The organism is Streptomyces sp. NPDC005070 (assembly GCF_053600395.1).
Map to the genome: position 1 here is coordinate 1 of NZ_JBSFZS010000070.1, position 43,729 is coordinate 43,729.

The 43,729-nt window shown below is 70.4% G+C and carries 33 protein-coding genes; 21 read left to right on the top strand and 12 right to left on the bottom strand.

Annotated features, from left to right (window positions below; translation table 11 throughout):
* The first annotated feature begins 489 nt into the window (after positions 1–489).
* From glnII to ACWEBX_RS23170, 5 genes are all read left to right on the top strand, one after another.
* On the top strand, positions 490–1,518 hold the full coding sequence (gene glnII / locus ACWEBX_RS23150) for a glutamine synthetase (protein ID WP_451886716.1): 1,029 nt from the start codon (positions 490–492) through the stop codon (positions 1,516–1,518).
* A gap of 172 nt (positions 1,519–1,690) precedes the next feature.
* Positions 1,691–1,813, top strand: coding sequence for a hypothetical protein (locus ACWEBX_RS23155; protein ID WP_351865087.1), 123 nt, complete (start codon positions 1,691–1,693; stop codon positions 1,811–1,813).
* Between the two features lie 118 nt (positions 1,814–1,931).
* A complete protein-coding gene (locus ACWEBX_RS23160) occupies positions 1,932–2,576 on the top strand; it encodes a winged helix-turn-helix domain-containing protein (protein WP_451886717.1) in 645 nt (214 codons plus the stop codon).
* A 130-nt stretch (positions 2,577–2,706) separates the two neighbouring features.
* Entirely contained in the window at positions 2,707–3,693 is a 987-nt protein-coding gene (locus ACWEBX_RS23165) for an NAD-dependent epimerase/dehydratase family protein (RefSeq protein WP_451886744.1), read from the top strand.
* Between the two features lie 422 nt (positions 3,694–4,115).
* Positions 4,116–5,684, top strand: coding sequence for a DUF1996 domain-containing protein (locus ACWEBX_RS23170; protein ID WP_451886718.1), 1,569 nt, complete (start codon positions 4,116–4,118; stop codon positions 5,682–5,684).
* Positions 5,685–5,796: 112 nt separating this feature from the next.
* Here ACWEBX_RS23170 and ACWEBX_RS23175 read toward each other — a convergent pair whose 3' ends face one another.
* Positions 5,797–6,264 (bottom strand): hypothetical protein, encoded by a 468-nt coding sequence (locus ACWEBX_RS23175; protein ID WP_451886719.1) that lies wholly within the window; start codon positions 6,262–6,264, stop codon positions 5,797–5,799.
* A gap of 155 nt (positions 6,265–6,419) precedes the next feature.
* Here ACWEBX_RS23175 and ACWEBX_RS23180 point away from each other — a divergent pair, with 155 nt between their 5' ends.
* The 5 genes from ACWEBX_RS23180 to ACWEBX_RS23200 all read left to right on the top strand — a co-directional run bounded on the left by ACWEBX_RS23180 (position 6,420) and on the right by ACWEBX_RS23200 (position 11,766).
* Positions 6,420–6,929 (top strand): tetratricopeptide repeat protein, encoded by a 510-nt coding sequence (locus tag ACWEBX_RS23180; protein WP_451886720.1) that lies wholly within the window; start codon positions 6,420–6,422, stop codon positions 6,927–6,929.
* Between the two features lie 77 nt (positions 6,930–7,006).
* Positions 7,007–8,935, top strand: a complete 1,929-nt coding sequence (locus tag ACWEBX_RS23185) for a hypothetical protein (protein WP_451886721.1) — start codon at positions 7,007–7,009, stop codon at positions 8,933–8,935.
* A gap of 111 nt (positions 8,936–9,046) precedes the next feature.
* Complete coding sequence (locus ACWEBX_RS23190) at positions 9,047–9,958, top strand: metal-dependent hydrolase (RefSeq protein ID WP_451886722.1); 912 nt, start codon at positions 9,047–9,049, stop codon at positions 9,956–9,958.
* A complete protein-coding gene (locus tag ACWEBX_RS23195) occupies positions 9,958–11,007 on the top strand; it encodes a PDR/VanB family oxidoreductase (RefSeq protein WP_451886723.1) in 1,050 nt (349 codons plus the stop codon). The genes ACWEBX_RS23190 and ACWEBX_RS23195 overlap by 1 nt, the downstream gene beginning before the upstream one ends.
* Positions 11,008–11,064: 57 nt before the next feature.
* A complete protein-coding gene (locus tag ACWEBX_RS23200; protein WP_451886724.1) occupies positions 11,065–11,766 on the top strand; it encodes a TetR/AcrR family transcriptional regulator in 702 nt (233 codons plus the stop codon).
* Positions 11,767–11,776: 10 nt separating this feature from the next.
* Here the strand turns inward: ACWEBX_RS23200 and ACWEBX_RS23205 are convergent, their stop codons facing one another.
* The 3 genes from ACWEBX_RS23205 to ACWEBX_RS23215 form a co-directional block, all read right to left on the bottom strand.
* Positions 11,777–12,145: a 5-carboxymethyl-2-hydroxymuconate Delta-isomerase gene (locus ACWEBX_RS23205; RefSeq protein WP_451886725.1), complete on the bottom strand. Its 369-nt coding sequence runs from the start codon at positions 12,143–12,145 to the stop codon at positions 11,777–11,779.
* A 141-nt stretch (positions 12,146–12,286) separates the two neighbouring features.
* On the bottom strand, positions 12,287–17,686 hold the full coding sequence (pulA, locus tag ACWEBX_RS23210; protein WP_451886745.1) for a pullulanase-type alpha-1,6-glucosidase: 5,400 nt from the start codon (positions 17,684–17,686) through the stop codon (positions 12,287–12,289).
* A 144-nt stretch (positions 17,687–17,830) separates the two neighbouring features.
* A complete protein-coding gene (locus tag ACWEBX_RS23215; RefSeq protein ID WP_451886726.1) occupies positions 17,831–19,213 on the bottom strand; it encodes an alpha-amylase in 1,383 nt (460 codons plus the stop codon).
* Between the two features lie 196 nt (positions 19,214–19,409).
* Between ACWEBX_RS23215 and ACWEBX_RS23220 the strand changes: the two genes are divergently transcribed.
* Positions 19,410–21,458 carry a carbohydrate-binding module family 20 domain-containing protein gene (locus tag ACWEBX_RS23220; protein ID WP_451886727.1) on the top strand — a complete coding sequence of 683 codons (2,049 nt, stop codon included), beginning with the start codon at positions 19,410–19,412 and terminating at the stop codon, positions 21,456–21,458.
* A gap of 105 nt (positions 21,459–21,563) precedes the next feature.
* Here the strand turns inward: ACWEBX_RS23220 and ACWEBX_RS23225 are convergent, their stop codons facing one another.
* The 4 genes from ACWEBX_RS23225 to ACWEBX_RS23240 form a co-directional block, all read right to left on the bottom strand.
* Positions 21,564–23,243, bottom strand: coding sequence for a glycoside hydrolase family 13 protein (locus ACWEBX_RS23225; RefSeq protein WP_451886728.1), 1,680 nt, complete (start codon positions 23,241–23,243; stop codon positions 21,564–21,566).
* Positions 23,244–23,476: 233 nt separating this feature from the next.
* Positions 23,477–24,385 (bottom strand): sugar ABC transporter permease, encoded by a 909-nt coding sequence (locus ACWEBX_RS23230; RefSeq protein ID WP_451886729.1) that lies wholly within the window; start codon positions 24,383–24,385, stop codon positions 23,477–23,479.
* A 13-nt stretch (positions 24,386–24,398) separates the two neighbouring features.
* Entirely contained in the window at positions 24,399–25,403 is a 1,005-nt protein-coding gene (locus ACWEBX_RS23235) for a carbohydrate ABC transporter permease (protein ID WP_355768852.1), read from the bottom strand.
* Positions 25,404–25,534: 131 nt separating this feature from the next.
* Entirely contained in the window at positions 25,535–26,809 is a 1,275-nt protein-coding gene (locus ACWEBX_RS23240) for an extracellular solute-binding protein (RefSeq protein ID WP_451886730.1), read from the bottom strand.
* A 469-nt stretch (positions 26,810–27,278) separates the two neighbouring features.
* Between ACWEBX_RS23240 and ACWEBX_RS23245 the strand changes: the two genes are divergently transcribed.
* Both ACWEBX_RS23245 and ACWEBX_RS23250 read left to right on the top strand, forming a co-directional pair.
* Positions 27,279–28,313, top strand: coding sequence for a LacI family DNA-binding transcriptional regulator (locus ACWEBX_RS23245; protein WP_451886731.1), 1,035 nt, complete (start codon positions 27,279–27,281; stop codon positions 28,311–28,313).
* A gap of 131 nt (positions 28,314–28,444) precedes the next feature.
* Positions 28,445–29,305, top strand: a complete 861-nt coding sequence (locus tag ACWEBX_RS23250) for a phosphatase PAP2 family protein (RefSeq protein WP_451886732.1) — start codon at positions 28,445–28,447, stop codon at positions 29,303–29,305.
* Between the two features lie 44 nt (positions 29,306–29,349).
* On the opposite strand, the gene ACWEBX_RS23255 is transcribed toward ACWEBX_RS23250, so the two are convergent.
* On the bottom strand, positions 29,350–32,361 hold the full coding sequence (locus tag ACWEBX_RS23255) for a bifunctional [glutamine synthetase] adenylyltransferase/[glutamine synthetase]-adenylyl-L-tyrosine phosphorylase (RefSeq protein WP_451886733.1): 3,012 nt from the start codon (positions 32,359–32,361) through the stop codon (positions 29,350–29,352).
* 146 nt (positions 32,362–32,507) lie between these two features.
* On the opposite strand from ACWEBX_RS23255, the gene ACWEBX_RS23260 reads away from it, so the two are divergent.
* The 4 genes from ACWEBX_RS23260 (at position 32,508) to ACWEBX_RS23275 (ending at position 36,486) form a co-directional block, all read left to right on the top strand.
* Positions 32,508–32,945: a VOC family protein gene (locus tag ACWEBX_RS23260; RefSeq protein ID WP_451886734.1), complete on the top strand. Its 438-nt coding sequence runs from the start codon at positions 32,508–32,510 to the stop codon at positions 32,943–32,945.
* Between the two features lie 121 nt (positions 32,946–33,066).
* Positions 33,067–33,954 (top strand): alkaline phosphatase family protein, encoded by an 888-nt coding sequence (locus tag ACWEBX_RS23265; protein ID WP_451886735.1) that lies wholly within the window; start codon positions 33,067–33,069, stop codon positions 33,952–33,954.
* A 1-nt stretch (position 33,955) separates the two neighbouring features.
* Positions 33,956–35,470: an MFS transporter gene (locus ACWEBX_RS23270; protein WP_451886736.1), complete on the top strand. Its 1,515-nt coding sequence runs from the start codon at positions 33,956–33,958 to the stop codon at positions 35,468–35,470.
* Positions 35,467–36,486: a TolB family protein gene (locus ACWEBX_RS23275; RefSeq protein WP_451886737.1), complete on the top strand. Its 1,020-nt coding sequence runs from the start codon at positions 35,467–35,469 to the stop codon at positions 36,484–36,486. The genes ACWEBX_RS23270 and ACWEBX_RS23275 overlap by 4 nt, the downstream gene beginning before the upstream one ends.
* Positions 36,487–36,514: 28 nt before the next feature.
* Here ACWEBX_RS23275 and ACWEBX_RS23280 read toward each other — a convergent pair whose 3' ends face one another.
* Positions 36,515–37,735 carry an LPXTG cell wall anchor domain-containing protein gene (locus tag ACWEBX_RS23280; RefSeq protein ID WP_451886738.1) on the bottom strand — a complete coding sequence of 407 codons (1,221 nt, stop codon included), beginning with the start codon at positions 37,733–37,735 and terminating at the stop codon, positions 36,515–36,517.
* 523 nt (positions 37,736–38,258) lie between these two features.
* On the opposite strand from ACWEBX_RS23280, the gene ACWEBX_RS23285 reads away from it, so the two are divergent.
* Positions 38,259–38,531, top strand: coding sequence for a hypothetical protein (locus ACWEBX_RS23285; RefSeq protein ID WP_451886739.1), 273 nt, complete (start codon positions 38,259–38,261; stop codon positions 38,529–38,531).
* 78 nt (positions 38,532–38,609) lie between these two features.
* On the opposite strand, the gene glnA is transcribed toward ACWEBX_RS23285, so the two are convergent.
* Complete coding sequence (gene glnA / locus ACWEBX_RS23290) at positions 38,610–39,971, bottom strand: type I glutamate--ammonia ligase (protein WP_385042113.1); 1,362 nt, start codon at positions 39,969–39,971, stop codon at positions 38,610–38,612.
* A gap of 325 nt (positions 39,972–40,296) precedes the next feature.
* On the opposite strand from glnA, the gene ACWEBX_RS23295 reads away from it, so the two are divergent.
* Positions 40,297–41,499, top strand: a complete 1,203-nt coding sequence (locus ACWEBX_RS23295; protein WP_451886740.1) for a globin domain-containing protein — start codon at positions 40,297–40,299, stop codon at positions 41,497–41,499.
* Between the two features lie 51 nt (positions 41,500–41,550).
* Here ACWEBX_RS23295 and ACWEBX_RS23300 read toward each other — a convergent pair whose 3' ends face one another.
* Positions 41,551–41,985: an RrF2 family transcriptional regulator gene (locus ACWEBX_RS23300; RefSeq protein WP_451886741.1), complete on the bottom strand. Its 435-nt coding sequence runs from the start codon at positions 41,983–41,985 to the stop codon at positions 41,551–41,553.
* A gap of 367 nt (positions 41,986–42,352) precedes the next feature.
* On the opposite strand from ACWEBX_RS23300, the gene ACWEBX_RS23305 reads away from it, so the two are divergent.
* Positions 42,353–43,024: a DUF3105 domain-containing protein gene (locus ACWEBX_RS23305; protein ID WP_451886742.1), complete on the top strand. Its 672-nt coding sequence runs from the start codon at positions 42,353–42,355 to the stop codon at positions 43,022–43,024.
* Positions 43,021–43,662, top strand: a complete 642-nt coding sequence (locus tag ACWEBX_RS23310; RefSeq protein WP_451886743.1) for a DUF305 domain-containing protein — start codon at positions 43,021–43,023, stop codon at positions 43,660–43,662. The genes ACWEBX_RS23305 and ACWEBX_RS23310 overlap by 4 nt, the downstream gene beginning before the upstream one ends.
* The last annotated feature ends 67 nt before the right edge of the window (positions 43,663–43,729 follow it).

Sequence of the window (43,729 nt, forward strand, 5' to 3'; positions counted from 1 at the left end):
GGAGCCGAGCCGGTGGACTGGCGCCTGCCGTGACCTTCGACGGAGGACACGGCCGACCGCACGACGGGCGGAGCCCCGCCGTGGTGCTTGTTCCGGGTCGGCGACGGCAGGGCTTTCGCACGCGCGGGCGGCCCTTCACGGAGACACGCGACACTCCCCTCGCACGGACAACTCGACCTGAAGCAGGGCACATCACCCCGAATCACTCTCACCCGGATCGCATACGAGCGGACCCCGGCCGGCCTCCGGGTCCACGGCGGGCGACCGGTCGGCCCGTCGCGGTCGCGAACGATCACACGCGGACGGCCACGGCGGAACGGGTGGTGTGAGACCGGGCACATACGCCCCAGGTAACACGGGGTTCACATTCGGGCAACGCTCGGGAAATCGCTGGTTGACAGGCTTCCGGACATCCCCGGCGGCGCCCCAGTGCCGCAGCGCCGCAGCACCCGCAAGTGCGATCAAGACCCACCCCGAAGGATGTGGCCCGTGAGCTTCAAGGCTGAGTACATCTGGATCGACGGCACCGAGCCGACGGCCAAGCTTCGTTCCAAGACGAAGATCCTGGCCGACGACGCCAAGGGTGCGGAGCTGCCGATCTGGGGCTTCGACGGCTCCTCGACGAACCAGGCCGAGGGTCACGCCTCGGACCGCGTACTCAAGCCCGTGGCCAGCTACCCGGACCCGATCCGCGGCGGCGACGACATCCTCGTCATGTGCGAGGTCCTCGACATCGACATGACGCCGCACGCGTCCAACACCCGTGCCGCGCTGGCCGAGGTCGCGGAGAAGTTCGCCGCGCAGGAGTCGATCTTCGGCATCGAGCAGGAGTACACCTTCTTCAAGGGCGCCCGTCCGCTCGGCTTCCCCGAGGGCGGCTTCCCGGCCGCGCAGGGCGGCTACTACTGCGGTGTCGGCGCGGACGAGATCTTCGGCCGTGACGTCGTCGAGGCGCACCTGGACAACTGCCTCAAGGCGGGCCTCGGCATCTCCGGCATCAACGCCGAGGTCATGCCCGGTCAGTGGGAGTTCCAGGTCGGCCCGCTGTCGCCGCTGGAGGTCTCGGACCAGCTCTGGATCGCGCGCTGGCTGCTCTACCGCACCGCCGAGGACTTCGGCGTCTCCGCGACGCTGGACCCGAAGCCGGTGAAGGGCGACTGGAACGGCGCGGGCGCGCACACCAACTTCTCCACCAAGGCGATGCGCGAGGGCTACGACGCGATCATCACCGCGTGCGAGTCGCTCGGCGAGGGCTCCAAGCCGATGGACCACGTCAAGAACTACGGCGCCGGCATCGACGACCGTCTGACGGGCCTGCACGAGACCGCCCCGTGGAACGAGTACAGCTACGGCGTCTCCGACCGCGGCGCCTCGGTCCGCATCCCGTGGCAGGTCGAGAAGGACGGCAAGGGCTACATCGAGGACCGCCGTCCGAACGCGAACGTCGACCCGTACGTCGTGACGCGTCTCATCGTCGACACGTGCTGCACCGCCCTGGAGAAGGCCGGCCAGGTCTGATCCCGCCCAGTTGTCCCGAAGGGGCGCCCACCGTCACGGTGGGCGCCCTTTCGCGTCGCCGTCGGGCCCCGCCCGACGGGCTGACCGGCGTGGTGTCCGGTTCGCGCCGGGAAGGCGTCCGAGCAGTGAGAGGAGGGTCCTGTTACGGGGCTGTGTCTGCTTCAATGGAGTCATGTCCATCTTCCAGAAGCGCATCGCGACGGGTCGCCATGACCTCGAGCCCTTCTGGCCCTCCCGTCAGCACCACGACTTCGACCGGGTGTGTTGTCGCGCGACGAACGCGCCGGCCCTCTAAAGCCGTACACCCCGGCCTTCGGCCAGCGCGCACGACGTACGTCCTCGACGGCTCCGACCACGAACTCGCGGTCGTCGAACCTCCCGACGAACTTCTCGCGCGAAAGAGCTGACCTCTCATGGCGACCACTCGTACCCTCTCCTCCGTCGCAACCCCTCCCGCCCCTTCCACCGCCCCGGCACGGCACCGACTGCGCGCCGTCGACCGGGACGAGGACTGGGGCGCCCCCGGCTCGAACGAAGTCGCGGGCCCGGGGAACGACGGGGCCACCTTCCTCCCGCCGGGCGCCACCTGGCTGCCCGCTCCGCAGAACGCGCTGCCGGTCCTGCCGGGGCAGCCGCCGATGATCGGCTACCTGGTCCTCGTACCGGCGGACCAGCAGCGCCTGCTGCCGGTCGCCGTGACAGGCCCGGCCGAGCCCCCGGCGGCCCCCGGCGCCGTGACCGACACCGCCGGCGACGGCGCCGCCGACCCGCTGGTGCGCGTCGACACGGTGCAGCGCACCGCCGAGGTCGACGGACACGTACTGGACCTGACCTACCTGGAGTTCGAGCTGCTCGCGCATCTCGTCCGCCATCCGCACCGGGTCCACACCCGCGACCAGTTGGTCTCCACGGTGTGGGGCTACGGACATGTCGGCGACGGACGGACCGTCGACGTCCATGTCGCCCGGCTGCGCCGCAAGCTCGGCACCCAGCACCGGCTGGCGATCCAGACGGTGCGCCGGGTGGGGTACAAGTACACCCCGCCGACCGGCCGTTGACCCACAGGCCCGGAGAACCGCCCGGCCACGGCCGGGCACCGGCCGGCCCCGCGCATCTTCTGTCAGCAGATTCGCGTGCCGCGGGGCGGGCCGTGCGGGCAGAGTCGTCCGCATGACACGGAGACTTCTGATGCTGGGCGGTACGGAGTTCGTGGGGCGCGCGGTCGTGGAGGCCGCGGTCGCGCGCGGGTGGGACGTCACCGTCTTCCACCGCGGACGGCACGAACCCCCGTCCGGGGCGCGGTCGCTGCTGGGCGACCGCACCTCGCCGGACGGGCTCGCGGCACTCGCCGGGACCACGGACACGTGGGACGCCGTCGTCGACACCTGGTCGGCGGCGCCGCGGCACGTACGGGACGCGGCCCGTCTGCTGGCCGGGCGGGCGTCCCGGTACGTGTACGTGTCGAGCTGCTCGGTGTACGCGTGGCCCCGCGCCGCCGGGTACGCCGAGGACGCGCCGCTCGTGGAGGGCGCCTCGGCCGACGCGGAGGCGACCGACTACGCCCGGGACAAGCGGGGCGGGGAACTCGCGGCTGTCGAGGCCTTCGGCGGCGGTCGTTCGCTGCTCGTGCGCTGCGGGCTGATCCTCGGGCCCTACGAGAACATCGGGCGGCTGCCCTGGTGGCTGAACCGGATCTCGGCGGGGGGTCCGGTGCTCGCCCCCGGGCCGCGCGAGCTGCCGCTCCAGTACATCGACGTCCGGGATCTGGCCGAGTGGACGCTCGGCGCCGTGGAGGCGGAACTCGACGGACCGTACAACCTGGTGAGCGCCCCGGGGCACAGCACGATGGGGGCGCTGCTCGACGCGTGCGTCCGCGCCACCGGGGCGCGGGCCGAGCTCCGCTGGACGGACCCCGAGGCCGTGCTGAGCGCCGGGATCGAGCCGTGGACGCAGCTTCCGGTGTGGGTGCCGCCGAGGAGCGAGCTGCACACCTCGGTGTACTCCGGCGATGTCTCGCGGGCCCTGCGGACGGGCCTGCGGTGCCGGCCCGTCGAGGAGACCGTCGAGGACACCTGGAGCTGGCTCCGGTCACTCGGCGGTACCGCGCCCCAGCGCGCCGACCGGCCGGCGGTGGGACTGGATCCCGCGGTGGAGGCGAAGGTTCTCGGAATCTGAGGGACCCCGGCAATTCCCCGCGCCGGACCTTCCGGCGGTTCCGCGGCCCGGTCGCCGTGCCCTTCGGGGATGCGGCGCGGCGACCGGCATCACCGCGGCCGCGACGACCGAGGCCAGACCCGAACTGGGCCACCTGGCACGGCAGTTGAAGCAACCCTCAGACACCGCTCGACGGCCGGGGTGGCTCCCCTCGGACCGGAAGGCACTGAATATGAGTCAAAAATGCGCTCTCAAACCTGAATTCCGAGATCAACTCCCGGGAATTCGCGGGCTTCTGAGACCATTGTGACCGAATTGGTCTCACGACTTTCCAAGATTCTTTCGAGACCCCTGAACACCTCGCGTACCTCCCGCGTATGGAATGGAGCCGCTTCACTCCTGTCGGGCGCCTCACTGCCCCGCAAGGAAGTCAGAGGAGTTCCATGGGACGCAACATTCGAAAACGACGTTCGCCGCTGGCCGTTCGCGCCGTTGCCGCGTCGGCAGCGCTCGCGATCGGCGGGGGTGGGCTGGTCTGGGCGAATTTCTACGCCTCGGCACACGAGAGCAACTCGGGCCGGAACACGACCAAGGCCGCGCCCGCTCAGGTGGCCACCATTCAGTGTCCGGACGTCGGTCAGAAGCTGTCCAACGTTCCGAACCAGGCGCGGGGCCAGGTCGACGGGGAGCTGGCGACGCTCGACCAGCAGATCACGGCCGCCTACCAGCGGCTCGCGACCACCCGTGACGCGCAGGCGAGGGACGCGAGCTTCGTCCAGAACTCCATCCTCACGCCGCTGAAGCAGAACCGGTCGGTGATCATCGACCGGATCAAGCTGGAGATCAACCGCGTCGGCGGCAAGGCTCCGGGCTGGCTCGACGGTCTCTCCAACTGCACGGGTCAGCCTGCCGCCGGACAGACCAACGCCGGACAGAACAACGGCGGGCAGAACAACGGCGGCGCCACGGCCGCTCCGTCCGCGAGCGCGAGTGCCGGTGCGGGCACCGGCGCGAACGCGGGCGCGGGTGCCGGTGCCTCCGCGAGCGCGAGCGCCCCGGCAGGCGGCGCGCAGGCGGGCAACGGCGGACAGGCCGGCAACGGTCCGGTCGCGGCCGACTTCGTCGACATCACGAAGGTCCAGCCGAACGTCGCCGGCAAGGCCCGGATCGGGGGCGCCGGTTCGGCCGGAACGTTCTCGTCGGCCTGCGGTGTCAACGCGAACAAGAAGTTCAACACGGACAACGTGATCGTGGCGCCCGGTGTCACCAACGGCGCGCACCACCTGCACGACTACGTCGGCAACCAGTCGAACGACGCCTTCGCCAACAACGACACCTTCGCGGCGGCCCAGACGTCCTGCGCCAACCAGGGCGACAAGTCGTCGTACTACTGGCCGGTCGTGCGTATCCAGAACGGTACGCAGGACTTCGACCAGAACAACGACGGCGGCGGCAAGGAACTCAACGTCGGCCAGATCCAGCAGGTGAGGCAGGCGCAGATCAAGTTCGTCGGCAACGCGAAGAGCAAGGTCGTCGCGATGCCGAAGTTCCTGCGCATCATCACCGGTGACGCGAAGACCACGACCAACGGTCTCGCGAACGCCAACGCCCACTGGAGCTGCACCGGCTTCGAGAACAAGGTGCAGCTCACGCAGCAGTACCCGATCTGCCCGCGCGGCAGCACCGTGGTCCGCACCTTCGCCTTCCAGAGCTGCTGGGACGGCGTGAACGCGGACAGCGCGAACCACCGTACGCACGTGGCCTTCGCCGACGCCCAGGGCAACTGCGCCAACGGCTTCAAGGCGATCCCGCAGCTCACGATGCGCCTGGTCTACGGCTTCCGGGCCCCGACCCTCACCAACGGGCAGATCAAGAACGCCTACGCGGTGGACGGTTTCCCGGAGCAGCTCCACAAGGCCGCCACCGACCACGACGACTTCATCAACGTCTTCGACGAGAACCTGATGAACAAGATGGTCACCTGCATCAACAACGGTCAGCGTTGCAAGTAACACCCTGAGACGAAGGCCGGTGACGGGATCTCCCGTCACCGGCCTTCTGTCGTGTCTGCCCGGATCCTGCCCGGTCAGCCGCTGTGGCGACCGGGCCGGGACCCCGCTCCGGTCAGCCGCTGTGGTGACCGGCGTGCCCGGTCTCCGTCGCCGCGCCACCGCCGCCTCCCGCGTGGTGCGAGGCCCCCTGCTCCAGGTTCCCGCCGAGCCGGCCGCGCAGCGTCGTGACCATCTTCTGGTCCCCGACGGCGACCCACTTGGCGCCCACGAGGTACGAACCGCCGTAGTCCTTGGCCCCGTCGAGCCACTCGCGCTGGCCGCGGTCGGTGGCGAAGGTCGCCAGGATGAACTTGCCGGTGCTGATCTTGCAGACACCCTGGCGGATCTCGTCCGCGTCGGTCTGGATGCTCGGCTTGCACTTCACCTCGGCGGCCAGTTCCTCCAGACTGCCGGTCGCCGTGGCCGGGACGGTCTCCTTCGCCGCACCGTCCTTGGCGTCCGATCCGCCGCCGCAGCCGGTCAGGGCCAGCAGAGCGGCCACGGCCGCCCCGGCCAGAAGCTTCCCGCGTGTCAACCTCATACGTTCCTCCGGTACCTGTCGGCGTTCACGCCGAGAAGAGCCCCGGCGAGGGCTCTGCCTTCGATACGGCTGCGGGCACGCCCCTGCTCAATCGTGCCCCGCTGCGGACGGGAACCCGGTACCGCCCGGGACACGGCTGTGCGAGGGTGGCACCCGTGAACGAAGACTGGGAAGAGCGTACGGCGGCGGCCTGGGCCCGCTTCGACGACTACGAGGAAGAGCGGGCGGCGGACTTCCGGGCGGTGATCGACGCGCTGGTCGCCGAACTGCCCGTGGACAGCCCCCTCGGCCCTTTCGAGCAGGCCTGCGCCTGGGACTCGACGGGCCACTCCGACAAGGCCGTCCCTCTGTACCGGAAGGCACTCGCCCGCGGCCTGAGCGGGTACAAGGGCCGCCGGGCGAAGATCCAGCTCTCCAGCTCGCTGCGGAACCTCGGACAGGCGGACGAGGGCGTCAAGCTCCTCACTCCCGAACTGGTGGCCCCGTCGGACGAGTTGGACGACGCGGTACGGGCCACGCTGGCACTCTGCCTCGCCGACCTCGGCCGCGAACGCGAGGGCCTGGCCCTGGTGATCGGCGCGCTGGCCCCCCATCTGCCCCGCTACCAGCGGTCGATGGCGAACTATGCCCGCCTTCTCGTGGAACCCGGGGAATCCGCGGACTGAGTCCCCGGACGCGTCCGCGAGACCCCGCCCGGCGGCGGGGCCGGTGACCATCCGCCGATTCGCTCGTTCTGCTGAACGTGCAGTCACAGGATGTAGCCCCGCGCCCCGCACCCTCCTCCGGAGCTGTCGTCGACGTCGAGCAGGCCGAGGCCGCGCTCGTCGAGCACTACCCGCGGCTGGTCCGGCTCGCCTATCTGACGCTTCCGCCGAGCCTCGGCCGCAACCGGCGCGTGCTGACGGCGCACGCCGTCACCCAGCGCGCGCTGCCCCGGGGCCGGGCGGCGGGCGACACCTCGGTGATCCCCGCCCAGCAGGGCGGCGGGGGCCGTGACGGCGACCCGGGCTATGCCTTCGTACGCCTCCAGGTGGTGCGGATGGCGCTGGAGGCCGGGCTGCCGCTGAAGCGGTGGGCGTGGCCCAAGCGGTCCCAGCTTCCGCCGTTCCTCCCCCAGGTGTGGGGCCTGCGGCTCTTCCCGCGCTCGGGCGGGGCCGACGAACTGGCCCTGGACCAGCGGCTGTCCGCGCTCTCGGGGCCGGCCCGCGCCGCGTACGTGCTGCGCGCTCTGGAGAAGCTGACCGACCCACGGCTGCGCCAGGTGCTGTCGGCCGCGGGGGTCGAGGAGCCGGCCGCGGCGCTGAACGAGGCCTCGGCCGTCGAGGTGCCGGACGCGCTGCTCGACTCCCCCGAGTTCGACCCCTGCTCGCTGCAGGCCCGGCCCACCGATCTGATGCGGCGCCGACAGCACCTGAAGGCCGCGCTCGTCGCCACCGCCGCCGTGGCCGTGTGCGGGGCGCTGCTCGCGCTGCCCGGCGACGGCTGGGGCCCGGACGGCGCCGCGGCCCCCTCCTACGCGCAGAACCCGGCCGCCGAGGCCGCGCTCGACCCGGCCAGGGTGCAGCGGGTGGCGCCCGCGGCCTGGGAGTCCTCCGCGCGCACCGACTTCTCCGTCTGGCCCGCGCGCGGCGGTCTCGTCGACGACTCCGCGCTGCTGCGGCGCGCGCTCGCCGTCTGGGCCAGGCCCGGCGGGTCCGTCCACGTCGCGGGGACGCCGGGCACACCCTCCGGCGCCCCGCCCGGACCGCCCCAACTGCTGTACGCGGGCGATGTCGACCAGGCCCGCGTGGTGATCCTCTACGACGGTCTGCGCGTCGTGCGCTACGCCGAGCCGAAGGACGGCACGGGCGGCGCGGCCCTCGACTTCGCGCGGGTCGACGGGGCGAAGGGGGCGGAGGCGAGCGCGGTGGTACTGGGCCGGACCGACGGCAACGTCCGCTATCTGACGGCCCCCTGGGTGACCGGGGCCGCCGAGCGTGACCTGCTGAAGCCCTCCGCCGGGGCGATGGACCTCACGCTGTCCGCGGACGGCTCCACGTCCCCGATGGCCGGACCTCCGACGAGCGGCACCTGCACGTCGTGGAACGTGCTCCAGGTCGAGGACGCCTCGGGCACCCGGCTGCTGACCGACCTCGGCGAGCTGATCCCGGCCCACCTCACCGCGGGCCGGCCGACCGCGCCCGGGGAGGCGGCGGGAGCGGAGAACCTGCGGGAGTGGGCGCCCTTCGCGTGCTCGCTGGCCTCGGCGCGCTCGCAGGGCGTGCGGACCGTGAACGCCTGGGGGTACGCACGCCAGCCGCTGCCCGACGGGAGCGGATCGGCCGCCTGGGTGTGTACGCGCGCCGACACCTGGCGGGGCGGCGGCACCCGGGTGATGGCCCAGTTCCGTACCCCGGGCGGAACGTACGGGGCGGTCGTCGCGCAGGCCGAGAACTCCCCCGCGTGCGGCTCCCGCGACCCGCAGGTGCTCGCCGGTGTGCTGTGGAAGTCGGGCGCGGGGGCGTGGTATCTCCTCGCGGCCGGCGGCAAGGGCACGGCCTCGGTCGAGGCGACGGGCGGGGTGCGCGGCTCCGCGGCGGGGCCCCTGCTCACCGTACGGACGACGCAGGGAAAGCGGGCCGAGCTGAAGGGAACCCTGACGGACGGCCGGGACATCACCGGGCTGCGCTGAACGCCCGTCCATCACCATGGACCGGACACCCGGCGCGGATTGCTGACACGGACGTAAACAAGTGGGCGCACAGGGCTTCTCCGAGCGCCTACCCGTCAGTACATTGACGCCATGTCTAACACGCAGGCCCGGCAGCCCCGGCCGGTCGAGTCCGAGCGGACGGCTCTCAAGGCACGGAAGGTGTCGTTCTCGTGGGAGGACACACCGCTGCACTGGGTGCCCGACGAGCCGTTCGCCACGCACACCATGAACGTGCTGCATCTGCTGCTGCCGGCCGGCGAGCGGTGGTTCGTGCATGTGTACCGGCAGGTCCTGCCCCTCATCCGGGACGAGCGGCTGCGCGAGGACGTCATCGGGTTCATCGGGCAGGAGGCCACGCACTCGCAGGCGCACGACGAGGTGCTGCCCCACCTGGCGGAGCTGGGGCTCGACCCGACGCCGTACACCGCGCAGGTCGACTGGCTCTTCGAGAAGCTGCTGGGCGACCGGACGCTGCCCCCCGGCAGAGCGCGCCGCTGGTGGCTGCTGGAGCGCGTCGCCCTGATCGCCGCGATCGAGCACTACACCGCCTTCCTCGGCGACTGGATCCTGAACGCCGGGGAACTGGACCGGCGCGGGGCCGATCCGGTCATGCTGGACCTGATGCGCTGGCACGGCGCGGAGGAGGTCGAGCACCGCTCGGTGGCGTTCGACCTGTTCCAGCACGTCGACGGCAGCTACCGCCGGCGTGCGCGGACCTGGGCGACCGCCTTCACCGCGCTCGTCTTCCTGTGGCAGCGCGGCGCCCGGTTCTTCATGGAGAACGATCCGACGCTCGTGAACGGCAAGGCGAGCTTCAAGGACTTCTACGTCAGCGGGAAGCGGGGCGTGCTGCCGCCGACCGGGGACCTGCTGAGGTCCGTCCCCCGCTACCTCAGCCGCACCTACCACCCCTCGCAGGAGGCCTCCACCGAGCAGGCGATCGCCTATCTCGCCTCCTCCCCCGCCGCAACGGCCGCCGAGAAGAACACGGGTGCCGCGTGATGCCCAGGCTGCGGACCGTCGTCGCCGTGGCCGGTGCGGCCGTGCTCGTACGGCGGGCGATGCGCCGCCGGATCGAGGCGTCACCGCTGTGGCCGCTGCCCGCCCTGGAGGACCCCCACTCCGGCCGGCCCCGCACCCGGGCCCTGCGACTGCGGGTCGCCCGGCACGAGCGTGTCGCCGACGGTGTCGTCCTGACGCGCCTGGAGGGAGCCGGCCTGCCGCGCTGGGAGCCGGGAGCCCACCTCGACCTGGTGCTGCCCTCGGGGCTCGTCCGGCAGTACTCCCTGTGCGGGGACCCCGAGGACCGCTCCGCGTACACCGTCGCGACCCGGCTCGTCGAGGACGGGCGGGGCGGCTCGCGCGAGGTGCACGAGCACCTCGGGCAGGGCATGCGGGTCGAGGTGCGCGGACCGCGCAACCGCTTCCCGCTCGTGGCGGCACCGGCGTACGTCTTCGTCGTGGGCGGCATCGGGATCACCCCGGTGCTGCCGATGCTGCGGGCCCTCCCGGAGGGCACCGACTGGCGGTTGCTGTACGGCGGCCGGACCCGTGCCTCGATGCCGTTCCTGGAGGAGATCGAGAAGCTGGACCGCTCGAAGGTCACCGTCGTCGCCGAGGACGAGGACGGACTGCCGGACCTGGACGCGCTGTTCGCGGATCCCGTCCCGGGCACGGCGGTCTACTGCTGCGGACCCGACGGGCTCATGGCGGCGGTCGCGGCGCGGGTCCCGGACGGGGCGGCACTGCACCTGGAGCGGTTCACCGCCCGCGCGCCCGACGGGGGCGACACCGCCTTCGAGGTCGAACTGCGGCGCAGCGGACGCACGGTGACCGTGCACGCCGGCACGACGGTCCTCGCCGCGGTCCGCGCGGAGCTGCCCGGCACGCTCTACTCCTGTGAACAGGGATTCTGCGGAACCTGCCGGCAGCGCGTCCTGGAAGGGGAGATCGAGCACCGGGACGAACTGCTGACGGACGCGGAGCGTGACGACTCGATGCTCATCTGCGTCTCGCGGACACGAGGTGGGCGAATCGTGCTGGACATGTGAACATCCGCCGTCCGGACCGGCCCGATCAGGGCCGGATGCGATCGGTAAAGTGTCCGCATGACAACCGGGGTACGCCGCAGGATGGGTGTCGAGGAGCGACGGCAGCAGTTGATCGGCGTCGCCCTCGAACTGTTCAGCCGACGCTCGCCCGACGAGGTCTCCATCGACGAGATAGCCTCGGCCGCGGGCATCTCGCGGCCGCTGGTGTACCACTACTTCCCGGGCAAACTCAGCCTGTACGAAGCGGCGTTGCAGCGCGCCGCAGACGATCTCGCGGGCCGGTTCGTGGAGTCCCGCGAGGGTCCGCTGGGAACGCGGCTGCTGCGGGTGATGCGCCGCTTCTTCGACTTCGTGGACGACCACGGGCCCGGCTTCGCCGCGTTGATGCGGGGCGGCCCGGCCGTCGGCTCGTCGACCACCAACGCGCTCATCGACGCCGTACGACAGGCGGCCTACCTCCAGATCCTGTCGCATCTGGACGTCGAGGAACCGCCCGCCCGGCTGGAGCTGGTGATCCGGTCCTGGATCTCGCTCGTCGAGTCGACCGCGCTGATCTGGCTGGACGGACGGCGGATTCCGCGCGGCGAGCTGGAGGTGCAGCTCGTGCACGACTTCGCGGCCCTGGCGGCGGTCAGCGCCGCCTACGACCCGGAGGTCGCCGCGCTGCTGCGCACGGGGCTCAAGGACGAACCGGGCGACGGGCCGTTCACCGACCTCGTCGTCCGGCTGCTCGCGCTCGCCTCGCCGCCCGAGGCGTGACCCCCCGCTCCTACGCCTCGAACTTCCGGTACGACGGGTCGAGATCGCGCACCTCGACGGACACGTGCAACGACGTGACGCCGTCCGTGGGCTCGATGTGCCCCCGCAACAGCTCCAGCGTGGCCTCGGTCAGCCTCGCCTTGGTCTCGTCGCTGCGGCCGGCCAGCAGCGCGATGCCCACGTGGACGATGGCGGGACCCCCCGTGCCCGTGGCCGCCACGTCCCCCACGATCTCGTACTCGGTCCGCAGGGTGCGCAGCTTGCACGCCTCCAGCCGCGCGGCCGCGATCTCGACGATCACGGGGTGCAGCGCGAGCGCGAACGCGCTCCAGTCGACGTGGTCGAGGGCCGGGGAGGTCTCGACGGTGATCTGCGGCATGGGCGCTCCTGTTCCGTGGAAAGTCCCGGTCACCCTAGCCGCAGCACCGGCACGACGACGGGGGCGGCCCCGGACACCCGTCGTGCTCAGGGTGTCCGGGGCCGCCCCCCACCGGGTCAGGCCGGTGTCAGGGGGTCGCTGTCACGGAGTCCGGGTGAACACCGCCACCGTGCGGGCCGGGACGGTGAAGGAGCCCGTGTCCTTCGCGTAGGACGAGGACTTGACGACCGAGTCCGCGCCCTTCGCCTGCACCGGGTGCAGCGCGTACGCCGCACCGGCCAGCGAGCCGACGGTCTGCTTCTGCTTCTCCGGGGTCGCGTTGAAGACGATCACGAGGTCGCCGAGGCGCGCGGTGATCACTCCGGGGGTCTCGTCCTTGCCCGACAGCGGGAAGGAGAGCTGCGACTGCACCGCGGCGGCCGTGGAGAGCGAGAAGACCTTCTCGCCCGTACGGATCCGCTGCAGGTCCTGGAAGGCGGCCGAGGTGCCGTCGATCTGCTCGCAGCCCACCTTGACGGAGGTCAGCAGCGGCTTGGCGAACGGCCACTTCGAGGTGTTGTCCGCGGCCATCGGCAGCCCGCGCCCGAATCCGTTGCCGTCCTGGCAGTTCCAGTGGATGGCGTTGAACCAGTCGCCGCTGTCGAAGGAGTTGCGGTCCAGCGACTTGGAGCGCAGCAGGTCGGAGCCGGCCTGGGAGAGGGACGGACCCTGCGAGAGGGTGGCCGTCGCCATCGCCAGGACCTGCATCCGGGCCCGGTCGGCGGCGCTCGTCGACGCGGGGAGCTTGTACGTCAGCGCGTCGTACAGCGACTCGTTGTCGTGCGCGTCGGCGTAGGCGAGCGCGTCACCGGGCGCGGCGGCGTAGCCCGCGGGCTGGCCGTTGTAGTCGATCTCGGAGCCCTTGACCTCCTTGCCGTCGGTGTCGGTGAAGCGGTACGCCGCCAGGTTGCCGGTCAGGCCGACCTTGATGAGGTCCTGGTAGTGCAGCAGGCGGGCCTTCTGCTCGGCCTGGGTGCCGTTGGCGGTGGAGGAGTTGGGGTCGGTGTACAGGCCCGAGCCGAAGCCCTGGACCCCGGGGTCGGAGTCGAAGGGGCTGCCGCCGCGGACGGCGTCACGGGCCCGGTCGGAGAAGGTCGCGATGCCCGTCCCCGCCATGTTCTTCTGGGTGGCCTGGACGAAGCGGGCGTCGTCGGCGACCTCGCCGAAGTTCCATCCCTCGCCGTACAGGATGATCTTCTTGCCGTCGACGCCGTCCTTCGCGAGGGTCAGCCCGTCGAGGGCCTTCCTGACCGCGAGGATGTTGGCCTTGGGCTGGTGGCCCATGAGGTCGAAGCGGAAGCCGTCGACCTTGTACTCCTTGGCCCAGGTGACGATCGAGTCGACGACCAGCTTGCCCATCATGGCGTTCTCGGTCGCCGTGTTGGAGCAGCAGGTGGAGTTGGCGACGCTGCCGTCGGCGAGGAGCCGCTGGTAGTAGCCGGGGACGACCTTGTCGAGGACGCTGGTGTCGGCCTGGCCGCTCGCGGCGGTGTGGTTGTAGACCACGTCCATGACGACCCTGAGGCCGTCCTCGTTGAGCGACTTGACCATCTTGCGGAACTCGACCGTGCGGCCGGTGCCGTCGGGGTCGGTGGCGTAGGAGCCCTCGGGGACCGTGTAGTGGTACGGGTCGTAGCCCCAGTTGTAGGCGTCCTTGGCGGCGGTCTTCGCCACGCACTCCTGCTGCTTCTCGGAGTCGGCGGCGTAGGAAGCGAGATCGCAGTCGGTGCTCTGCCGGTCCGCCTTCTTCTCGGGGATGGTGGCGATGTCGAACGCGGGCAGCAGGTGCACGTACGAGGTGCCGGACCTGGCCAGCGCCTTCAGGTGCTTGGAGCCGTCGCTGTTCTTGTCGGTGAAGGCGAGGTAGGTGCCCTGGTCCTTCGCGGGGACGGTCTTGTCCGCCACCGAGAAGTCCCGGACGTGCAGTTCCTGGATCTGCGCGTCCTTCAGCGGTACGGCCTTGGGCTTCTTGAGCGAGGACCAGCCGGACGGGGCGAGGGACCTGGCGTCCAGGTCGACGACCAGGCTGCGCTCCGAGTCTGCGGTCAGGGCCACCGAGTACGGGTCGGTCACCTTGTTGGTGACGATCTTCCGGACGGTCGGCGCCCACACCTTCACGACGTAGCGGTAGGGCTTGCCCGTCCAGGACTTCTTCCCGGTGACGGACCAGACGCCGGTGGCGCCGTCGCGCTTCATGGCGACGGTGGAGCCGCCGAGGTCGAGGCTCACCGACTGGGCGGTCGGGGCCCACACCGAGAGGGTGGGGACACCCTTGTGGAAGACCGGCCCGAGGTGCGCCCTCGTCGCGGGGTACAGGTCGTCGAGGGCACCGGCGATCTGCACGCCGGTGGCCGCGAGCACGGCGCCGTTCGCGGCCCGCTGCGAGGCGACGAGCTGGCCGCCGAGCGCGGAGCGCACCCGGTCGCGGTCGCGCGGGTCGACGGACCAGGCGGTGTACGCCTTCAGGTGCGGGTACTTGGCCTTCTGGGCGTCGGTGAGAGCGGTCTTCCGTAGCCGCAGCCAGCGTTCGTCGTCGCTGGTCAGCCCGCCGTCCTTGACGGCGATCGAGCCGTCGCGGGAGGAGAGGAGCTGGGTGGACACGGCGGCGTCGGAGCCGTTCCAGGCGACCGTGTAGCGGTCGATCCAGATCGCCTTGGACGTGGTCAGGTCGAGTGCGGCCGCGCTGCCCTTGGGCTGCGGCAGCAGGTACTTCTCCTGGCCGCCGAGCAGCCACACCTCGTGGCCGTTCGCCGTCAGGTCCAGCGACTGGTCGGTGGGCAGGTCCTTGTCGTCGCCCTTGTGCAGGATGTAGCTGAGGCTGCCGGCGCCCTCGGCGAGCGGCACCTCGAAGACGGCTCCGTAGGCGTCGGTCCGCACCGGCTCCAGGGGCTTCGTCCAGTCCGTGGGCGTCGCGGCCCCGGTCCAGGTGTGCAGGCCCCAGCCGGTGTAGTCGCCGTCGGCGCGGTGGTAGTGGAGGACCGCCTTGGTCTTGTCCTGGGCGGGCAGGTCGGGCTGCTCGGTGAGGACGGTGTCCTTGCCCTGCTCGACCCAGACCTCTCCGGTCTTGGTGACGTCGATGGTGCGGTCGCTCGCGACGTCCTTGTTGCCGTCCTTGTCGATGACCAGGAAGCCCACACTGGAGGCTCCGGGCTTCAGCTTCACGTAGGCGAAGGCGCCGTAGGCGTCGCGGCCGACGAAGTCGTGTCCGGCGGGCCAGGTCGTACCCTCGCCGTCGGCGATGTCGCCCCAGGCGTACAGGCGCCAGTCGGTGTAGTCGCCGTCGGTGCGCTTGTAGTGGACGACCGCGTAGTCGCGCGAGGAGGCCGCCGGGACCTCCGCGGCGGGCACGGTGCCGGTGGTGGACTCGGCCGCCGCGCTCGCGGTGTGTCCGGCCGTGTCGACGACGACGGCCTTGTACCGCAGGGCGGTTCCGGCCGGTACGTCCTTGCCGATGGCCTGGGTGACCTTGTACGGGGCGTGGTCGGCGGAGCCGAGGGTCCGCCACGTGCCGTTGCCCACCTGGGCAGCGAAGACGACCCGGTCGAGCTGTCCGCCGGTGACGTCCGCCGACAGTTCGACGGTGCCGGTGGCGCCCGCGGCGGGGGCCTTCAGCGTCAGCGTGGGCTTGGACGCGGGGGCGGCGAGCCGGCCAGCGGCCTTGAGGACGATCGCCGAGCCGGCCGGGACGGTGACGGTGACCTTCTTGTCCCCGTCGCTCTTCGCCGAGGCCGAGGTTCCGTACACGGCGCGGAAGTCCATGTTCGCCGAGCCGGTCGCGAAGGTGGCCGACTTCGCCTCGTCCGCGTTGTTCACGGCGACCACGTACTCGGTGCCGGTCTTCGCGTCCGTGCGGGAGAAGGCGTAGACGCCGGCGCCGTCCGCGGCGTACCGCTCCGTCTGGACGCCGTCGGTGAGGGCCGGGTTGTCCTTGCGCAGCTTGGAGAGGGCGCTGATCGTCCTGTAGAGCGGCGCCTTGGTGTCGTACGCGTCGCTCGCGTGCGTGCGGCTCGTGCCGATCTCGTCGTCGTCGAGGTAGTCCGCGACCTTGGAGGCGAACATCGTCTGCCGGGCGTCCTTGTCACCGCCGGAGCCGGTGAAGCCCTGCTCGTCGCCGTAGTAGACGACCGGGTTGCCGCGGCTGAGGAACATCAGCTCGTTGGCGAGCTTGTCCTTCTTCAGCAGTTCGGCGTCGGTCGCCTTCGGGTTGTCCTGGTCCAGGAAGTACCCGATGCGGCCCATGTCGTGGTTGCCGAGGAAGGTGACCTGCTCGTACGCGTTGGCCTTGTCGGTCGTGTACTTGTAGTCGTCCGCGAACAGGGACGAGAGCTTCTGCGCGCTGCCGCCCTGCGAGGCGTAGGAGCGGGCCGCGTCCTGGAACGGGAAGTCGAGGGTGGCGTCGAGACGGCCCTGGGTCACGTACGGCGAGGTGATCGACGTGTCGGCGGAGTAGACCTCGCCGAACATGAAGAAGTTCTTGCGCCCGTGCTTGGCCGCGTACGCGTCGAGGGCGGTCGCCCACTGCGTCCAGAACTCCATGTTCACGTGCTTGACGGTGTCGATCCGGAAGCCGTCGATGCCGAAGTCCCGGACCCAGCGCTCATAGATCTTCTCCATGCCGCTGACGACCTCGGGACGCTCGGTCCACAGGTCGTCGAGGCCGGAGAAGTCGCCGTAGGTGGTGGACTCGCCGGCGTAGGTGGAGTCACCGCGGTTGGTGTACATGGTCGTGTCGTTGAGCCACGACGGGACCTTGGCGTTCTTCTTCGCGGCGGGGACCGTCGGCGTGCGGGGGAAGGAGTCGGCGTCCACCGACGGGAACCCCTTGGTGCCGTCCGCGTAGTCCGCGTCGTCGAAGGGCTTCCCGTCCTTGGTCAGGTACGGGAAGGCGCCCTTGGAGAGGTAGGTGTAGGACTGTTCCTTGTAGTCGACGACGTCGGCCGTGTGGTTGGTGATGACGTCGAAGAAGACCTTCATGCCCTTGGCGTGGGCCTTGGAGATCAGTGTCTCCAGGTCCTTGTTGGTGCCGAAGTGCGGGTCGACCTTGGTGAAGTCGGTGATCCAGTAACCGTGGTAGCCGGCCGAGGCGTCCTTGCCGGTGCCCTGGACGGGCTGGTTCTTGAAGATCGGCGCCATCCAGATGGCGGTGGTGCCGAGGTCCTTGATGTAGTCGAGCCGCTTGGTCAGACCCTTGAGGTCGCCGCCCTGGTAGAAGCCCTTGTCGGCGGGGTCGTACCCGGTCGAGAGCCTCGAACCGGTCAGTCCGCCCTTGTCGTTGGACGTGTCGCCGTTGGCGAAGCGGTCCGGCATCACGAAGTAGAACTGGTCACGGGTGGAGTCGTGCCGTGTCGGCTCGGCGGCGAGCTTCGCGTCCGACGGCGGTGCGGGCGGGGTCTGGGCCCGCGCCACAAGGGGTTGCGCAAGCGATACGGCCAGTGCGGCTGCGAGGACGGCTGCACGCAGCCTGGGGCGGCTGGTGCGGCTCGCCGGCCCTCTCGGTATCAGGTCCACAGTCGTGAACTCCTAGCGATTACGGCGTACTCGGGTCCGACCCCGCGCAGCGTTTCGGCCACGATGCCGAACGCCCGCGTGACCGTATCGCTCACGCAAGGTTTACAGCAAGAGTCTTGCAACATGCGGAAAGGCTTTTCAGCAGCTCGACTTGCCCGCATAGATCGCGAGTGCCGTGTTGGCACCCAGCGTCGCCGTGAACTGGCCCGAACTGTTCACGGTGATGCTCGTGTTGTTCTGGACGTTGCAGTACGTTCCCGCGGCCAGGGAGGTGCTGTACGTCCGGCTCAGCGAGGAGGTCTCGTGGTTGATGGCCACGAAGCCCTTGCCGCCCCGGCCGAAAGCGATCGCGTCGTTGCCGTTGTCCCACCAGTTGGAAAGCGCTTGCCCCCGGGTGGCGTTGCGGAAGGCGACCATCGACTTGATCTCCGGCCAGGCGTGCTGACACTTCCAGCCGTCCTGCCAGCAGGCGTTGACCGTGCCGCCGTTGGGCGGCCCGGCGTCCGCGTTCGACCACTCGTAGCCGGAGTTGATGTCGGGGGCGCCGTAGGGGTAGGCGAGCATGAAGACGTTGGCGAGGGTGTAGTTCGCCCCGTCCTTGTAGTTGAGCGTGGAGCCGTTGCGCTCGGTGTCGTGGTTGTCGACGAAGACGGCCGCGACCGAGCTGCTCATGTACCCCCAGCCCTCGCCGTAGTTCTTCAGGTAGGCGAGGTTCTCGTTGTTGAAGACCCGCTTGAGGTCGTAGGCGTAGCGGAACTCCTGGACGTCGCCGTTGCCGGTGTACTCGGTGGGCTGCACGGCCTCGCCTGCGCCGTAGATGGCCTCCTGCTTCCAGTAGACGGACGGGTTGCTCAGCCGGGACTTGATGTTGGCGAGGTCGGCGGCCGGCATGTGCTTGGCCGCGTCGATGCGGAAGCCGTCCACGCCGTAGCCGAGCAGGGTGTTCATGTAGCCGGCGATGGCCGACCGGACGTAGGACTCGCCGGTGTCCAGGTCGGCGAGGCCGACGAGTTCGCAGTTCTGGACGTTGGCGCGGTTGGTGTAGTCGCTGATGGTGGAGGTGCAGTCGTCCATGTCGGCGGACGAGTAGAGGCCCGGGTAGTTGTACTTCGTGTACGAAGAGCCTCCCGTGCCGGTGCCGGAACCGGCCGCCATGTGGTTGATCACCGTGTCCGCCACGACCTTCACACCGGCCGCGTGGCAGGTGGTGACCATGTTCTTGAAGGCGGTGGCGTCGCCGAGCCGGCCGGCGATCTTGTAGCTGACGGGCTGGTACGAGGTCCACCACTGCGAGCCCTGTATGTGCTCGGCGGGCGGGGACACCTGGACGTAGCCGTATCCGGCGGGGCCCAGCGTGTTGGTGCATTCCTTGGCGACCGAGTCGAACTTCCACTCGAACATGACGGCGGTGACGTCCTTGGTGCCGGGCGGCGAGGCCGCCGCCGTACCGGGGGGAACGGCCACTGTGACCGCCAGGCCCGCCACGAGGGCGAACGAGGCCGCGAGCTTCTTCCGTGCCATGTGTGTGTACTCCTGCACTACGTCGTGCGGGTGGGGGGATCGGAACGTACCGCTTGCAATCATGTTTCAGCAAGATGTCGAAAGAACTTTCAACTTCCTTATTGACGCGCTCCCTTGGGCGGTCCCACGCTCCACACGGGTCAGCTTCCGCGCCCCGCGGCCGTGCTGACCGATCCGGAGAGGAGCCGCACCCCCGATGGTTTTACGGCGAAGAAGGGTTTCCCGGCTGCTGGCGACCGTCGCGCTGGCACTCGGCGGGCTGGCCGCACTGCCCGCCCAGCGGGCAGCGGCGGCGGACACGGGTGTCCCCAACGGCGACGTGATCGCCAACCTGTGGGAGTGGAACTGGAAGTCGGTCGCGTCCGAGTGTACGAACGTGCTCGACCCGGCCGGCTACGGGGCGGTCCAAGTGGCGCCGCCCGCCGAGTCGTTGAAGCAGACCAACTACTACTGGTGGGACGTCTACCAGCCGTACTCCTACAACCTGAACAGCCGTTTCGGCACTGCGGCCGCCTTCAAGGCCATGGTCGACACGTGTCACGCGGCCGGCATCAAGGTCTACACCGACGCGGTGATCAACCACACCGCCGCCCAGACCGGCACCGGCTACAACGGCACGGTCGTCACCAACAAGTACGACACCCCGGACTACGACCCGGCCGACAGCGACGACTGCACCACCACGATCACCGACTGGACCAACCGCTACCAGGTGCAGCACTGCGAACTGCTCGGCCTGCCCGACCTGGACACCGCCGAGAGCAACGTCCGCGCGAAGATCACCGGTTTCCTCAACACGCAGATCGACCTGGGCGTCGACGGCTTCCGGGTCGACGCGGCCAAGCACATCGAGGCCGCCGACATGAACGCCATCGTCGGCGGACTGCACACCACGACCTCGGGCTCGGCGCCGTACATCACCCAGGAGGTCTATCCCGGCACCCCGCCCTCCATCGACGAGTACTACGGCAGCGGTGACGTCCTCGACTTCGCCTTCGCCTCCCAGATCAAGGCGCAGTTCCAGGGCAACATCGCCAACCTGTCCAGCTTCGGCAGCAGTTGGGGACTGGTCGCGGAGTCGAACTCCACCACCATGGTCACCAACCACGACACCGAGCGCAACGGCTACTCGCTGAGCTACAAGGACGGCGCGACCGCCGTGCTCGCCAACGTCTACCAGCTCGCCCGCGGATACGGCAGGCCCTCGGTGTACGCGGGCTGGACGTTCAGCCAGAGCGACCAGGCCCCGCCGAACTCGGGCGGCGGTTTCGTCACCGACACGGACTGCGCCTCCGGCTGGTACTGCCTCGACCGCGACACCGCGGTCTCCGGCATGATCGGCTGGCACAACGCGGCGGCCGGATACTCCGTCGCCAACTGGCAGTCCCCCGCGTCCAACGTGATCGGCTTCGGCCGGGGCGGCGCCGGTTTCGTCGCCGTCAACAACAGCTCGGGCGCCAACACCCACATCTACACGACCGGTCTCGCGGACGGCACCTACCCGAACGTCATCGACGGCGGCGCCACCTCGGTCACGGTCACCGGCGGCACGGCCTCCCTGACCGTTCCCGCCAAGGGCGCCGTCGCCTTCTACGACCCGGACTACGTCTGCACCGTGAACTGCGGGGGCGGCGGCACCGATCCGGGCAGCGGGACGGTCACGGCGACCTTCGACGAGTACGCGTCGACCACCTCCGGCACGGACGTGTACGTGGTCGGTTCGGCCGCCGCGCTCGGCGGCTGGAACACGGCAAGCGCGGTGAAGCTGTCCTCGTCCGGCTACCCGGTCTGGAAGACGGACGTCGCGGTACCGGCGAACAGCACGATCGCGTACAAGTACATCAAGAAGGAGGCCTCGGGGAACGTCACCTGGGAGTCCAACGCCAACCGGACCCTGACCTCCGGCACAGCAGCCGTGACGGCTCAGAACTCCTGGAACGTGGCCGACGCCGACGCGACGGACCTGACCTTCGGCGTGACCGCGACCACCGTCTACGGCACCAGCGTGTACGTCGTCGGCTCGGTCCCCGCGCTCGGCTCCTGGAACACGGCCGACGCGATCCCGCTGTCCTCCGCGTCGTACCCCTCCTGGGGCCGGCTCGCGATCGTGCCCAGGTCGACCTCGTTCACGTACAAGTACATCAAGAAGGACGCGTCGGGCTCGGTGACCTGGGAGTCCGGGAGCAATCGTGCCTACACCACGGGCTCGGGTGCCGGGTACTCCGTGAGTGACACCTGGAAATAGGGCCTCGGAAAAGAAAGACCCGCGCGGAAGCGGTGCCCCGGTGGTCAGGACCGGGGTACCGCTTCCGCGCGGGTCGGATCACGCGCGGGTCAGGTCACGCGTGGGTCAGACGGCCCACCAGACCGTGGTGTCGGCGGGCAGCTTCACCTGGCCGTCCTGCGACACGGTCACCTCGCCGCTGGCGACGAGCACCCGGCCGTACGCGGGGACGGTCACGGTCTTGGACCCGGTGTTCGCGGTGCACACGAAGTCACCGCGCCGGAAGGCGAGTACGCCCTCCGGGGCGGTCAGCCACGTGACGGTGTCGCCCGCGCCGAGGTCGGCGCGCTCCCGCCGCACGGCCAGCGCGTCGCGGTACAGCTCCAGGGTGGAGCCCGCGACACCGCTCTGCGCCTCGACGCTCAGCTCGGCCCACTCGGCCGGCTGCGGCAGCCAGCTTCCGCCGTCACCGAAGCCGTACGACGGGCCGGTGCGGGTCCACGGGATCGGCACCCGGCAGCCGTCGCGGAAGCCGTCCTGTCCGGCGCCCCGGAAGAAGGCCGGGTCCTGGCGCGCCTCGTCCGGCAGGTCGACGACGTCGGGCAGGCCGAGCTCCTCGCCCTGGTACACGTAGGCGGAGCCGGGCAGCGCCAGCATCAGCAGGCTCGCCGCGCGGGCCCGGCGCAGGCCGAGCTCCCGGTCGCCCGCGGTGCGGATCTGGGTGCCGAGGCCGGCCTCGTTGGCGAAGCGGGTGGCGTGCCGGGTCACGTCGTGGTTGGACAGCACCCAGGTGGAGGGCGCGCCCACCGGACGCATCGCGTCGAGCGTGCGGTCGATCACCGCGCGCAGCTCCTCGGCTTCCCAGTGGGAGCCCAGGTACTGGAAGTTGAAGGCCTGGTGCAGCTCGTCGGGGCGCACGTAGTTCGCGGTGCGCTCGACGGTGGGCGTCCACGCCTCGGCGACGAAGATGCGCTCGCCCGAGTACTCGTCGAGGATCGTGCGCCACTGGCGGTAGATGTCGTGCACGCCGTCCTGGTCGAAGAACGGCATGACATCGTTGCCCAGCAGTTTCAGCTGGTCGTGGTCGCCGAGGTCCGGGAGGCCCTCCGCCTTGACCATGCCGTGCGCGACGTCGATACGGAAGCCGTCGACGCCCATGTCCAGCCAGAACCGCAGGATCGAGCGGAACTCGTCGCCCACGGCCGGGTGTTCCCAGTTGAAGTCGGGCTGCTCGGGCGCGAAGAGGTGCAGGTACCACTCGCCGGCGGTGCCGTCGGGCTCGGTGACCCGGGTCCAGGCCGGGCCGCCGAAGATGGACTCCCAGTCGTTGGGCGGCAGTTCGCCGTTCTCGCCCTTGCCGGGGCGGAAGTGGTAGCGGTCGCGCAGCGAGGAGCCGGGGCCCTCGCGCAGCGCGCGCTTGAACCACTCGTGCTGGTCGGAGGAGTGGTTGGGCACGAGGTCGACGATGATCCGCAGCCCGAGACCGTGGGCGTCGCGGATCAGGGCGTCGGCGTCCAGCAGGTTGCCGAACATGGGGTCGACGGCCCGGTAGTCCGCCACGTCGTAGCCGGCGTCGGCCTGCGGCGAGGCGTAGAACGGGCTGAGCCACACGGCGTCCACGCCGAGGTCGCGCAGGTACGGGAGTCGGGAACGTACGCCCTCCAGGTCGCCCATGCCGTCGCCGTTGCTGTCGGCGAAGCTGCGCGGATAGACCTGGTAGATCACCGCGTCGCGCCACCAGTCGCGATGCGCGGCGACGGTGGCGAGAACGGAGTTCGGGGCCTGGTCGGCGGAGTGCTGGCTCATGGCGTCCTTGATGCGATGAGGGTCCCCGCGTCCGGGCGCTGCCGGGCGATGGGGAGGAATTCGGCTGTGGGGGCAGACCCCTGCTCACGCGAGGCCGGGAGCACGGGGCAGAAGGCGTCGGGGCGGGGGGATGAGGCGGCCGCGGTACTGGCGGGGTCGGATGGGCACCGCGGCCGCCACCCGCGCGCGATGAGCGCGCGGGAGACTGGGGCGTTCGGGGGCGTCCTCGCGGATCAGCCCTTCGTGCCGCCCGCGGTGAGTCCGGTCACCAGGTTCTTCTGCACGAGGTAGAAGAAGGCGGAGACGGGTATCGCGACCAGCACGGCGGTGGCCGCCATCAGGTTGCGCTGCGCGTCGTGCTCGCTGACGAAGCTCTGGAGGCCGACGGCGAAGGTGTACTTCGAGTCGTCCAGCATGAACGTCGAGGCGAAGGCGACCTCACCGAACGCGGTGATGAAGTTGTAGAACGCGGCCACCGCGAGACCCGGCTTGGCGAGCGGCAGGATCAGCCGGAAGAAGGTGCCGAAGGGGCTCAGTCCGTCGACCCGGCCGGCCTCGTCGATCTCGAACGGGATGGTGTCGAAGTAGCCCTTGAGCAGCCAGGCGCTGTAGGGCACCGCCGTCGAGCAGTAGACGAGGATCAGGCCGAAGTAGTTGTCGATGAGCTGCAGGTCCGAGAGGATCTGGTACATCGGCACGATCAGTACGGCGATCGGGAACATCTGGGTGACCAGCAGGACCCACATGAACTTCTTGTAGCCGGGGAAGCGCATGCGCGAGACCGCGTAGCCCGTGGTGGCCGCGACCATCACGCCGATGACCGTGGTGCCGAGCGACACGATGAGCGAACTCTTCATCCACGCGAAGAAGTTCGTGTGCTGGAGCACGAAGGAGTAGTTGCCGAACGTCATCGTGTGCCAGATGCGTCCGGGGTGCAGGTAGTCGTCCTGGTCCGGACCGAGGGACAGGAAGACCAGCCAGGCGATCGGGAACAGCGCGACCAGGCTCGCGACGGTCAGGATGCCGTGGGAGACCAGCGAGCCGAGGAGGCCGCGCCGGCCGCGCCCGCGCGCCGGGCGGGGCGACTCGGCGGACCTGGTGGCCTGGTCGGCCGGAGGCGTCTGCAGTGTGGTGGTACTCATGGAGACTCCCGCCTCAGATCGCGAGCTGCTGGTCATTGCGGTTCAGCCAGCGGCGGTAGAAGGAGGTGAAGACGATCAGGATGGCCAGCAGCAGCATGCCGTAGGCCGCCGACTGGGCGAAGTCACGCGGCTGCTGTCCGAAGCCGAGGTAGTAGGCCCAGGTGACGAGGATCTGCGCGTCCGGCGCGGTGCTGCCGAAGAGCAGGAAGATCACGGCGAACTGGTTGAAGGTCCAGATGATGCCGAGGAGCACGACGGTGGAGCTGACCGACCTGAGGCCCGGCAGGGTCACGAAGCGGAACTGCTGCCACTTGTTGGCGCCGTCCATCTCCGCGGCCTCGTAGAGCGTCCCGTCGATGGACTGCAGTCCGCCGAGCAGCGAGACCATCATGAACGGCACGCCGCACCAGGTGTTGACCATGATCGCGGCGAAGCGCTGCCAGAAGGTGTCCTCCAGCCACGCGGGCGCCGGCAGGTGCACCGCGTCGAGCATGGAGTTGATGATGCCGCCGTCGGCGAGCATGAAGCGCCAGCCGAACACGGTGACGAAGGTCGGCACGGCCCAGGGCAGCACCAGGATCAGCCGGTAGACCGTACGGCCGCGCAGCTTCTGGTTGAGCAGCAGCGCGAGGCCCAGGCCGACGCAGTAGTGCAGGGCGACGCAGATGACGGTCCAGGCGATGGTCCAGATGAAGTGCGACCAGAAGCGGTCGTACGACGTCGGACCCCACAGGATGTCCTTGTAGTTGTCCAGACCGATGAACTTGTAGGTGGCGTCGATGTGGTTGACGCCGATCGTGCGGGCCGAGTTGAGGCTGTTCGCGTCCGTCAGCGTCAGATAGAGGCCCCGTACCAGGGGATAGAGCACCAATCCGCCGAGTACGACGACGACCGGGGCGATCATCGCGTACGCGTACCAGTACTTCTGGTACGAGTGCTTGAGACGCTGCATCCGGCCGGGACGCGGTGCTCGGTCACCGCGGCGCTTGCCGGTCGCGCGGTCGATGGCGACTGTCATGGTTCGACACCTTCTGCAAGATCAGGAGTTGGGCGCACACAGCCGGTGGCCGCCGGGTCCGTTCCCCACTGTGGGGGTTCCCCCGGCCCGACGGAAGTCGGGCCGGGGAAGGATCCGGCGGCCACACGGGCTCACTTGCTGAAGTCCGGGACCAGCTTGGCGATCGCCAGTTCGGCGTTGCTCAGGCCCTTGTCCAGGGACTCCTTGCCACCCGCGATCTTCGGCAGCTCGGTGTCGAGCGGGCCCCACAGGGAGCCGTACTCGGGCAGCGCCGGGCGCGGCTGGGCGGCGGGGAGGACGCCCTGGTAGCCGGCGATGCCCGGGTCGGCCTTGACCTCGGCGGTGTAGGCGTCGTCACGCGTCGGCAGCGTGGAGTTCTTGAGCGCGATCGTCGACTGCGACTTCGCGGAGGTCATGAAGTTCACGAACTTCAGCGAGGCCTCCTGGTGGGCCTTGTCCGAACCCGCGTACACGGAGAGGTTGTGGCCGCCGGTCGGGGCGCCCGCCTTTCCGGTGGAGCCGGCCGGGACGGTGGCGATACCGAGGTTCGCCTTGTCCGCGAAGGCCGAGCCCTTGTAGAAGTTGGTGATCTCCCACGGGCCCTGGACGATCGCGGCGACCTTGCCGTTGACGAAGGCGTCCTGGATGTGGGCGTACGCGTCGGCGGTGGTGTCCGCCTTGTGCAGGCCCTTGCCCGAGAACAGACCCTGCCAGGTGCCGAAGGCCTTCTTGGCCTCGGGCGAGTTCACCGTGATCTTCTTCGCGGTGGCGTCGACGGTGTTCGTGCCCTCGCCGTAGAGGAAGGACTGCGCGTAGTAGGCCTGGGTCGAGCCCCAGTAGCCGTCGACGCCCGTCTTCTTCTTGATCGTCGCGGCGGCGGTCTTCAGGTCGCCCCAGGTCTTCGGGGCCTCCTTGATGCCGGCCTTCTCGAACAGCGCCTTGTTGTAGACGAGCGCGAGGGTGTCGGTGACGAACGGCACACCGTACGTCTTGCCGTCGTACTTCGCCTGCTCGATCAGGTTGGGCTGGAACTTCGCCTGGTCCGCGAGGGCCGCGGTGCCGTCGAGCGGCAGGAAGTAGCCCTTCTTCGCGAAGGCCGGGGTCCAGCCGACCTCGGAGCGCAGGATGTCCGGGGCGCCGGAGGCACCGGCGGCCGTGTCGAACTTGTTCTGCGCCTGGTCGAAGGGCACGTTGACGTACTTGACCTTGATGGTCGGGTTGGCCTTCTCGAACTCCTTGGCCAGGGCCTTGTACGTCGGCGCCTCATTGGTGGCGTTGGAGGTGTCCCACCAGGTGATGGTGGTGGGACCGGCAGACTTGTCGTCGCTGCTGTCACTGCCGCCGCAGGCCGTCGCCGCGAGGGCGATGGACGCCACCAGCGCGGTGGCCGCTATGCCACGCCGCATGAGATCTCCTTGAGGGTGAAAGCCCGAGTAGGTGGGTGATCGGTCCCGCCCGATCCCCTTGCCGACTTGCCGACTGCGCCGTTGCGTCCGCCGGGCGACGTGAACGTAACAGCGTTGTAAGCGGCGCGAAAGGTTTTGCAGCAAAAAAGTGCAAGAGCTGACGACAGTTATGGGCCCGTGACCTCGCGGCGGCCGTCACGCAACCCTGCTACCGGGCCGCTCAGCGGACATCCGAACCTCTGTGCAAGACTCTGCAAGCTCTTGCCATGGGGGGCGCGCACGGGGATCATCGGCCCGTCAACGCCTTGCAGGAGCCACCCCTTCCCGCGCGGCGCACGCACGGGACACCGAGCCGACCAGAACACGAGGGAGCGCGATGACGCAGCAGCCCGGAGCGGGCCGAGCAACCGCCCGCACACGGCGTCTGGTTGGTGGGCAGGGCGAGATGCGACCGGTACAGTCCAATCCTGTGACCACACGGCTTGCCGACATCGCAGCCCAGGCGGGGGTCAGTGAGGCGACTGTCAGTCGCGTCCTGAACGGAAAGCCGGGCGTCGCCGCGACCACGCGCCAGTCCGTACTGGCCGCGCTCGACGTCCTGGGCTACGAGCGCCCGGTGCGCCTGCGCCAGCGCAGCGAGGGCCTGGTGGGCCTCATAACCCCCGAGCTGGAGAACCCGATATTCCCTGCCCTCGCGCAGGTGATCGGGCAGGCCCTGACGCGTCAGGGCTACACCCCCGTGCTCGCGACCCAGACCCCGGGCGGCTCCACCGAGGACGAGCTGACCGAGATGCTGGTCGACCGCGGGGTCGCCGGCATCATCTTCGTCTCCGGACTGCACGCCGACACCTCGGCCGACATGCAGCGGTACGAACAACTGCGGGGCCGCGGTGTCCCCTTCGTCCTGGTCGACGGCTTTTCGCCCAAGGTGCAGGCGCCGTTCATCTCCCCGGACGATCGTGCCGCGATGGCCCTCGCGGTCACCCACCTCGCCTCCCTCGGGCACACCAACATCGGACTGGCCCTCGGCCCCAAGCGGTTCGTGCCGGTGCAGCGCAAGATCGAGGGCTTCGTGCGCTCGATGCAGGAGCAGTTCGACCTGAACCCCGCAGACGTCGAGGAGCGACTGGTCCAGCACTCGCTGTACACGCTGGAGGGCGGCCAGGCCGCCGCGAACGCCCTCATGGACCGCGACTGCACGGCGATCGTCTGTGCCAGCGACATGATGGCGCTCGGCGCGATACGGGCGGCACGCCAGCGCGGCCTGGAGGTCCCCACGGACATCTCGGTCGTGGGATTCGACGACTCTCCGCTGATCGCCTTCACCGACCCGCCGCTCACGACGGTCCGCAAGCCGGTGCCGGCGATGGGCCAGGCCGCGGTGCGCACGCTGCTGGAGGAGATCGGCGGGACGCCCGCGCCGCACAGCGAGTTCGTGTTCATGCCGGAACTCGTGGTGCGCGGTTCGACCGCTTCTGCCCCCGGGGACCGGAATCGTCCCTGAGCAGGACGGCACATCACCCCCGAGAAGGACGACAAAGGGGGCGAAGCACTCCCGCGGGCGTAGAAAATGCGGCCAGGACCCGACCAGAGCATCATCGGTGAGGGAAGGCTTTTCTGGCAGACTCTGTGCCTATGGGTGATTCGACCGTGACGACACTGGAAGGCCGGGATCAGGCCACTCCACAACCCGTCGCGGAGGAGAACGCGGGGAACAGACTCCTGCGCCGTATGCGGAGCCCGCGTCGCCCCCGCCTCTGGTTCGAAGTCCTGCTCATCGCCATGAGTTACTGGACGTACTCACTGATCCGCAACGCCGTGCCGGAGCAGAGACACGAAGCGCTCCGCAACGCGGACTGGATCTGGCGGATGGAGCACCACCTCGGCATCGCCGTCGAGGAATCGGTCAACCATGCCGTGAACTCGGTCGGGTGGCTGATCATCGGGATGAACTACTACTACGCGACCCTGCACTTCGTGGTGACGCTGAGTGTCCTGGTCTGGCTGTACCGCTGTCATCCCGGCCGCTATGCGGCGGCCCGTCTCGCGCTTCTCGCCACCACGGTGGTGGCTCTCGTCGGCTACTACTTCTTCCCGCTCGCGCCACCCCGTCTGATGACCGGCAGTACCTTCGTCGACACGGTCATGGTCCACCAGACCTGGGGCTCGATGGCCTCCGGCGACCTGAAACACATGTCCAACCAGTACGCCGCGATGCCGTCCATGCACATCGGCTGGGCCCTGTGGTGCGGGCTGACCGTCTTCGCGCTGGCCAAGGCCCCCTGGGCACGCATCCTCGGCGTCCTCTACCCGGCGGCCACCCTCGTGGTCATCGTCGCCACCGCCAACCACTTCTGGCTGGACGCGGTGGGCGGCCTGCTCTGCCTCGCCTTCGGCTTCCTGGTGACCCGCCTGTGGCACGGCGCGCTGCCGTACGCGCTGCCGCAGTGGGTACCGGGCACACGCGGGGCACCGGTCCTGCGGACGACGGAGTGATCACCGCCCGCCCTGGCGACGGGCGACCACCCGGGCGGTGACGTTCAGTGACCGCCGGGTGCCGACCCGTAGAACAGTTCGTCCACCACGGCCCGGGCCCGCCGGGTGGTGCGCCGGTAGTCGTCGAGCATGTCTCCGACGTGCCCCGGGTCGTATCCGAGATAGCGGCCCACGGCGGCCAGCTCCCGCCCGTCCGAGGGGAAGGTGTCGCCGGCCCTGCCCCGGACGAGCATGACGGCGTTGCGCACCCGGGTGGCCAGCACCCAGGCCTCGTCCAGCGTCGCCGCGTCCTCCGTCGACAGCAGGTCCGCCGCGCTCGCCGCGGCCAGCGCCTGGCGGGTCCGGGTCGTCCTGAGGCCCGGCTCGGCCCAGCCGTGCCGGAGCTGGATGAGCTGGACCGTCCACTCCACGTCGGAGAGACCGCCGCGCCCCAGCTTGGTGTGCAGGGTGGGGTCGGCGCCGCGCGGCATCCGCTCCGACTCCATCCGGGCCTTCAGCCGCCGGATCTCCCGTACGGCCTCCTCGCCCAGGCCCTCCGCCGGATACCTGAGCGGGGCGACGAGCTCGATGAACCGGCTCCCCAGGTCCGCGTCCCCGGCCACGACCTCCGCCCGCAGCAGCGCCTGCGACTCCCACACCAGCGACCAGCGCCGGTAGTACGCCTCGTACGACTTCAGGGTCCGTACCAGCGGCCCGGACTTTCCCTCGGGCCGCAGATCCGCGTCGATCAGCAGCGGCGGATCCGCGCTGGGGAGCTGGAGCAGCCGCCGCATCTCGGACACCACGGCGTTCGCGGCCCGCGCCGCCTCCTGCTCGTCCACGCCCTCGCGGGGCTCGTGCACGAAGAGCACGTCCGCGTCGGAACCGTAGCCGAGCTCGTGGCCGCCGAAGCGGCCCATCCCGATCACCGCGAACCGGGTGGGCAGCGTGTCGCCCCAGCCGTCCCGCACCACGGCCCGCAGGGTGCCCGCGAGCGTCGCCGCCGTCAGGTCCGAGACCGCACCGCCGACGAGGTCGACCAGCGCCCCCTGATCGGCGACGGCAGGCGTCTCCTCCGTCCCGTACGAGGCGACGATGTCCGTCGCGGCGATACGGAACAGCTCCCGGCGCCTGACACCGCGCACGACGGTCACGGCCTGCTCGCCGCCGTCCGCCCGGCGCACCGCGGCGAGGATCTCCTGCTCGAGCTGGGCCCGGCCGCGCGGCTCCAGGCCGCCGCTGTCCCCGTCGCCCAGCAGGGCCACCGCCTCCGGCGCGCGCATCAGCAGGTCGGGGGCGAGCCGGCCCGCCGACAGCACCCGCGCGAGGTTCTCCGCGGCGGCTCCCTCGTCCCTCAACAGCCGCAGATACCAGGGGGTCTTGCCCAGCGCGTCCGACACCTTGCGGAAGTTCAGCAGACCGGCGTCGGGGTCCGCGGAGTCCGCGAACCAGCCCAGCAGCACCGGGAGCAGGGTCCGTTGGATGGCGGCCTTGCGGCTGACCCCGGAGGCCAGCGCCTCCAGGTGGCGCATGGCGGACGCCGGATCGGCGTACCCGAGGGCGACGAGCCGCTCCCTGGCCGCGTCCGGGCTCAGCCTGCTCTCGCCCGGCGCCAGTTGGGCGACCGCGTCGAGCAAAGGCCGGTAGAACAGCTTCTCGTGCAGCCGCCGGACCATGGCCGCGTGCCGCTTCCACTCCCGGTTCAGTTCTCTGACCGGGTCGACGCGCAGGCCCATCGACCGTCCGATCCTGCGCAGATCGGCCTCGTCCGTCGGCACCAGATGGGTGCGCCGCAGCCGGAAGAGCTGGATGCGGTGCTCCATCGACCGCAGGAAGCGGTACGCGTCGTCGAGCTGTACGGCGTCGGCGCGCCCCACGTATCCGCCCGCGGCGAGTGCTTTCAGGGCGTCCAGGGTGGTGCCGCTGCGCACGCTCGTGTCGGCCCGGCCGTGCACCAACTGCAGGAGCTGTACGGCGAATTCGACGTCTCTCAGTCCGCCGGGGCCGAGCTTCAGCTCCCGTTCGATCTGGGCGGCCGGGATGTTCTCCACGACCCGGCGCCGCATCTTCTGCACATCGGCGACGAAGTTCTCCCGCTCGGCGGCGTGCCACACGAGCGGGGCCAGCGTGGCGACGTACTCCTCGCCCAGCTCCAGGTCCCCGGCCACCGGGCGGGCCTTGAGCAGCGCCTGGAACTCCCAGGTCTTGGCCCACCGCTGGTAGTAGGCGAGATGGCTGCTGAGCGTGCGCACCAGGGGGCCGTTGCGTCCCTCGGGGCGCAGATTGGCGTCCACCGGCCAGATGCTGCCCTCGACGGTCGTCTCCGAGCAGATCCGCATCATGTGCGAGGCGAGGCGGGTGGCCGCCTGCACGGCCTTCCCCTCGTCGGCCCCCTCGGTGCCCTCCCCGACGAAGATCACGTCGACGTCGGAGACGTAGTTCAGCTCGTGTCCCCCGCACTTGCCCATCGCGATGACGGCGAGCCGGCACAGCGCGGCGTCGTCGGGCGCGGCGGCACCGGCGATGGCGAGCGCGGCGCGCAGGGTCGCGATGGCGAGGTCGGCGAGCTCGGCGGCGGTCTGGGCGAGGTCGGTGGTGCCGCACACGTCGCGCGCGGCGATGGAGAGCAGGCAACGGCGGTAGGCGACGCGCAGCGAGACGGGGTCCGCGGCGTCCGCGAGTCCCCGCTCGAACTCCCGGACCCCGGGATGCAGGTCCCGCGCCTCGTAGGTGACGAGGGCCTGCCAGTCCTGCGGGTGCCGGGCGAGATGGTCGCCGAGCGCGGCGGAGGCTCCGAGCACCCCGAGCAGCCGGTCCCGCAGCGGTTTGGCCGCGATCAGCGTGTCGAGGAGTTCCCGCTGGGCCGGCGGGCCGTCCTGGGCCTCGACGAGCCGGACGAGTCCGAGCAGGGCGAGGTCGGGGTCGGCGGTGGCGCCCAGCGCGTCCAGGAGCACCGGGTCGGTCCGCACGGGTGCCAGTTCGGGCCCCTCCAGGAGCCGCTCGGCCGCCGACGGATCGGTGAAGCCGTGCCGCAGCAGCCGTGTGAAGGTACTGCTCCTGCGCCCCGGCGCCGTCATCCCGGCCTCCTGTCGGATCGGACTCCACGGATCATCGGATCAAGGTCGTGCGAAGCGAGCCTAACCCCGGTCTCCAGGGTGGCGCCCCGCACCGGTCTGGGCTTCTGTGGACAGAGCCATGAGCCGTACGACAAGGGAGTCAAGCCATGGACATGACCCTCGAAGTGATCCTGCTGCCGGTCTCCGACGTGGACCGGGCCAAGGAGTTCTACCGGGACAAGGTCGGCTTCCATGTCGACCTGGACGGGGAGGTGATGGAGGGGGTGCGGATCGTCCAGCTCACGCCGCCCGGCTCCGGGTGTTCGATCGCGCTCGTCGACGGGCTCGAGATCCCGACGGGCACGCCGCGGCCGGGGACGTACCACGGGATGCAGCTCTGCGTGCAGGACGCCGCGGCGGCGTACGAGGAGCTGACCGCCCGCGGTCTCGACGTCAGCGAGCCGGTCGCCTTCGCCCCGCAGGACGGGGCCACCTTCATGTACTTCAAGGACCCGGACGGGAACGGCTGGGCGATCCAGGAGTACCGCCGGCGGGCGAAGGAGCCATTGCACCAGGTGCTGGGCCAACTGGCCCGCGGTCGCTGACGAGAGCAGTTCATCCGATCTTCATCCCTCGGGTTGAGGGGCGTGGGTCGCGGGAATGTTGGCGTGCGCATGCTCTGTCCGCACCGCCACCGTCGTATCTCCCCCCCACCGGAGGTCTGAAGTGTCCGGCAGAAACGTGTACACCCGCAGCCGTGCCGTCGTGGCATCCGCCCTCGCCTTCACCGCCGCCGCGGTGGGGCTGTGGACGGGCTTCGCCGGCTCGGCTCCCGCGCACGCCGCGGCCGCGGTCCCGACCCCGGACCACGTCGTCGTCGTGGTCTTCGAGAACCACGCGTACAGCCAGGTGATCGGCTCCTCCAGCGCCCCGTACATCAACTCGCTCAAGACCGGCGGGGCCAACCTCTCCCAGTCGTACGCCGAGACGCACCCGAGCCAGCCCAACTACTTCGCCCTGTTCTCCGGCTCCACCCAGGGCATCACGGACGACAGCTGCTACACGCCCGGCTTCTCCTCCGCCCCGAACCTCGCCTCCGAGCTGATCGCCGCGGGCAAGACCTGGGGCAGCTACAACGAGACGCTGCCCAGCCAGGGTTCGACCACGTGCAGCAGCGGGAACTACGCCCGCAAGCACAACCCCTGGTTCGGCTTCAGCAACGTCCCGACGTCCAGCGCCAAGACCTTCACCCAGTTCCCGACGGACTACACGACGCTTCCGCAGGTCTCCTTCGTGGTCCCGAACCTGTGCAGCGACATGCACGACTGCTCGGTGTCCACCGGTGACACCTGGCTGAAGAACAACCTGAGTGCGTACGCCACCTGGGCCAAGACCCACAACAGCCTGCTCGTCGTCACCTTCGACGAGGACAACCGGCTCGCCGGCAACAAGATCCCGACGGTGCTGTACGGCCAGCAGGTGACCGCCGGATCCTCGTCCTCCACCACGTACAACCACTACGACCTGCTGCGCACGCTGGAGGACATGCACGGCCTCTCGCACGCCGGCAACGCGGCCTCCGCCAAGGACATCACGGGCATCTGGACGTCCTGACATGTACCTTGCGGACAGCCGCGCCGGTACACCGGAGACAGCGGCGGCATCCGCGGAGAGCGCCGCCCGGCCCCGCGCCGGGCGGCGCCTCACCGCGGTCGGGCCCACGGTGCTGGCACTCGGCACGGTCAGCCTGATCACCGACGTCTCCTCGGAGATGGTGACGGCCGTCCTGCCCCTGTACCTGGTGGCGGGCCTCGGCCTGTCCCCTCTCGGCTTCGGGCTCCTCGACGGGATCTACAACGGCTTCTCCGCCCTGGTCCGCCTGGCCGGGGGCCATCTCGCCGACCGGGGCGGCGGCCGCCACAAGTGGGTGGCGGGCGCCGGATACGCCCTGTCGGCCGCCTGCAAACCGCTGCTCCTGGTGGCCCAGACCCTGACCCCCATCGGCCTGGTCCTCGCCGCCGACCGCACCGGCAAGGGCCTGCGCACCGCGCCGCGCGACGCCCTGATCTCCCTGTCGAGCAGCCCCGGGACCCGCGGCCGCGCCTTCGGCGTCCATCGCGCGATGGACACGGCGGGCGCCCTGCTCGGCCCGCTCGTGGCCTTCCTGATCCTCCGGGCGACCGTCGACGGCTACGACGCGGTGTTCACGGTGAGCTTCTGTGTGGCCGTGGTGGGCGTCCTGGTCCTGGTGCTGTTCGTACCGGGCGGCCCGGCCGCGGGGGCCGGGTCCGTGGCGGAGACACCGGCAGCGCGGACCGCGTCGGTGGCGGAAGGACCGGCGACGCGGGCCGTGCCCACGGCGCGAACACCCGCGGCGCGGGCCGTGCCCGTCTCGGAAACCCCGGCCGCGCGGACCGCGTCCGCGGCGGAACCACCGGCCGAGCCCACCGCCGCCCCGGCCTCCGCCTCCGCTTCCGCCTCCGCCTCCGCCTCCGCCGAACGTGCCGCGCCCCCCGCGCCCCGCCCCACCCTGCGCGCCGCCCTCGCGCTCCTGCGCCGCCCGGAGCTGCGGGGCATCGCGCTGTGCGCGCTCCTGCTCGGGCTCGCCACGGTCAGCGACTCGTTCATGTTCCTGCTGCTCCAGCGCAGGCTCGGGGTGCCGGACCGCTGGTTCGCGCTGCTGCCCGTCGGCACCGCCGCCGCGTTCCTGCTGCTGGCCGTCCCGCTGGGCCGGCTCGCGGACCGGGCCGGCCGGTGGCGGGTGTTCCTGGCCGGCCACGGCGCCCTGCTCCTCGCCTACGGCCTGCTGCTGACGTCCTGGCACGGTACGGCGCTGCCGTTCGCCGTCCTGTTCCTGCACGGCGGCTTCTACGCGGCGACGGACGGCGTGCTCATGGCCGCGGCCTCGGACAGCGTGCCCGAGGAACTGCGGTCGTCCGGGCTCGCGCTGGTCCAGACGGGTCAGGCACTGGCGCGCTTCGTCTGCTCGCTCGCCTTCGGCGCGGCCTGGACGGCGTGGGGCGACCGTACGGCACTCATGGCGTCCGCCGTGGCGCTGGCCCTGTGCGCGCTGTTCTCCCTGAGCCTGCGCCCTGTCCGCCGCACCTCTTCGGAAGGCCGCCTCGTATGACGCCGCGCAACCGCATCCTGGTCCTGGTCTCGGCCCTGCTCGTCCTCGCGGGCGTCGCGACGGCCTCCGTGCTGCACGCCTCGGCCCGTGCGGAGCGCCGGAACCAGGCGCAGCCGGGCGGTCCCCGGATCACCGCGGGGCCGGTCTCCCTGACCGACTCCCGGCTGCTGGTGTTCCGGAACATGGCGTGGGGCCCGCACCGCGACGAGCTGACGTCCGTCCCGGCGTCCGACCCGTCGGCTCCGCGCATCGCGTCCAAGGTCAAGTGCCTGCGCTTCCACGCCGCTTCGGGCACCGGGGTGTGCCTCCAGGCGGTGCACGGCGCGGTCCAGGACACCTACCGGGCGGTGATCCTCGACGCCTCGCTGCGCGAGAAGGCCCGCTACGACGTGCCCGGCATCCCGTCCCGGGCCCGGGTCTCGCCCAGCGGCCGGTACGCCGCCTGGACGGCGTTCGTGGGCGGCGACTCGTACGCGGGCACGAACTTCTCCACCCGGGCGGCGATCGTCGACACCCGTACGGGGAAGCTGACGCCGACGCTGGAGGCGTACCGGGTGGTGAAGGACGGCAGGACCTACCGGTCGGCCGACGTCAACTTCTGGGGTGTGACGTTCGCGGACGACGACCGCGGGTTCTACGCCACCATGGCCACGCACGGCACGACCTACCTCGTCCGCGGCGACCTGACCGCCCGCACCGTCACCACCGTGCACACCAACGTCGAGTGCCCGTCCCTCTCCCCCGACGGCATCCGGGTCGCCTACAAGAAGCGCGTCAAGGGCCTTCCCAAGGACGCCCCTTGGCATCTGTACGTCCTCGATCTGCGCACCGGGCACGAGACGGCGCTCGCCGAGCCCCGCAGCGTCGACGACCAGGTGGTCTGGCACGACGACCACACCCTCGTCTACGCCCTCCCCGGCGACTACGGCGCCGACCTGTGGACGCTGCCGTCCGACGGCACGGGAAAGCCGCGGCGCGTCAGCACCGCGGCCGTGTCACCCGCGTACGTGGGCTAGGAGTTCCACCGGGCCGGACAGGGGGCCGTCAGGACCCGGCGCCGGTGCGGCGGCGGACGGCCAGGACCAGGCCGCCGCCGAGGACGGCCGCGGCGGCCGCGGCGGCCGCGAGGACCGGGGTGCCGTCGGAGCCGGTGCTCGCCAGGCTGCCGCCGACGTCACCGGTGGTGGAGCCGCCGGCCGTGGAGCCGGCCGACGTGGAGCCCGTACCGCCCGTGCCGCCGGAGCCGCCGGTGGACTGGCCCTCGGGGTCGTTGCCGCCGGTGGAGGTTCCCGGGGCGGTGGCGGAGGGCGACGGGGAGGGGTCCTCCTCGTTGTCGGTGGGGATGGCTACGTGGATCTTGGCCGTGTCGTTGGCGGGGTTCTTGTCGAAGTCCGGGTGGATGTCGTAGACGGAGGTCGCCTTCACCTCGCCGTCGGTGGTCTTCGTCCCCTTCGCGACGTCCAGCATGAAGGTGTACGTGAGGGTCTGGCCGACTTCGACGGTGTGGTCGTCGGGCGTGCAGACGTAGACGGCCCGGCCCGGGGTCCCCCCGGGCGCGTCCGGCCCGTCGATCCCGAACGGCTGGCAGTCGTGGGGGACCTGACTGGCGGTCGTGCCCTTCGGTATCCGCACCATGAGCGCCGGCTGGTCGTCGCTCGTCTGGACCTTGATCCAGCCGGGGCCGTCGTTGCGGAGTCCCACGTTGATGGACTGCCGGCCGCCCGCCAGCGCCTCGGTGTCCTCGCCGAGGGCGACGAGGTCGGCCGAGCTGTCGGCGGTCAGGTCGAGGCGCCGGTAGCTCTCGCTGAATCCCTCGCCCGGAAGCGCGCCCGTGGCCGAGGTGCCGTACTCGACCGCCTCCATCAGCGCCTTGGGCAGCGCCTTGAACCGTACGGGCGTCTCGACCGAGGCGCCGGGCTCGATGACCGTGTCGAGCTCACAGACGGCCTGCCTGACCTGGTCGGCGATGGTCGAGTACGTGCACCCCTGAACGGCCTCGGGGAAGTCGAGCCCACGGGTCAGCCGGACCCGGAAGGTGAAACCGTCCGCCGCCGCGGTGCCCTTGTTGGTGACGACGACGTTCTTGTCGTACACCCCGCCCGGCTTGGGCGACGCGCTCGCCAGGGTCGATATCTCCAGGGAGACCTCGCCCGGATCGGCGTACGCCGGAGCTGCGACGACCGCGGGAACAGCCGCGACGAACGCGGCGGCGGCCACGAAGGCCGCCGGCTTGCGAAGGTGCGAGGGGCGGATGCGCTGGCGCACGGTTGGATCTCCTCGTGGGACCGGACGGACGGCGACCGGAGCTTCTCCGTCCGGCCACGTCCTGGACACCTGGAGGGCGCCGAGGGTTGTACGGCCGTCCAAGGAGAGCGAGAGGAAGGGCGTGAGAGAGAGGGAGAGAAATGCGGCGGGAGCGTGGGAGAAGTGCGGGAGCCCGGCACGACATCGCCCGCAATTCGGACGTCGTGACAGCCCGGTGCCGCACCCTTTCACCGAAAAGACGGATGCCCTCACCACCCATCCGCAGATCATGCTCCTGACCTCGACATATCCAGGTGACGATCAAGCCGACTTGCCCTATGCTGCGGCTTGCGCATCCGGGGGGCGGCTGGCCGACAGAACGACCAGCACCGTGTACCTGCGCATCACCCACGCCATCTCGACTCGAGCTTCAGCGTGCCTCAAGGCGTCCATGCCTGCGCACGACTGCCGCCCGAGGCTGCCCGCAAGGGACCGGATCGGCGCGTTCCCCGGACCCCACGGTCATCGGAAGGCAGAGAGCGTCATGGCAGAACGGCAGTACCTCGGTCAGGGCACCAACACGTCGGCGGAGAAGTTCTGGTACGTCCTGGGTTGCATCTACTTCGGTGCCGCCTACATGCAGAAGGTCCCCGTCAAGAAGGCGCTGAGCGAGTACGGACTGGTCGAGATGACCGGCGCCGAGAAGTTCTGGTACGTCGTCCAGTGCATATTCTTCGGCGCCGGCTACTTCGCGAAGGTCACCATCAAGCGGGCGCTGTCCGAGGTGCGCAACGCGGGCGGATTCCCCACCGCCTGACGCCACCTGGCCGCCACACACGACGGGCCCGGACCGCTGCGAAGCGATCCGGGCCCGTCGTCCGTTCCCAGCCGTGGCCTACAGCACCGGCAGATTCTTCCGCAGCTCGAACGCGGTGACCTCGCTGCGGTACTCCTCCCACTCCGCCTTCTTGTTGCGGAGGAAGAAGTCGAAGACGTGCTCGCCGAGGGTTTCGGCGACGAGTTCGCTGCGTTGCATCAGGGCCAGGGCCTCGCCGAGGTTCTGCGGGAGGGGCTCGATGCCCATGGCGCGGCGCTCGCCGTCGGAGAGGGCCCAGACGTCGTCGTCGGCGCCAGGAGGAAGCTCGTAGCCCTCCTCGATGCCCTTCAGGCCCGCGGCCAGGAGCAGCGCGTAGGCGAGGTACGGGTTCGCGCCCGAGTCGATCGAGCGGACCTCGACCCGCGCCGAGCCGGTCTTGCCGGGCTTGTACATCGGCACGCGGACGAGGGCGGAGCGGTTGTTGTGGCCCCAGCAGATGTAAGAGGGGGCCTCGCCGCCGGCTCCCGCGGTGCGCTCCGAGCCGCCCCAGATGCGCTTGTAGGAGTTGACCCACTGGTTGGTGACGGCGGCGATCTCCGCGGAGTGCCTGAGCAGGCCCGCGATGAAGGAGCGGCCGACCTTGGAGAGCTGGTACTCGGCGCCGGACTCGTAGAACGCGTTGCGGTCGCCCTCGAAGAGGGAGAGGTGGGTGTGCATACCGCTGCCCGGGTACTCCGAGAACGGCTTCGGCATGAAGGTGGCCTGGACACCCTGCTCCAGCGCGACCTGCTTCATGATCAGCCGGAAGGTCATGATGTTGTCGGCCGTGGAGAGCGCGTCGGCGTAGCGCAGGTCGATCTCCTGCTGGCCGGGGGCGCCCTCGTGGTGGCTGAACTCGACCGAGATGCCCATCGACTCCAGCATCGTGATGGCCTGGCGCCGGAAGTCCTGGCCGACGTTCTGCGGGGTGTGGTCGAAGTAGCCGGAGTTGTCGGCCGGGGTGGGCCGCGAGCCGTCCAGCGGGCGGTCCTTCAGCAGGAAGAACTCGATCTCGGGGTGGGTGTAGAAGGTGAAACCCAGGTCCGAGGTCTTGGCGAGGGCGCGCTTGAGGACGTAGCGCGGGTCCGCGAAGGACGGGGAGCCGTCCGGCATGAGGATGTCGCAGAACATACGGGCGGTGCCGGGGGCCTCGGCGCGCCAGGGCAGCACCTGGAAGGTGGACGGGTCGGGCTTGGCGATCATGTCCGACTCGTACACGCGGGCGAAGCCCTCGATGGCCGAACCGTCGAAGCCGATGCCCTCGTCGAAGGCCTGTTCCAGTTCGGCCGGGGCCACGGCCACCGACTTCAGGAAGCCGAGTACGTCCGTGAACCACAGACGTACGAACCGGATGTCACGCTCCTCCAGCGTCCGGAGCACGAACTCCTGCTGCTTGTCCATCTTCCGCTTCCCCATCCTTGCTGGTCAGGCTGCCTGCTCCCACGCCTCGAAGACGATCGGCGCACCTGAGCATCCCACCACAACAGCATTTCATGCGCGTTGCGGACCATGATCGGCCGGGCGACCTCGGCCTGAACGCCTCGCGTACGGCAGGTGTCCTGCTCTGCCGCACATACTGCCTGCTCACACCCCCACCCGTAAGGCCCGGCCGGTACTCACCCGTCACCCGAGCCTTAATTTGCATCTCAGATGCAAGTTTTATTAGTGTGCGATCCATGCGGAGCGGCGCAACCCACCGCTCCCGCCCCGGCTTTGAGGAGTCCTGATGCTGTCCGAACAATCCGCCGTCACCGTGCGCGCGACCCTCCCCGTCGTCGGCGCCGCCATCGGCGAGATCACCGAGCGCTTCTACTCCGGGCTGTTCAGCGCCCACCCCGAGCTGCTCCGCGACCTGTTCAACCGCGGCAACCAGGCCGCGGGCACCCAGCGTCAGGCCCTGGCCGGATCCATCGCCGCCTTCGCCACCTATCTGGTCGAGCACCCCGACGAGCGGCCCGACGCGATGCTGAGCCGCATCGCCCACAAGCACGCCTCCCTGGGTGTCGCGCCCGAGCAGTACAAGGTCGTGCACGAGCACCTCTTCGCGGCCATCGTCGAGGTTCTCGGCGACGCGGTCACCGCCGAGGTCGCCGCCGCCTGGGACGAGGTCTACTGGCTCATGGCGAACGCCCTCATCGCCATCGAGAAGCGCCTGTACGACGAGAACGCGGACGACGGCTCCCCGCGCCCCTGGGTGGTCACCGAGCGCGTCGAGGAGACCGCCGACGTCGCCACCTTCCGGATCCGCCCGGCCGACGGCGCGCCCCTGCCGGACTTCCGCGCGGGCCAGTACGTCTCCGTCGGCGTCGAACTCCCGGACGGCGCCCGCCAGATCCGCCAGTACAGCCTCTCCGGCGCGCCCGGCTCGCCGGTGCGTCAGATCAGCGTCAAGCGGGTACGCGCCGACGAGAACGGCGCGCCGAGCCCCGAGGGCGAGGTCTCCAGCCATCTGCACGCCGAGGTCCGCGAGGGCAGCGTCCTGCAGGTCTCCGCGCCGTACGGCGACCTGGTCCTCGACGACACGGACGCGCCCCTGCTCCTCGCCTCGGCGGGCATCGGCGTCACCCCGGTGATCGCCATGCTGGAGCAGCTCGCGATCTCCGGCCACAAGGCCCCCGTCACCGTCGTGCACGCCGACCGCTCCCCCGCCGAGCACGCGCTGCGCGCCGACCACGAGGCGTTCGCGGGCAAGCTCGCCGACGCGGAGACGCACTTCTGGTACGAGCGGCCCGAGCCGGGCCACCCCGCCGAGCGGACCGGTCTGGCCGACCTCTCCGGAGTGACCGTGCGGCCGGGCACGCACGCCTACCTGTGCGGCCCGCTGCCCTTCATGCGGGCGGTACGGACCCAGCTCCTCGGCAAGGGCGTGCCCGCGTCCGACATCCACTACGAAGTGTTCGGCCCGGACCTCTGGCTGGCCCAGGGCTAGGCCGTGTCCGCGACCTAGCAGGACCCGGGCGGCGGGGACCCGGCCGGTCCGCTACGGCCTTCGGGTGATGCCCAGCAGCACCGGCCCCGTCGGCTCGGCGACGACGTCGGCGATCGTGAGCGGGTCCAGCGAGGCGAAGAAGGCCTCCTGGGCCCGCCGCAGGGCGCCCCGCAGCCGGCACGCCGAGACGAGCGGGCAGGGCGTGTCGCCCTCGCACTCGACGACGTCACCCTCCCCCTCGAAGGTGCGCACGATCGCGCCGACGGACTCCCCGCGCCCCTTCTCCGTGAGCGTGAGACCGCCTCCCCTGCCGCGCCGGGCGTCGAGCAGTCCGAGGTGCTGGAGTTCGGCGACCACCTTGGCGGCGTGCGTGTAGGGGACCAGCATGTCCTCCGCGACCTCGCGCGTGGTGGGCGTCGAGCCGTCGGCGACGGCCAGTCGCATCAGGACGCGAAGGGCCAGGTCGGTGGAGCGCAGCAACCGCATACCCGCCAGAGTAGGTAATGCGCATCTCCGGTTCAAATTTTCTTCCGGGCGCATCCGGCACGGCTTCCCCGTCGACCGACCCACCCCGGCACGGCTTCCCACCAGCCGGCCCCGCCCGGCCGCGCTTCCCCGTCGGCCGACCCGGCCCGCGCCCGGCCCGCGCCCAGCCCCGCTTCCCCACCGGCGGAGCCAGCCCGCGCCCCACCCGGTCCCACCTGCCGTGCACATCCTCCCCGCCCGCGTCCACCCCTTTCTTCGGCCAATCCCGTGCACTCCCTGGGCCAATCCCGCGCCCTCCTTGCCGGTGCCCCTCGGTGCCCCATTACGATCGGCGCACTCGACCGTCCCATCCTCATAAGGACTCACCATGGGTTCCGCCAAGAACACCAGCACCGGATCGCGCCAGGCCCGCATCGAGGAGCTGCGCCGCGCCGAGCGCGCCCGCGAGCGGCGCAACCGGTTCCTCGTGATCGCGGCCAGTACGGTCGTCGTCGCCGGTCTCGTCGCCGGTGCTGTCGTGCTCGTCCGGTCGCAGTCGGACGACGGCAAGAAGGACACCGCGAGCGACGCGAAGCAGGCGTCGGGGCACTTCGTCACGGGCGCGGACGGGGTGAAGACCTGGAAGGGCACCCTGTCGCGCAACCACGTCACCAAGACCGTGTCGTACCCGATGGAGCCGCCGGTCGGCGGTGACCACAACCAGGTCTGGATGAACTGCAACGGCGACGTCTACACCAAGGCCGTGAACCCCATGAACGCGGTGCACTCCCTGGAGCACGGTGCGGTGTGGGTGACCTACAACAGCAAGGCGTCCGAGGCCGATGTGAAGGCGCTCGCGGCCAAGGTCAAGAAGACCCCGTACACGCTGATGAGCCCGGTCGACGACCAGAAGGACCCGATCATGCTGAGCGCCTGGGGCAAGCAGCGCTCGGTGACCGGCGCGAGCGACAAGAACGTCGACGCGTTCTTCTCCGATTTCGTGCAGGGCAAGCAGACGCCCGAGCCGGGCGCGGCCTGCACCAACGGCCTGTCCCAGTGAGGCACATCGGGTGGATCGCGGGGGCCGCGGCGACGGTTCTCGTCGCGGCCGGGGCGATCACGTACGCGGTCGCCGACGGCGGCGACGGCGCCAGCGGCGACGGCTCCGGGACGCGCGTGCCCACCGCGAACTCCGCGGACGCCGGCTTCGCCCGGGACATGGCGGTCCACCATCAGCAGGCCGTCGAGATGTCCTACATCGTGCGGGACCGCACCAAGGACACGGAGGTACGGCGTCTCGCGTACGACATCGCGCAGACGCAGGCCAACCAGCGGGGCATGCTGCTCGGCTGGCTCGACCTGTGGGAGCTGCCGAAGGTGTCCTCGGACGCGCCGATGACCTGGATGGGCATGGGTGACATGGCGTCCGGCAAGGACGGCTCGCTGATGCCGGGCATGGCCACGAACACCGAGATGAAGCGGCTCGGCACGCTCGACGGGAAGCAGGCCGAGGTCTTCTACCTCCAGCTCATGACCGACCACCACAAGGGCGGTATCCACATGGCCGAGGGCTGTGTCGCCAAGTGCACGGTCGGCGTGGAGAAGCGGCTCGCGCAGGGCATGGTCGACGCCCAGCAGTCGGAGATCAAGCTGATGGCCGACATGCTGAAGGCCCGGGACGCGAAGGCCCGCGACTAGGGCCTGCCGGGCAAGGACGGGCGGGACGGGACAGAAGCGGAACGGGTCCGGGGCGGTGCCCCGGACC

What these genes read in the sequence shown, in the direction of transcription:
- ACWEBX_RS23155 (WP_351865087.1), top strand. Translation starts at nt 1,691, where the DNA reads ATGTCCATCTTCCAGAAGCGCATCGCGACGGGTCGCCATGACCTCGAG.
- ACWEBX_RS23160 (WP_451886717.1), top strand. Translation starts at nt 1,932, where the DNA reads ATGGCGACCACTCGTACCCTCTCCTCCGTCGCAACCCCTCCCGCCCCT.
- ACWEBX_RS23165 (WP_451886744.1), top strand. Translation starts at nt 2,707, where the DNA reads ATGCTGGGCGGTACGGAGTTCGTGGGGCGCGCGGTCGTGGAGGCCGCG.
- ACWEBX_RS23170 (WP_451886718.1), top strand. Translation starts at nt 4,116, where the DNA reads ATGGGACGCAACATTCGAAAACGACGTTCGCCGCTGGCCGTTCGCGCC.
- ACWEBX_RS23175 (WP_451886719.1), bottom strand. Translation starts at nt 6,264, where the DNA reads ATGAGGTTGACACGCGGGAAGCTTCTGGCCGGGGCGGCCGTGGCCGCT.
- ACWEBX_RS23190 (WP_451886722.1), top strand. Translation starts at nt 9,047, where the DNA reads ATGTCTAACACGCAGGCCCGGCAGCCCCGGCCGGTCGAGTCCGAGCGG.
- ACWEBX_RS23195 (WP_451886723.1), top strand. Translation starts at nt 9,958, where the DNA reads ATGCCCAGGCTGCGGACCGTCGTCGCCGTGGCCGGTGCGGCCGTGCTC.
- ACWEBX_RS23200 (WP_451886724.1), top strand. Translation starts at nt 11,065, where the DNA reads ATGACAACCGGGGTACGCCGCAGGATGGGTGTCGAGGAGCGACGGCAG.
- ACWEBX_RS23205 (WP_451886725.1), bottom strand. Translation starts at nt 12,145, where the DNA reads ATGCCGCAGATCACCGTCGAGACCTCCCCGGCCCTCGACCACGTCGAC.
- ACWEBX_RS23215 (WP_451886726.1), bottom strand. Translation starts at nt 19,213, where the DNA reads ATGGCACGGAAGAAGCTCGCGGCCTCGTTCGCCCTCGTGGCGGGCCTG.
- ACWEBX_RS23220 (WP_451886727.1), top strand. Translation starts at nt 19,410, where the DNA reads ATGGTTTTACGGCGAAGAAGGGTTTCCCGGCTGCTGGCGACCGTCGCG.
- ACWEBX_RS23225 (WP_451886728.1), bottom strand. Translation starts at nt 23,243, where the DNA reads ATGAGCCAGCACTCCGCCGACCAGGCCCCGAACTCCGTTCTCGCCACC.
- ACWEBX_RS23230 (WP_451886729.1), bottom strand. Translation starts at nt 24,385, where the DNA reads ATGAGTACCACCACACTGCAGACGCCTCCGGCCGACCAGGCCACCAGG.
- ACWEBX_RS23235 (WP_355768852.1), bottom strand. Translation starts at nt 25,403, where the DNA reads ATGACAGTCGCCATCGACCGCGCGACCGGCAAGCGCCGCGGTGACCGA.
- ACWEBX_RS23240 (WP_451886730.1), bottom strand. Translation starts at nt 26,809, where the DNA reads ATGCGGCGTGGCATAGCGGCCACCGCGCTGGTGGCGTCCATCGCCCTC.
- ACWEBX_RS23250 (WP_451886732.1), top strand. Translation starts at nt 28,445, where the DNA reads ATGGGTGATTCGACCGTGACGACACTGGAAGGCCGGGATCAGGCCACT.
- ACWEBX_RS23255 (WP_451886733.1), bottom strand. Translation starts at nt 32,361, where the DNA reads ATGACGGCGCCGGGGCGCAGGAGCAGTACCTTCACACGGCTGCTGCGG.
- ACWEBX_RS23260 (WP_451886734.1), top strand. Translation starts at nt 32,508, where the DNA reads ATGGACATGACCCTCGAAGTGATCCTGCTGCCGGTCTCCGACGTGGAC.
- ACWEBX_RS23270 (WP_451886736.1), top strand. Translation starts at nt 33,956, where the DNA reads ATGTACCTTGCGGACAGCCGCGCCGGTACACCGGAGACAGCGGCGGCA.
- ACWEBX_RS23275 (WP_451886737.1), top strand. Translation starts at nt 35,467, where the DNA reads ATGACGCCGCGCAACCGCATCCTGGTCCTGGTCTCGGCCCTGCTCGTC.
- ACWEBX_RS23285 (WP_451886739.1), top strand. Translation starts at nt 38,259, where the DNA reads ATGGCAGAACGGCAGTACCTCGGTCAGGGCACCAACACGTCGGCGGAG.
- glnA (WP_385042113.1), bottom strand. Translation starts at nt 39,971, where the DNA reads ATGGACAAGCAGCAGGAGTTCGTGCTCCGGACGCTGGAGGAGCGTGAC.
- ACWEBX_RS23295 (WP_451886740.1), top strand. Translation starts at nt 40,297, where the DNA reads ATGCTGTCCGAACAATCCGCCGTCACCGTGCGCGCGACCCTCCCCGTC.
- ACWEBX_RS23300 (WP_451886741.1), bottom strand. Translation starts at nt 41,985, where the DNA reads ATGCGGTTGCTGCGCTCCACCGACCTGGCCCTTCGCGTCCTGATGCGA.
- ACWEBX_RS23305 (WP_451886742.1), top strand. Translation starts at nt 42,353, where the DNA reads ATGGGTTCCGCCAAGAACACCAGCACCGGATCGCGCCAGGCCCGCATC.